Here is a 41,939-nt window from a genome sequence, read left to right on the forward strand (position 1 = left end):
GAGGATTATCGGTCAGGGTGGGGGAAGTTTCAATGAGCGGTGTGGCGTATTTTTAGGTTACCGTATACAGGCAATCTGACTGGTTGCATAAAAAGTTGCATTAATGCTTCCCTGAGACAAGCCAAAATCTCTACTTTTTCCCTTAGAGAAAGTTGTTTTTCGTCTGTCTTCCATTGCAGGAACACAGATAGACCTGTCTCTTTTTCAAAGTCGTGTATGAAATCTTGCACGTTTTGTGTCCACGGTAAGGAATTGGGAGATGGGGGATAGCGCAGATTCGAGATCGCTTGCCGTACATCATCATGTACGCGGTGAATTGTTTCCCGTATTCCTTGAAGATTTTCATTGAGACTTGAGGGGTTGTCCTCTTCGAGTTTCATGATTTTAACAGTTAACAGAAATAGAGACTGTGCAATACCATCGTGCAGTTCGCGAGCAATCCGTTCCCTTTCCTCAAATAGCGCTTTCTTAGCTCGTTCGCTATTCAATTCTTGGGATAGTACCAGCGTAGCTGGTAACCACCCGCAAACACATGGAATTATATGTAAATATGCAATGTGTTCCCTCTATCAATACACTGACCCGGAAGAATTGTACCCTAAGTAGTCCAGTACAAATAAAATAACCGGTTCCTGTACGTTACGTTAGGAACCGATATTGGTTTTTGAATATCAAAAAGTCGAAATTCCTAACCTACAAAAAGCTTCTCTTCTGGATATTTGAGAAGCTGCGGGCCTTGTCCGCGCTTGATCAAAGCAAGAACGAGTGTCACCGGCCCCAAACGTCCCGCAAACATCATGAACATGATGATGATTTTACCTGCTGGAGTCAATTCGGGCGTCAAGTTTGTTGACAATCCGACAGTACCAAACGCGGATGTAGCTTCAAACAGTAACCGGATGAAACTTTGTTTTTCTGTCAGCGTCAAGCAAAAAGTAACGCCAACCACCAACATGGCGGAAATCACCGTGACGGTAAACGCTTTGTAAATGGTTTTCGGATCGATTCGCCTTCGAAAGGTAATCGTACTGTCCTTGCCCGTAACTACACTCAACACATACAGTAAAACAACAATGGTGGTAACGGTTTTAATTCCCCCGCCTGTACCTCCCGGCGAAGCTCCTACAAACATCAGTAAGATCGTCCAAAGTTTTGTCGTGTCGGTGATGGAGCCGTAATCGATGGTGGCGAATCCCGCTGTTCTCGCCGTTGTCGAAGCAAACATAGAAGCAAGTATCTTTCCGTCCCAATCCAACGCTCCCAAAGTCTTCGGATTATTCATCTCCAAGAGGAAGTACCCGATCGCCCCAACAACCAACAAACCCGTAGTCATCGACAGTACTAGTTTGGTATGCAGCGCCAGCCGCTCCGGCTTCGGCGCTTTCCAGAGATCCACAAGGACGGTGAAACCAAGTCCACCTAGTATGATTAACATCATCACCGCGATGTTCACCGTCGGATCATCCACGAAATCGGTCAGGCTTTTGAAATTGCCGAACAAGTCGAATCCCGCGTCGTTAAACGAAGAAATGGAATGAAAAATTCCATAGTATACCGCTTTGCCCATCGGCATTATGTAAGAAAATCGAATTGCCAAAATCGCAGCGAAGAACATTTCGATCCCCAATGTGATCAAAACGATGTTCCGCGTTAGCCGTATGACGCCTTGCAGGGAGTTTACGTTCAGCGCTTCCTGCATCACCAGCCTTTCTTTCAGACCGATTTTTTTACCGGCGATGATCATGATAAACGTGGTGACGGTCATAATTCCGAGTCCACCGATTTGGATCAACAATAGGAGGACGAGTTGCCCGAACAGATTAAACTGTGTCAAAGTGTCGACCACTACGAGACCTGTCACGCATACAGCTGAAGTGGCGGTAAAAAGAGCATCTAAAAAATTGAGTCTTGATCCGTTGTTAGAAGTGATCGGCAGGCTCAGTAAAATTCCCCCAAGGAAAATCAAGGCAGAGAATCCAACCGCAAGTATACGAGCGGGGGTTAGAACTTTTTCGAAAAGTGAGCGTTTCATCAGAATATCCCTCTCTTTGTGTTCCGAGAATCTCCTGTTTTTTGGGGAACAACAGAAACAGCGTGACTCCCCATTTGAGTCCAACGTTTTTCAAAAAGATCGCGAGGATAACTCACAGTTGCTCCAGTTTGTGGATCGTTTACCATCACTTCAGTTTGTGAATAACCAACTACAAGCATGGTATGTTGTGGACTCAACCACTTAATTTGCTTTCCGTTTGAGTCCTCCCAAGTGTCGGATACGGTTGGTTCTTTCAGATGTCGGGTGATCCATACCATTACTGGTGCCCCCGACTCAACCGTGGACAGAATCTTTTCGAATGATGTTCCCGTCAAATTCAACGCTCTTCCGGGTAGATATTGATTAAGAATTGTAATCACGGGTTTGTCAAAAACCCCGTATCCACTCTCGGAGAACGGATCACCCAAAAAACCGGCATCCGGGTTTCCTCCGATGTACTTCCCATTTCGATAATCTGGAATCGGTTCTTTCGGAATATCTTTTGCAATATCTTCTTTATTAACACGGATGCCTGCCCAATTTAATATCATGGTAATTGTAGTTGCTTCGCATCCGGCGGGCAATTCCGGATATTGTGGAATAGCTGGTACACCTTCGATTTTCTTTTGACCCTGTTTCGTGTGGGTTTCATACCGTTGAAAGCTCTTACTGGGATTGGTATCATCCTCGAATTTGTTGGATTCGTTGTTGGTAAAAAGAAAGACCAGAATCAAGCTTAACAAAGAGGTAATGAGTGTGATTGAAGCAGACAATATTTTTAAGTTCAAAGTTCTCACCCTTAAACGGTAGTACCAGCAGCCTGCGCACCACCCACAAACTCATGGTAGATGTTTCAAAATTGAGGGGTACGTTAGCAAAAAATGTCACAAAAAGGGGGCTCCGTTTTCATTCAGGTTACTTTTTATGCTGTTTGAGTATGGACGGCACTATTGGATTCGGGTAACCCCAAATCGTTCAAACCCCTATTGCTGCGATAACAAGGTTTGAATTTGGTTTTCAATATACCCCGCACTCATCGGACCAGTATATACATGTTGAATAACACCTTTTCGATCAATAAAGAATGACGTAGGGATTGGACCGATTTTATATTTGTTTAAGGTTACGTCCCGATCCGCGTCCAATACAGTCGGGAAGGTTATGCCCAACCGGTCCATGAATCCTTTTGCGGTTACCTTGCTTTCTCCGATATTGACTCCAAGCACCACAACACCCTTATCCTTGTAAGCCTGATAAACCTGTTCAAGATCGGGCATTTCCTTTTTACACGGATCACACCAAGATCCCCAGAAATTCAACAAAATCACTTTTCCCCTCAGATCGGTTAGTGAGAGCTGATTTCCCACTAGGTCGGGTAAACTGAAATCGGGAGCAGCTTGTCCCACTTGCGGCCCCATTTTATCCGACTTGTTGAAGTTGATGAGTGCAAATATAATCCATGACTGCCAGTAGCAAAATAAAAACAGTAACTGCCCGACTGGCTTTGCTTGATACCATTTTCCTCCCCCAATTCTTTGTATCATGCTAACGGCAACGTTTCACCAGATAACGATTCCATAAACAAAAAATCTGTTGGAAGTGTGAATACCTTAAAATCCGGTAAAGCCGCCATACAGCTTTATGAGATAAACCGTAATTACTGTCATGGTATTTGTTAAAAGCAAAAAGCCCATGATAATTAGCAAAATTCCACCGATCCGGCTGATAAGAGTCGAATACTTAAGTATCCATCGGACAGAACCGATGCTATAAGCCAAGATTAAAAAAGGAATGGCAAAACCAAGAGAATAGGCCCCCATTAATCGGACTCCATTTAAAGGATCCGTTGCGGCAATTGTCAGCACTGAGGCCAAGATCGGACCGATACAGGGTGTCCAACCAGCTGAGAAACTGATTCCAACCAACAGAGATCCCAGGTATCCCGCTGGTTTATTACGCAAGTTCCATTTTTTCTCTTTCATTAACGCTTCCCATCGGATGATTCCCGCCAGGAAGCATCCCATGACAATAATAAGGATACCTCCTATTTGGCGAATCAGATCCTTGTATTGTGTAAAGATCCTTCCAATGGCTCCTGCCCCAAACCCCAGTGCGACAAAGATGATTGAAAATCCAAGTACAAAGAATAGAGAATGGGACAGAACGGTTTTACGCATTTGGAACTTATCTCGTGTCCCCTGTAACTTTTCATAAGAAATACCTGTTAAGTAGGATAAATAAGATGGGTATAGCGGCAAACAGCAAGGGGAAAGAAAGGACAAAACTCCTGCCACAAACGCTATTCCCATATTCGGATTGCTTGCATCAAACAATAGGCTTCACCTCTCTCCGAATAAACCACTTGAATTTCATAACATAAGCCTGTTGGTATCTGTGCCAACAGGCTTACTTTTGAAAAGCCTTCATTGTTTAAAGGCACTCTGACATAAACTATTACTTCGGATGTGGCTCCGCATTTCTCTCAAGTCTGAATGAATCTAGTAGAAGGAGTGCCACAGCTGTAACGATCGCTACATCCGCCGTGTTAAAAATAGGGTAGTTAATGATTCGCACATCCAGAAAATCTAAAACCTGACCGTATAGCAGGCGATCAATCAAATTACCAAGAGCTCCCCCCATTAGAATGGGCAAGGCGATTTTAGACAACTTGCTTTCAATGCGTCGGGAATAATATATAATCCCGACAATCACTGCGATCGCCATCACTATAAGGAACCATCTCTGACCTTGCAGGATCCCCCATGCGGCCCCTGCATTTCGATGGGATGTCAGTCGAAGGAAGTCACCAAATATCGGAATTGATTCTCCGATTTCCATGCGTGTTTTAACCAAATATTTCATCAGTTGGTCGAAAGCCGCCACTAGGGCGGCCCCGAAGTAAAGCATACGTTCACCTCATTGGACGAAGGATAGAATCCTAATTATTTTGACCTTAACAACCGGAGGCCGTTCAAGGTTACCAGGATAGTGGCCCCCATGTCCGCCAGAATTGCCAACCATAGCGTTAGCCAGCCTGGGAATACGAGAAGGACGGCTATTAACTTTGTGATTAAAGCGAAGGAAATGTTTTGCTTGATAATGCGAACAGCCCCACGCCCAAGTCTAATGGTAAACGGAAGCTTGGATAGATCGTCTGCCATTAATGCGATATCAGCAGTTTCTAATGCAGTATCGGTACCCGCCCCGCCCATGGCAATCCCAACAGTAGCAGTTGCAAGTGCCGGAGCGTCGTTTACCCCATCCCCGATCATCGCGACTTTTTTGTATGTTTCACGCAGTTGTTTGATCTTATCGAGCTTGTCTTGTGGCAGCAATTCACCATGGTATTCATCAACACCTACTTGCTTGGCAATTGCTGCAGCTGTTTTATTATTGTCCCCTGTAAGCATGATTGTTTTTTCAATGCCGGATTTCTTCAGTTCATGAACCGCTTGTATACTTTGTTCTCGGACCTGGTCCGCAACAGCAATCAATCCAAGAAATTCTCGGTTCGTTCCCAGTATCATGACGGTTTTGCCTTGTTCTTGCAGAGACGAGATCTTGTCTTTAATTGTGGAAATGTCGCCGTGAATCTCTTCGAAAAGACGAGGGTTTCCAATGTAATAGGTTTCCCCCTCGATTTTTCCGGAAGCACCTTTCCCGGTAATGGCCGAGAATTCTTCTGCCACCTGCAGGGACAGTTTCTCCTCCTCTGCTTTTTTCACAATAGCCTGCGCGAGCGGATGCTCCGACAACTTCTCAAGTCGTGCAGCAATCTCCAATATATGCGTATAGCTCATTTCTCCAAGCGGTTCGATATCCGTAACAGCCGGTTCACCTTTGGTTAGCGTTCCGGTTTTGTCGAACGCGATCACTTTTAGGTTACCTGCTTCCTCGAGGAAGACACCGCCTTTGATCAACACGCCCTTCTTGGCTGCCGAACCAATTGCCGAAACGATCGCCACCGGAGTGGACACGACAAGCGCGCAAGGACATGCGACAACCAGAAGTGCGAGCGCTTCATAAATCCAACGGTTCCAATCCCCGCCAAACAATACCGGAGGAACGATTGCAACCACAACCGCTAATGCCATCACGACCGGCGTATAGTATTTCGCAAACTTATCGACGAACGCTTGGGAAGGGGCCCGTTCGTTTTGCGCTTCTTCTACCAAGTGAATGATCTTCGCGATCGTGGTATCTTCGACCAGTTTGGTTACGCGAACCCGCATTGCTCCTTGCTGGTTGAGTGTTCCAGCGTACACGGTATCCCCAATCGTTTTTTCAACCGGCATTGACTCCCCTGTGATGGCCGCTTCATTAATGGACGACGTACCGTCGATAATCTCGCCGTCGATCGCGATTTTTTCTCCCGGTTTTACGAGGATAACGTCACCGACCACAAGCTCATCCACGGGGGTTTTGAATTCCTGTCCGTTTCGAATCACAATCGCTTCTTTTGGCGCGATATCCATCAAGGAACGAATGGATTGACGGGCTTTTTCCATCGAATAGGATTCAAGCATTTCACTAATGGCGAAAAGAAACGCCACGACCGCCGCTTCTTTCCATTCTCCGATGAACAAAGCACCCGTAATCGCAACGGTCATAAGTACGTTCATTTCAAAGTTCAATCGGAAAAGGTTTCGGATCCCTTTAATTGCGACCGAATACCCACCCGCAACCATCGAAATCAACAGGAAAGATTTGCCCGAAAGGGTTTCCGCCCCCATGATATAACCGATTATCAAGGCAATGAGAGACAATCCCGTTGTAATCGCCTTACGGTTTGATTCCCAGAAAGACTTTTTAACCGTGGATTCGGGAGCGCCAACCGGATGGATAGTCACGTCTTCAATCTTTTTGATTTCCTTTTGCAATTCGTCGTCAGGTATGGCCCCTACAATTGTCAGTTTCGCTGCTGCGAAGTTTAATTTTGCTTCTTTTATACCAGGCAACGCCTGGATATGCCGCTCTACCTTAGCGGCACAATCCGCTCAGGTAAGACCGGTTAATCGATACTGTTTCTGCACTGCTGCCGCGTCAGCCACGGTCGTTCACCCCTTTTGAAATGGTCAATGCTTCTTGAATCAGATGACGGACATGCGGACTTTGGAGGCTGTAAAAAGTCATTTTCCCTTCCCTGCGATATTTCGCCAATCCCATGTTTCGTAACAAACGTAGATGATGGGAAGCAGTGGCATTGGAAGAACCTATGATGGTTGCTACATCACAAACACAAAGTTCATCCTCTTGGCTCAAGGCATAGATCACCTTCAGCCTTGTTTCGTCGGAAAGCACTTTAAACAAGGGTGCTAAACCCACTACTCGATCCACGACTTGTTGTTGTCGTTGTACCTTTTCTGGATCGTAAACAAATACCCCACAAGTATCCTCTCCGCTTGACTGGGATAGATTTATTTGTACCTCATTTTTAGTATTCGTCATGGAGTCACCTCCTTATTCAAATGTTCAAATACTCATTTGCACGTTGTCATTATATGGCTATATAATAAAACTGTCAAATGATTGTTTGAATAACTTTTTCTCTAATATTGCCTAACCGGCAGTTGAATATACCGGCATGTAGGGTAGAGTGAAATTTTTGAAGCCGCATGAAAGGGTCATTTGAAATCGAATCGTCAAATGATATGAAAGCTTGGGGAGATAGTTGTAGAGGAATCCAGTAGTGAAAGGAGTATTATCGTGAACTGTAAATTTCATACACAAGTAGAAGCCGTTGAAGAATGTTGTCTCTGTGATACAAATGTTTGCACCGAATGCATCACCCATGTAAAAGAAAATGTTCTTTGTCCTGAGTGTATAGCAGCCATTTCGTTAGCGAAAGAATTTTCGAATCGAAATCAGATACCTCAGGAAAGAAAGAGTAAGTTATTGACCTTCCTTTTATCGTTCTTACCTGGGCTAGGGCACTTCTACCTGGGGCTAAATCGACAGGGAATTGAGCTAATGTCCTTGTTTTTCGGTTTCACATGGTTGATTTCGGTGATACATGGTTTCCCGTTTATTTTCTTGATCCCGATTCTCTTTTTTTATGGGATATTTGACGCTCTCCAGAAATGCGATCGGATTACACACGGAGAAATCATTGATCGTAACGAAACCATTTTTCTTAGAAACAAAGGAAATTCGTTTCCGGAAAGAAAGTGGATCAGATGGGGGCTCGTAGGCTTGGGTGTACTCATAATCTTGCAACAAACAGTAAGAATCCGGTATCACGATTCATGGGAAAATGAGTTTGTCAGTTTGCTTTTGATTGGTGTTGGCATATGGATACTTCAAAAAGCGAGAAAAAGGTAAACACCTTTCAGAAATAAAAGTTCCGAAAAATTTTTTGTAAATTGAACTTCACCATTTTTTGGTTCTATATGACTTGAAATAGTAGCCTAAGATAAACTGATTTCAATAGAAATGTTCCGATTCTCACCATTTTAGGAACACGGAATGAGAGCTCTGCTTCATAAAGTAAATAAGGGATAAGCCATCGTTAGCCTGTATCCCCTTATTTATACTCATATTCACTACCACTTCATATCAGATTCGCTTGTCTCATGGGAAAATTCTTCCTTTAAACGTACATGGCTACAAGCTACACTGGTACTACCCCTATTCCGAAGAATCACATAGATGTTACAAAACTGGGTACCGCCAACATGATACTGACATTTAACACAGGACTGAAGAAGGAACCCAAAAGTATCGGATATCATGCTTCCTGCTACACGCCCAATAGTGCTCCACAGCATCTCCTGATTAATCCCCATTCCGTGCCCAATCGCGATAATCGGATAACTCTCCTCAAAGTCCTGTTTTCAAGGTGGAAAGATAAGACTTTTGCCTTCTCATTAGAATGGATGATGTGATTTTAGATTAGTACCTTATCCTCATTTTATTTAACCCTGAATACTTCTGATAGGCGCGTAAACTCCGACCATTCCCCTAAACGTTCAGATTATTTTAAAAAAGTCACATCAAAATCCACACTATTATATGTTAGTTGTCATATGACGGGTTTGTATTGTAAGTGGTCGGGATGGATTCTCAACCGTGTAACGGGACACATTGAGCAAAACTCCCATTGAAATTAATTTGATCAATAATGAGCTTCCTCCATAAGAGATAAACGGTAACGGGATCCCAATTACAGGCATGATCCCGGTGACCATACCGATATTCACAATTACTGAGAAACCGATCATCGTAGTAATTCCGCAGGCTAACAGTGATCCAAACCGGTCTGGAATTCTTGCTGCGATAATGGTGCCCCGCCAAACGAGGATTGCAAATAAAGCAATTACCGTCACCGCGCCGATAATTCCCCACTCTTCTGTTAGAATCGCGAAGATAAAATCAGTATGTGGTTCTGGTAGATAGAGAAATTTCTCTATGCTTTGTCCCAACCCTCTACCGGTCCACCCGCCTGATGAGATTGCATAGAGCGAATTGATAAGCTGATAAGATTGATCATCCTGATATTTCCATGGATTCAGAAACGCCAGCATTCGTTCCATTCGGTAACTTTCCAAGACTATGAAGACAATTGATAAAATCACAGCACCAATTAGAAGTTTGGTCAAATGTCGGAAGGGAATCCCGGACGAGAACATCACGCCATATGCACTTACCACAAGTAGAACGGCAGTTCCCATATCAGGTTCAATCAGAACAAGACTACCACAAATACTTGCAATGACTACCGAAGGCAGAACCCCTTTTTTAAAGTCATCTAGAATGTCCTGCTTCTTGGTCAAGAGATACGATAGGTAGACAATGACCGCAAAAATAGCCAGTTCTGAAGGTTGTATCGACAAAGGACCTAAATCGATCCACCGACGCGCACCATTAACCGGGGTAAAAAAGAACACCAAGGGTAACATTGCAAATGATCCTAAGAGAAGCGGTTTTGCAAGTCGTTTCCAAAACCAAAACGGAATGTTCATAGATGCAAACATGACGACGAGACCGAGGCCACTCCAGATGCACTGTCTTTTGAAGAAAAACGAGGGAGAGTTTCCTAAGTTTTGGTACGACCAGATGATGCTTGCACTATACACATTGATCAATCCTATACTTACGAGTATAAGAGTCACAATGAGAATTATAAAGTCAGGACGATGCCGGTCAAGTCTCATAAGAGTCCTCCTTGCAAACGGTACGACAGCGTTAATAAAATTCGACAATGGGTCTAAACGAATGATTTTGTAAAGATTGAGTTTTGAGCGGATACTTTCAATACGAGGATTTCTCTTCGAGTTTAACCAGGAACAAACCAATTTTCTACCCTTTATTTGTCCTGATTTCCCTGTTTCATTAATGTATCAATATGAGCCTTATCAAGCGTTTCTTTCTCAAGCAAAGTTTGCGCTAGTAGTTCCAGTTTGTCGCGGTGCTCAATTAGAACTTTTTCCGTGCGTTTATAACAAAAATCGATCATTTCACGCATCTCTTTGTCAATTTCATATGCGATCGCATCACTGTAATTCTGTTCAGAAGCAATATCCCGTCCCAGGAATACTTGACCCTGTCGATGACCGAACTGCAACGGACCTAGTTTCTCACTCATTCCAAATTCGGTGATCATACGGCGAATTATGCCAGTTGCACGTTCCAAGTCGTTATGAGCACCGGTTGAAATCTCGCCTAATACCAATTGTTCTGCTACCCGTCCGCCAAGAAGACCACAAACTTTATCCAACATTTCGTCTTTGGTTGCAAACCACCGGTCTTCTTTCGGCAACATCACCGTATATCCCCCGGCCATTCCACGCGGGATGATGGTAACCTTGTGCACCTCATCAGCTCCCTTGAGGAAGTACCCAACCACAGCATGACCCGCTTCATGGTACGCAACCAATCGACGTTCCTTCTCCGATACCACCCGGGATTTCTTCTCAGGTCCAGCAATGACTCGGTCGATTGCTTCATCTATTTCGGACATTTCAATCTGTTTCTTATTTCGCCTTGCAGCCAACAGAGCTGCTTCATTCAAAAGATTTTCAAGATCTGCGCCGGTAAAACCAGGCGTCATTTTCGCAATCCCATCCAGTTTAACGCCTTCAGCCAACGGCTTGTTTCTGGAATGTACTTTCAAAATCTCTTGTCGCCCTTTCACATCAGGACGGTCAACCGTGATTTGACGGTCAAATCGTCCTGGACGTAACAGAGCCGGGTCAAGAATATCCGGACGGTTTGTAGCAGCGATAATAATAATTCCTTCGTTCGCGCCAAATCCATCCATCTCAACGAGTAACTGGTTCAACGTTTGTTCTCGCTCATCGTGACCTCCGCCAAGACCAGCCCCTCGATGACGGCCCACAGCGTCTATTTCATCAATAAAGATAATACAGGGAGCGTTTTTCTTTGCTCGCTCAAACAAGTCGCGTACACGGGATGCACCCACCCCGACGAACATCTCCACAAAATCGGAACCTGATATTGAGAAAAATGGTGCACCCGCTTCCCCGGCAACCGCTCTTGCAAGCAATGTCTTGCCTGTACCCGGAGGCCCCGCAAGCAAAACCCCTTTTGGAATCCGCGCTCCCAAAGCCCCGAATTTCTGAGGATCCTTTAAGAATTCGACCACTTCCACAAGCTCATTCTTCTCTTCATCCGCCCCCGCAACATCATTGAACGTAATCTTTTTCTTTTCCGTAGTATATAACTTTGCTCGGCTCTTCCCAAAGTTCATTACTTTGAAGCCGCCGCCTTGACCCCGATTCAATAAGAAAAAGAACAGGAAGAACATTATGAAAAACGGTAAAATCCCAGCAAGTAACCTTACCCACACTGATTCACGAGGAGGTTCGGAAATCTTAACTTCTGCCTTTGTCTTCAGCAGCTCCAGTGAAACCACTTCGCTGAGAATTGCACGTGAAGTAACCTTACGGTTGTCGTTCATCGTGGCATTTAATCTCAGCATGAGACCATCAGGTGTGACTTCCAGGGACTTAACATTTCCCGTCTTCAATTCTTGCATAAACTGGTTGAACGGAAGTTCGCTGGCTTCCTGGTTTCGACCGGTTATAGAGCTTACAATTCCTACAACAATAAGGAAAATCATTATATAAAACCCGAAAGTCCGAAAAAATCTATTCATTCCTTACTTTCCTCCGTTAAATATGCGCCATAACATTTAATAGCCTTTGTTGTTGTACTATTTCTCTGCGAGATCCCAACATAATATAAGCAGGGTTCCAGTTTTTGCACACTTCTCCCATTCACTCAACTTCCAACTGGAAGAACATTAAAGAGCATTCACCGTGATGAGGTTTCCATCATAGTGACCTTTTATTACGGACTATCGCCACGTGTACACCCTTCCCATTCCGGATGAAGGTTCTCAGTCTCAATTTGAATTGTCGTGTGACCAAGTCCAAATTTTTCTTTTAAAAGGGACTCCAATTCACGAAGAATTATATTGCTGTTTCTTTCTTCACTAATGACGACATGCCCGCTCATACTGATAAATCCAGAAGAGACAGTCCATACATGCAAATCATGCACCTGTTTCACACCAATAACCCCTAGCATTGCCTTTTTAAGTTTTCTGATGTCCATATTACGTGGAGTTCCTTCCAAAAGTACATGCACTGTCTCATTGAGAAGACGCCAAGAGCTTAACAACACCAAAATTCCAATGACAACACTTATGATCGGGTCAGCATAGTACCATCCTGTATACATCATAATTAAACCTGCGACGATCGCCCCGATAGAACCAAGAGCATCCCCCAGCACATGAAGGAATGCTCCGCGAACATTCAGGTTATGTTGATGTTCACCACCTCGCGATAAGACCCAGGCGCTAAATAAATTTGCAACCAACCCGATAGTTGCGACGATAATCATAAATCCACTTTCGACTTCCGGCGGATTTTTAAATCGTTCATAAGCCTCCACAAATATATAAAGAGACACAAGTACCAATGTAGCTCCATTAATGAGGGCCGCAAGGACTTCTGCTCGATAAAATCCAAATGTTCGCCTTAAAGTTGCAGGTTTCGCAGCGAACCATATTGCTAACAAACTCAAACCCAATGCGGCTGCATCACTGAACATATGAGCCGCATCCGAAAGAAGTGCCAAGCTGTTTGTCAGGAGTCCTCCAATTACTTCAGCGATCAGAAACCCACCTGTAACCACTAAAGCAATGGAAAGTGATTTTTTATTGCCACCCGCGTGGTGGTGATGGTGATGACCGAATCCAGAATGATGATCATGATCATCATGATCATGTTGATGTTCATCTGGATTGTCGCCATCTGTAAGACAACGTTTTTCTGTCAACGAAAATCCCCCTCCAGTAGCTATTTGCATGTCCATGATTAAGTACCATCATATTTTTCCGGAAGCAAATGTCGGATCAGAGCATCATGAAATTTTAACTATTCTGGGAGTCCTGTTCCAAGTCGTTTCAAGAATAAGATCATACATTCCAAAGCTAAATATGTACTATTGCCTAATTTTCTACTTCCCCTCCAAAAATATGGGTCGAATTTGATACATTAATCGCCTCGGGATTTCCAGAGGCGATTAATGTATTGGTTTTACCGTTTCTCTTTTTCATAATTCACGATTGTTGCTCCTTTGTAAAAGTAGGTCAAAATGTCAAACGCTTTCTTTCCTTCCTTCGCCATACCTTCTGCTCCGTACTGACTCATTCCGACTCCATGGCCAAAGCCCCGTGTGGTAAAGGTAATGGAATTTCCTTCGATCGACCAAGAAAAGTCTGTTGAGTTCAGGCCGAGAACTTTGCGAAACTCCGCACCGCTCATAACTTTGTCGCCTACCCTGATCTTTTTTACCCGATTGGTTGATGATGTCTCCAGCACTTGGATTATCTGTCCTTGGTCCGCATATGAGACTGCAGTAGTAAGGTTAAACAGTTTAAATAAATCCTTTAGGGAAATTGTTTTTGTGTTGATCGAACGGGGTGCTTGTTTATCCCATGGACTCGGAACGGATGACAGATAAGGAACCTCTTTTCCCCAATAATCCAGTGAGTTTTCTGTTAATCCGTTCGAAGTCGAAAAGAAAAGCGCTTCGATCGCCTTTCCTTGGTAAACGAGGATTTGCCCCTTTGTCTCCTTCACCGCCTGAACAATCTTCTTCATATTTTGTTCATATGAAGCTCCCCAGATTTGTTTCAACTTTTCATTCGAACTGTACGCCTGAAATTCCCGGAAATCATCGGTAACATGTCCACCTTCAGGAGTTAACAGATTGTTTTCGACTCGCCGTATCACATTAGTACGTGCAACAATGGCTTGTGCTTTCAACGCTTCCATTTCAAAGGTGACCGGCATCTCGGAAGCAGCCACTCCTTTTACATACTCCTCAAGCGGAATCTCAATGGTTTTTTTGCTTTCTTTTAAATAGACCTTCACTTTCATAACATCTGCTGAATCGTCTAGTATTTGTACGGAAAGATCTTTCTTAGGAAAAAGTCCGACGATTCCTGCCGGAAGTAAAACGATCAGGACGAATGTGATTCCCAGTAAGGTTGCGATAGGTTTATACACAGGCGTCCCCCGTTTCAACCAGTTTGGTACACCATCTTTGGAACAACTACAAGGGCTAATGAACCAGCAACTCAGTCGTCTTTACCGGTTTGGTTATCAGGATCGTCTTTCTTTTTGTCAAATTTCCGTTCAATGAATTTCCCAATGGCTTTATATGCCGCGCTCGGTAAGCATCCTGCACCCACAACAAGGAATGTTAAACTTAGCATAAACCATTCGGCTGCGGTCATTTTGAGTGACAAAATCAATCCCCCCCTTTCATCAGATCTGCGGTTCTATTTCCTGTTCGCAATAAACGAGGAAAACCAATAAATAAAGAACATGATACCCAAAAATCCGAGCAGACCTACAACAAACATAGTTGTGTTCATCTAATATGCCTCCTGTAAGTAGATGGGCTGATCTTCTACTTATTTGTCAATTGCTTGTCCATTGGTTTTAACTGGTGCAGAAAATCCTTTCGTATTGAATAACCATAAAACCAATTTAACGGAAAGGAAGCCTATCAGGATTCCCCCAAGCACATCCGTTGGGTAGTGATGTCCGACATAAATTCGTGAAACGCCAATAATTGAAGCCAAAATCAAAAGAAGACTACTCAACTTTTGATTAAACTTCCAGACGGCGAACGCAATGGCAAACGTTGCAGTGGTATGGTCACTTGGGAACGAAGAGTCTTGCGTATGTTGCAATAAAAGATTCACATGATGTTCGACAAATGGTCTCCCTCGATAGAACAACACCCCAATGAGAAAATCCATGCCAAGTCCCGTAAGCATTGCGGCAAAACCGAGAATTCCTGTTAGAAACTCTTTCATCTTCCAACGAAGAAGCAAGACTGCAAGAACAGCTACAGAAATGAAAGGACCATACAAGGTGAGCCCTTTCATCAACTCATCCAAAAGTGAAAATTTGCCCGCCAGTCCGTTTATTGTTTGAAATAACTCGTAATCCATTATTTCTGCTGCTGCTACAATTTCGAAATAAATAGGCATGTTTACATTACTGCCCAGGGATAGAAAATGGCTGATCTGCAAGAATGTCCTTATATTTGTCTTCCTTTATCTGCACATTTACTTCTTTGCGTAACTCGGACAACAACTGATCCTCAGGTTTCGCCTTTTGTTGTTTCAAGATCGATTCGATTTTAGAGCGAGCTTCCTCAAATGTAGGTGTCTTAGCTTCTTTCCGCTCCTGCACTTGAATAATGTGGTAGCCATATGGGGTTTTGACAGGCTCTGATATTTCTCCTACTTTTAGTGTAAATGCCACTTTCTCAAACTCAGGGACCATTTGTCCCTGCTCAAAAAACCCAAGATCTCCACCCTTTTCCCCGGAGCTCTTATCCTTTGATTTTTCCTTGGCCAACTTGGCAAAGTCCTCGCCCTTCTTGATCTGTTCAAGAATTGCTTTTGCTTCGTCTTCCTTTTCAACCAGAATATGACGTGCTTTTACTTGTTCTTTTTCGCTGAGATTGGACTTATTCTGGTCATAATATTTTTTGATTTCTTCCTCACTGAGCTTTACGTCTTTTGTGGCGAGTTTATCTAGAAGCAGTTTTGTTCTTATCCGATCTTTGAGATCCGCTTCCGAAACACCGTTTTTAGCAAGGGTATCCTTAAATTGTTGTTCTGACGGAAATTGCTTTTTGTACTGACTTAATTCCTCGTCAATTTCCTTGTCAGAAACCGACAATTGATATTTTATAGCAGCCTCATGAATAACCTTTTCGTCAACCAAACTCTTAAGAATTTGCTTACCGCCGGCACTCTCTAATTGTTTTACCAACTCTGCCCGAGTGATGCTTTCTTTCCCTACACTGGCCAATGCTTGGGCAGAATTGAAGTACCAGATTCCCCCTACCAATGCCGCTCCTACTACAACTCCCGTAACTCCATACCAGATTTGTTTCATGGCGAATCCCTCCACTTTGTTTATTGCGGTAATTCCTGTAAGGTAACCTTTACAGTCTTCTCTTCTGATTGCCGATAAAAAGTGACTTGTACCGTATCACCGGGTTTCTTACTGAACAAATACTGTCGTAGGTCCACAAACGTTTTGATTTCCTTATTATCGATTTGTACAATCACATCTCCCTTCCGAATCCCTGCTTTCTCTGCCGGACCCGATGCATTATTGACCACCACTCCGTGTTCTACCGGAATCCCACCTCGATAATTTTCCGGAATGTCTTCCACTTCGCCGCTAATCGTTACTCCCAACGCAGGACGAATGACTTTTCCGTAACTGATCAACTGATCAATAATGGGTTTCGCTTCATCAATTGGAATCGCAAAACCTAAGCCTTCGACCCCTGAGGAAGCAATTTTGGCCGAATTGATGCCGATAAGCTCCCCTGCAATATTGATTAAGGCACCCCCGGAGTTTCCGGGATTAATTGCCGCATCGGTTTGCAAAACCGTTTGCTCGTAGACAACATTTCCGGCTTTATCACGGATCGGGAGAGAGCGCTTCTTAGCAGAGATGACGCCAACGGTTACAGTCTGGTCGAATTCTCCCAACGGATTGCCAATTGCTATGGCGGGTTCGCCAATTTGCAACGCCTCAGATTTTCCCAGGGCCACGGGTTGAATATCTTTGGTTTTAGAAGCTGGGACTTGAAGTACGGCTAAGTCTGTATAGGGATCGGTTCCTAAAACTTTCGCCTTAACACTTTCGTTATTAAGCACCACCTCGACTTCTGTTGCTCCATCCACTACATGGTTGTTAGTAACAATACGTCCTTGACTATCGATCAAAACGCCCGACCCTTTACCGGCCTCACGCTCACCTTTTGGAGAAAACAGCCCACTGCCTGTTCGTATATTTACAACGGTTACGACTGCTGGCTTCACTTTATTTACTGCTTGTACAATATCACTGTTGACGTTAATTGTTACGCTTTGGCGGGAACTTTCAACATTTCCACCTGCGTTCGCTTCTACAGCCGATAAATTAAGAAGATTTGTTTTCAAAAGAGTCGGCACCATTAGCAGGGTGGTTCCTGATCCAACCAAAGCCGCAATGAGAACCGTTGCAATCCAATTTCTAGAAGAGCTTCGATTCGGATTCGTATTGAACTCATTAGAGACATCCCAAGAGAATCTCATTCTCAGTCCCCCCTTACGAAATTTAAAATCTTAAGAGTAACACTCATTCCCCGTCGATCTCCCCCATTCTAAAATAAAGAAAAAATGTGTAGTTTTAATGAAGAAGCAAGGTTTGCCCTGTATTTAACAGCCGTTACTTCTTTCTCCCCGAAAAATAATCCACTAAATACTGTCCCTCTTCCGGCACGTGTTGAAGCAAGTCGTCTTCTTCGAACATGAAACGAGACATAAACGTTTTAATCAGCGGATCCAAGAACCGAATTTTTCCACCAATTTTAATGAGAGCTGTCATCCATGTATCCCCATATTGTTTAAAATGGAATTCACAAATTACTCCCAGAAGTGAGTAAGGAAACCCGCACCGATATCTTAGTGATCGATTTTCCACTATCTTTTCGAGACGATAGGAACAACCAAATAGAAAGGAACCAAGATATTCTTCGGTATACCAAGTGGATCCTACTTGACCCGTCTTACCTCTAACACAACGAAACTTTATGTGACTTGGATGCCATGCTAAATATTGTTTCTCATCCATTTCGAGAAACCATTCAATGATTCGGTCTGGAGTGGCTGGGATCAGAACTGAATCCTCAAATACGATCATGTCTTTCTCCCCTCTCCATGTCTAATTCCAACCTATCAGCTGATCATACATGTCTCTTGTCTCCGGAGAAAGAAAGAATTTCAGACAACTCGAGATACATCCTTCTATCTCCCTTCGTTTCCCTTTGTAACGATTTGTTCGGTTAAGTATTGTGCATCCAAACCGACACCTCCCAGCAGAGCCGAACCTCTTCGGTATTGCCACGGCAATCCAATGAAAAAGACTCCTGGAATTGGGCTCACTCCTCTTGTATGGATCGGCATTCCTTTTTCATCAAGCAATCCTAGAATGTCGATCCAAGTATAGTCAGGACGAAATCCGGTTGCCCAAACGACGTTATTAACTCGAGAGCTCGTTCCGTCAATAAATTTGATTTCGTGTCCGTTTGCCGAATACGCCCTAGGCTTCAATTGAACCTTTCCTTGTTTTAAAAGAGACTTCAATTCAAGTCCAAAAATGGGATCGCTCTGTTTGCTTAGCCATGAGCCTGTTTTTGATTGAACAGTGGTTTTCAAAATTCCTAACTTATCGAACCACCCAAATATGCTTCTTTTTCCTATTTCAAGTGGCAAGAACTTCATGGGATGACCAATGGACAAAATAACGTTTCGATCTTTTGACAGCTCAACTGCAATTTGTGCACCGGAATTCCCCGCACCCACAATCAACACCGAACCTTCCGAAAGTTGCGAAGGGTTGCGATAGGATGAAGAACCTGAAACACATCGTTTGAAAGATCACTTGCCCAAGATGGAACAAACGGTTTTTGAAATGGTCCTGTTGCAATCACCACTTTTTTGGAAAAATATGTTCCCTGGTTCGTTCGTGCCCGAAATCCCTCCGGAATTTTTTCCAACTTTTTGACACAGGTACGAAGATGTATAGGTAACGAGAACTCATCTGCATAGTTCTCTAAATAATGGGCAACTTCATCTTTAGTAGGATACCCTTCCGGGTCTCCTGGAACAGGCATCCCCGGTAAAGCACTGTATGCTCTTGGAGTAAATAAAACCAATGAATCATATCGATGCCGCCATACATGTCCGATTCTCTCGTGTGCATCCACCAGTACAAAAGGCAAATCATGTTGCTTCAGATAATACCCCATCGCGAGTCCCGCTTGTCCCGCACCAATTACAAGAACATCGATTATGTGCATTCGTATACACTCCATTAAATAAATCAGAGGCCAATTTTTTACTTAGATTGGCCCCTTAGTTGCGCTAGAAATGTTATCTCGTGTTCATTAACCGCATACCGTTGGTAATCACGATAAGCGCGGCACCCGTGTCTGCAAATACGGCCATCCACAGGTTTGAAAGCCCCATAACAGTTAAAACCAGAAATACTGCTTTAACCAACAAAGAGAACCAAATATTTTGTTTGATTATGGCCAAAGCTCTACGGCTGAGGCGGACGGTGAAAGAAAGTTTGCTCAAATCGTCAGACATCAGAACGATATCCGCTGTTTCAAGGGCTGTGTCCGTCCCCGCTCCTCCCATTGCGATTCCAATATCTGCGGAAGCCAGAGCGGGAGCGTCGTTGATTCCATCCCCGACCATTGCCACTCGTTGAAAACGTCGCTTTAATTCCTGAATTCGTTGTAATTTATGTTCAGGCAGCAATTCACCTTGGTACTCATCCACACCGACTTGTTTTTGGATGGCCTTAGCTGTTCTTTCGTTATCGCCGGTCAGCATCACAGTATGGACAATGCCAGCTTCCTTCAGCCTGCGAATTGTTTCGGCGCTTGTTTCACGAAGAACGTCCGAGATTGCAATTAAACCTAAAACTTTTGATTCATTCCCCAAAAGAATTACAGTATTCCCTTGCTCTTGTTGGTCGGTTACCGATTGCAACTGATCACGCCATTGATATCCCAGTTCATCAAACCAAGCCGGTTTGCCGATCCGGTAGAGAACACCGTTAACGGTTCCTTCGGCCCCTTTGCCCGTTAGCGCTACAAATCCTTCGACACTAGGGAGAACCAGTTTAAGGTATTCATCCATTATAGCCTTGGCCAATGGGTGTTCCGATCGGGACTCGATGGCGGCTGCAATTTCGAGTAAAGAGACATTGGAAATGTTCTCAAACACATCGACATTCACAACTTTAGGCTTGCCTTCTGTCAATGTGCCGGTTTTATCAAATGCAATCGCTTGGATAGCCCCCATCTGTTCCAAAAACGCTCCGCCTTTTATGAGGACACCTTGCTTGGCCGCGTTCCCGATAGCCGCAACGATCGAAACCGGAGTGGAAATCACCAAGGCGCATGGACAAGCAATCACCAAAAGTGCCAGTGCTCTGTATACCCAATCCCTAAACGGATCCCCAGTGAAAAATGGGGGAACTACCGCAATTAAAGCAGCCAACAGAACGACAGCGGGTGTGTAGTATTGGGCAAATTTATCAACGAATTGTTGGGAAGGAGCCTTTTGCGCTTGCGCCTCTTCGACCAGATGAATAATTCGGCTTAAGGTTGTGTCTTCCACCCGTTTTGTAACCCTGAATTCCAGAGCCCCCGTTTCATTAATGGTGCCGGCAAAGACTTCTTCTCCTTCCTGCTTTAACACAGGGATTGATTCACCTGTAATAGGAGCCTGGTTGACAGTTGAACTGCCTCTAAGAACGATTCCGTCCATTGGGAGACGTTCACCGGGGCGAACTATCACGATGTCGCCAATGTTTACTTCCGACAAAGGGAGTTTGATCTCTCGGCCGTCACGCTTTACTAAAGCTTCTTTGGGAGCCAAATCCATGAGAGACCGGATCGACCGACGGGTTCGCTCCATCGTCATCGCTTGCAACCAGTTCCCCACAGAGAACAAGAAGACAACAGTCGCCCCTTCTGACCACTGACCGATCGCAGCCGCACCTATTGCGGCGACGGTCATCAGGAAGTTCATGTCGAGCGTACGGGATTTTAACGCATACCAACCGGAACGTGCTGCATAATAACCTCCCAGAATCATGGAAAACATATAACAGGAAACGGCAATACTCTCCGCAAACCCGCCATATTCAAATAAGAACCCCATGCCTAATGCGATTCCGGAAATTGCAGTCAAGATGGTTCGTTTGTGCTTTTCCCAGTAACTCACGTTCTCCTGAGCCTTTGCCTGCCCCTGCAATTCCGCACGATATCCGGCTTCATCAACAGCTTTTATGATTCGTTCAACAGAACAGGTATGAATGACCCTAAGCTTAGATGCACCAAAATTTACTGTCGCCGTAACAACACCTTCAACTTTTGAGAGTCGTTTCTCAACGTTGGCTGCACAATCGGCGCAATCCATACCATATAACGCAAACTCGGATGTCTTTACAGGCTGATTCAAGCCGTTACCCCCGAGCGTAGTTTCCGCCAGACTCGCTCGGTACCCTATTTGCTCAATTGTTTTAATGATAATCGGAACATCAACGGTATGAACCGCACTCATTTTTGTTGTATTGAAATTGACTTGTATTTTACGGATCCCTTCTAATTTACCGACAACTCTTTCAACCGTTCGTGCACACTCACCGCAATCCATTCCCTCGATAATGAAAACTGAGTGCGCTTCATTCGGTGATAACGGTTCCGTAATCCCCTGTTTTTCATCTGAGAGAACAGGAAGTTGCACAAGGACTCCCTCTTTGTGAGGCTCACAACAGCCGTCTCGGCAATGGGATTCCAATGTTACATTGTGTTTGTGAGCACCATGTGAACAACACTCGCCTGATACCGGAGAATGTTGTTCTTCCTCATGCAAACAGCAGTCATGACCGTGAGAATGCGCATGAGAATGTTTCATGTTTCTTCCCTCCCCATCTAGCGATGAGACACATGTTCAAGCCCGGTTTCAAAAAGGGTTAAGATATGTTCATCGTCAATGCTGTAATACACAGTTCTTCCGACTTTGCGCCTTTTGACGATACGCAAGTTCTTTAAGTATCTAAGTTGATGAGAAACTGCTGACTGGGTCATTTCTAAGACAGCCGCTAAATCACATACACATATTTCGGCTTTTATTAGTGCGTGGATGATGCGTACCCTGGTTGGGTCCCCCAACGCTTGAAAGATTGACGCCAGTTCCGTCACTTGATCTTCGTTCATCTGTACTTGACGTATTTTTTCTACTGTTTCGTCATGAATGATTGTGACATCACAACAGTCCGTCTCCTGATCGCGGATCACTCGTTGATCATCTGAGTTACAACTCATGATTACTCCTCCCTCCAGAAAAACATATGAGCAACTGTTCATATATTTGATTTTAATGTATCGTGTTTCTTCCTGCGTGTCAATATATGATCAATTGTTCATATATAACCTGAGTTCACACAAAAGAAAATTTCCCTTACATGTTTCAGTGTCAGGGAAATTTGTCGGTCATTGTAGAGCCGTCATCAGGGAAAGATAACCTGCGGCAACAAATAACACACTCATTCCAACCGCGAAATAGGTTGGAATTTTTTTAAGGTAAGCAAGCAGGATGAGAATTAAGAACAGCAGGGCGACAAACCCCAGAATAAAACTCGTTTCATTAAATGACAATCCCAATTCCTTCGCGGGGTTAAACATCCCTTGATACAAGGTTAAGAACCACGGCGATGCTTGCTCAACCGGCAAAGATGGAGTCAATGTATGAGGCGGTTCTTGTTGTCCCATATAGGCGGTTATACCGAAGATCGCCAAAGCAACGATACTTTCCGCTCTTACCCACTTGGACGGATCAAATGCCGGTTCTTTTTGAAGTCTTCTCTTGATTAGAAATCCATTAATGAGAGCAAAAGTTACCAGCGGAACAATTAACAAGTGTTTAATCAGCAAGGCCTGACCGTACGAAATCATCCATGACTGAAAATAGGAGGGAACTATAAATTCCATCATAAATAGTCCGGCAACAATCGTAACGAACAGGCAAACAACGGCCAGTGGCGTATACCATTTGAGAAATTCCAACCAATTTTCTTGGTTCTTTCGAAACCACCCAATGACAAACATGACTCCAATCCAAACGCTAATCGCCAAAAAATGAGCCGTATGCGCTGCAAATCCACCCCATTTGTTTAATGAGGCTGCATGTCCACCCCATGCAAGAGCAAGAATCATGGAGAGCACAAGCGCCAAAGACAAATATAACAATGCTTTGGGACTTTCATTCAAATTATTGGTGAGTAAAATGGCAAACAGGCTGGCTGACAAACCTAGCGTCCACAACCATGCTTTTCCCGTTTCAAAAGAGAATAATACTGCATTAACTGTTGTCCAAATTCCAAGGTCATCGGCAAAGTATACTATAATCTTGAGAACCGGAAAAAATGACAAAACCGCAACGGCCAAAACGCAAAGCAGCATCAAAGCTTTAGGGATGTGAATCTTCGGCATTTTTCCTTTCGGTACTAAACTGCTGATTAATCCTCCGATCAATATAGAAAAACTCAAATACAATAGCGCTTCACTGACATTACCATTTACTTACCTTTCTTTCGCATGATCCACCAGAATCCGGTCAGAGCGAAAATCGCCAAAACCGCTGCGAGCCATATAACTCTCATAGAAGATTTCTGTGGGCTTTCCTTTTGTTCATCATTTGAAGTTGTTTCTTGTTGTTTGATGGTGTCAGGCTGACGGTTTGCCGATTGCATGCCGGATTCTTGTTTTTCTTCCGATCGTTTAACCACAAAGGAGTAATTCCCTTCGATCGGGTGGCCGTCGCTGCCGACAATTTTCCACTTCACTGTGTACGTCCCGTTCGGTAAAGCCTCGGAAAAAGATCCCTTCAATGTTTTTTCATCCAACCGGGTTGCATGAACAGAGACCGTTTCTCCTTTGTCATTTCTAACAGTTAAAGTGCTGGAAGGCTCAATCTTTGTATTAAACTGTAATAGGACCTCATCGACCTTTTCCATCACATCGCCGTTTTTCGGCGTCGAGCTTTCAAGGGCACTATGAGCCAATGCGGTTGAAGAAACAAGTGAAAAAATAACTGCAAAGAAAAGGAACATTTTCTTTATCATATAAATTCACTCCTGCCTTTAATACTTTCACTAACAACCATTTTTTAATTTATCAAAAGAGCTGATTGAAGAAATGACTCTTTCGGGCTATTGTTATGAACAATCTCGTGACAACAAAAAGCTATCAGACGTAAGATCCGATAGCTATTTCTTATACTCTATTGAGGAGCTGGCGTAGGAGTCGGTTCTCCACTCGCGCCGTATTTTCCTATAACGTAATTGTGAATTTCCTTTAATGACTTGCCTTCCGCTTTTTGTTGTACCGCATCACGTGCGATATTTACACAAATGTTTCAGCCAACCCCCATGGGGTCCCACTCCAGCACTTCTTTGTTGGGGCCTATGTTTTTCACGAAGCAATTCAAATTGCTCTGGTGCCCATCCGTCTTTCCACAACCGCAGTAACATGGAACGGCTGCAAGGACATCGGGGTTCTGGGCAGCCATCACATAAGTTTCTTGGACCAGGGCAGACGATTTATTCACGTAATCGGGAAGGGCCGCATTTTTCGAATTAATTGAAGTTGTAGGTGAAGAGTTCGAACTGCAGCCTGCAACGATAAGTATTGCAAACAAAGAAACTGCCAATCCCTTTCTCAAATCGCTTACCTCCTCCCCCTATCGGACTCAACATTCCTATTGTAGCAGGAAAATAAGCTGGAAAGGTTACATAAAACAACGGAAATTGTTACTAAACAGCGAAAGTTTAACAAAGGAAGCCGAATTCTTATCCCTTCACAACCAGATAAACTCCGTTAGATAACCTGACCACATCGGCTTTTAAAGCAACAGCGACTTCTCGCATGATGGTCTTTTGTTCCTCTTCGTCCTTACAAACAAACATGCTCGCTTTCCCGTTTTTAACAATCGATTCATCGGTGGTTATTATTGCTAGGATTTGATAATTTTGGTTCACAACGCTTCTTTGCATCAGGAAGTACCTTTCTTTATCAGATTGGTTTTTAAGACAGAATGGCTTTTCTTTGTATTCTCCAATAAAGGAGTGTTCTTAACCACTTCCACAAAAGCATCTATCTCACGTATGATCGGAACCAACGCAACAACAATATTTCCTTCTACATATTCCTTTCGAGTGAATGCATAGCGCTTGACTCCCAAAGCTCTGGTTACTTCAAACAAAATTGCTTGCCGCTGACCATAATTATCGAGCGTAATACGGTAGTGATTCTCATTTGGTTGAATCAAAACGGCTAATCCTTCTTTTTCAATCATTTTCTGTGCGTTGTCTGTACCCACCAAATTACTGACGAATATGTCATTCACAAAGAGCTGATTGTTTTTAATTTGTACTGTTGCTGGAGTTACTGTGGCTATATCGCCAACAGTTTTGCCTTTTGAAAATCGCTTCACCAGAAAAAAAACGAGAAGTCCAACACATACACCTGTAGGGATCTGAATTTCTAACCTGTCTGTAAAAATGCCGATTACCTGAAAACCGATTCCTGTGGCCAGTGCCACGAGCAAGGCAAAGTAGTTCCTTGCTTCAAATGTCTTTGCTATCCCATCGATATAAGCGTCGCCACGCTGTGTATATTCGGTATTCTCCAAGTCTTTCAAGCTTCCGCGTTCCATTTTTCGGACATCGCGAAACTGTTGGATTTCAAGAGACAGAAAAGTTACTGCCACAAAATTTTTGGTCATGATCGCAGGGACGGCCACTGCTCCCAAAGAGGCAGCCACGAATCCGGTCACCAAGTGAATCAAATAGCCGTTTGGATATGTAGGATATTGGCGATAATCCTCCTTCAAGCTAAAAAACCTGGCTGCAGTTCCCATAATGATGCCCATTATGATTAAGACCAGATGTTCGGTTGAGATCATTCCATTCCGCATAACGTAGACATCCTCCTGATGTTGCCCCTATGCATACCTTCTACCAAATCCTTCATTATTATGCCCTTGTTCACCAATGGTCAAATATTATTTCACCCACCCATAGAAGTTAAACCGAAACAATGAGGGTTGCCGAAGGTAAGGGTTATCCCCTATCCTGACCTCTAAAAAATAAACAAAGAATAAACTGCATAAAAAAGGGCTGTTCCTCCAGCAGAATTTCCACTTTTGGGACATCCCTTTACCGAAATAAACTACGTTTCTGTTCATGTTAATTGAGTGATTGTAAAAAAAATCGGGGAATGATCCCCGAATTCAATTTTCTGTATTTCTTTCTTAACCTGATAGAGGTTGTTTTTGGATCTGTGTTATCGTTCCTACTTGAGATCCTTCTTATCCCTTTCAAATTCCAAATCAGCGGTTAATTCCTTGGTCGAGTTTTTGAACTCTTTTAACGTCGAGCCAAAGGCACGCCCCAATTCCGGCAGCTTACTTGGTCCAAATATGATCAGTGCCAGCACCAAAATCAAAATCAATCCGGGAATTCCAATACTACTGAGCACCGTACTCACTCCTTCTGGAGATTAATTTAAATAAACACTTTGGTGATATACATAATGGCTATACCGAGACCTACTCCGGAAAGATTCGACCAAGACAGCCAATTGACTGTAGAAGTAACCTCTTTCCGCATAAATTGACTAACCGCTACAATTACTTGCAAAATGGCACCAGCACCGATTGCTAAGCAAATGGCAATAAAGAGTGGTGATACAGCTGCTCCCCCAATCCAGGTACCCAGAATAGCCGGACCTCCCGCCAATAATGCTAACAATACAAAATAGCGAAACGGTGGTCGCTGATTAGCAAGGGGAGCAATAATCCCCAGTCCTTCAGTGATGTTGTGCAAGGTGAAACCGATAATCAAAAATGTACCCAACGCAGCTTCCCCGGCTGCAAACGATGAACCAATCGCCAACCCCTCACCGAGGTTGTGCAACCCGATGCTCAATGCGATCAGGAACGAAAGTCGAAGACCTGAAGCTTTGTTGTCTCCCGACTCTCCCAATCGCTGCAGCAGAAGAAATGTCCCAAAGGCGATCAGTACAACTAACGGTTGAGCAAAGAGTCCAACGGGAGCTTCTGCCGCTTCTTCCCAAGCTTCTAATGTTGTATCAACGAGCAACCATATCAATAAACCGATTGTAATGGCCAGGAGAAAGTGCATTCCCTGCTTACCGAGCCGACGTACAAACGGGAACCAGAGCAGACCAAGTGCGACAGGAACGACACCTACATATAGCCCAACCAAACCATAGCTCCAGAGGGTTTCACCATTCATTTCAGGAGTGGCTGTCGCAACAGGAATTTCGTGTGTAAAAATCAGTCCGTTGCTGGTGATCAGCTTGATCTCATACGGATCTCCTTCCACCCAAGGATAAGGAATCTGCAACTGGGCTGTGCCCAATCTTGGAATCGTCTGACTGGGAGTGACAGTACCGTTCCAAACTGCGTCATCCACCATCACTTGCGCAACGGTCACTTCTCCGGGTCCGCTGTTCCGAAGTGTAATGTCAAACGAACCGGGAGTCAGCACAACCTTTTGAAACTCAACGACTTCAACAGGAGCAGCAGGCTCCGCTTCAATGCCGGTTCCTTTAACAACGAATACTCCAATGAGTCCGGCCAATAAAATTAACGGCAGCAATCCGAGGGCAATCCAAAGACCTCTGTTCTGCATCGATTCCACCCCCTATTTTACCTGGAAGAACCCAGCCCAGCCGAGTTCGGTAAATTCACTTACATGTGCATGGAACATGTACTTTCCATCAAATTTGTACTTGAACTCAAGAATCCCCCGTTGGCCTTGGGCCAACATGATCGTATCAGTTAACTCAGACGGTGTCAGACTGGTGCCAGTCGGATAATAGTGGAACAGGTTCCCGTGCAGGTGGAACGAGTTAAGTAAATCAAACTCGGTCATGTTAACCAAATAAATGCGTACAAGTTCGTCTTTTTTGATTTCAATCGGATTGGCATGGTAATAGAATGCAACTCCGTTCACCGTATAGAACTCGTTTTCTGCGTCTCCGTCCAGATCATAACTGTTCATGACCATGACCATCTCATGTGCTTCAGGACGCGGCGTCTTCGGATCCACGATAAACGTTCCATAGAGTCCACGGTTGATGTGCTTTTTAAATGGTAGTACATGACAGTGATAAAGATGCACACCAAATGGTTCTGCAGTGAATTCGTACACAAACGTACCGCCGGGAGGAATTGGATCAAGTCCATCCATTTCAGCCGGATGAATTCCATGAAAATGCATGTTATGCGGATGCGATCCCTTGTTGGTAAAATGGACTCTTACAAGATCTCCCTCTGTGCAGCGCAAAGTCGGGCCAGGAATTTGGCCGTTGAACACCCATCCCGGAAACTTCACACCGGGTGCAATCTCAACTTCCTTATCTTCTGCAACAATCTGGTATTCCCTGACCGTTCTGCCATCAGCGGTCTTTGATACTGTCCCGTAATCGAAGGAAGTAAGGAAACGGCCGGGATCAAGTCCTCCCACCTTCGGATCATAAGGTCCTGATAAGGACGGGGTACCATGAGCTCCAGCTCCATTATGAGCATTGTGATCTTGATTAGAACCCGTATGGGTTCCGTTTGCACTAACTTCCCCTTGCCATCTCCCTGGAAGCAGGCTTGCAGCAGCAACCCCCAGAGCTCCAAGCCCTCCTATTTTTAAAAAGGAGCGACGCGTGAGAGATTTCTCCTCTTTCATGTGTTCATACCCTCCTGATAAACGCTCTTCGAAGTATGTGTGTTACTTACAATTTGACTCGAAAATTTTGTCCCATGAAAGTTTTTTTCCCTTACACAACTTTAATTGTATAAGGCTACATTATTTTTGTAAAGTAAAAACTTTTTCGCAAAGGAAACTTCTTGTCTATTTCAAAAAGTCTAGCTATTCGTTTAACTTTCGCAAGCTTTTCCCAAAGACACTTGATTTTGAGTTTAAACTATATGTAGCACCATAGGCTCTTGTCAGAACAATTTTTGTGTAAGACAAGTAGCCAACATTTGATCGATTCCATATAATTTAGATAAGGGAAAAATATATTGCTCAGGTGAAAAAGTTGTCCTTAGTGAAAATATTATCGTTTACACCATTGGAGGGATAGTTCATGCTGTTAAAACAAAATTATGCGCGTCTTATATTTGTGTTCTTTTTTGCTGTGCTTGCAGTTTTAGCTTTGTATTTGTTCAAAGGTTCATTTTCATCCGCCCAAAAAAAAGACAAAGATGGAATTCATGTCGAAATACGATTGAAGGAATGGGAAATATCTCCTAGGGACATAACCGTGGATAAAGGGGAAACAGTCCATCTTTCTATTGTCAATCAAGGTGGATATCCTCATGATTTTGTGATTCGTGGACTGAATTTGAAAACGAGTACACTTGCTCCCGGTCAAAAGGAAACACTTACATTTGTTGCTGAACAATCAATGATCCTGGAAACTTCGTGTACTTTGGCGGGACATAAAGAGGCTGGCATGGTAGCCAAATTGTCGATCAAATAACTTTTTACAAGGTGATCAACGGAGGAAGACATGAAATCCCTCCCTTTTTCTACTGGCTAATGGTAATGGACCAGGATTCGTACTATAATAAAAATTCACTTCGCTACGAAAGGCGGAAATCATCTTGCCAACTCCAACCATGGAAGATTATTTAGAGAAGATCTATCTCTTGATCGAAGAGAAAGGGTACGCTCGCGTTATAGATATCTCAGCCTCACTTAATGTAAACTCTCCGGCTGTAACAAAAATGGTACAGAAACTCGATGAAAAAGGATTCTGCATGTATGAAAGATACCGTGGTATCACTTTGACAGCTAAAGGAAAGAGAGTGGCAAAGTCACTGGCTGAAAAGCATCAGTTATTGGAGACTTTTTTACGGACAATCGGTGTTTATGAGGAAAACATTTATCAAGAAGTCGAAGGAATCGAGCATCACATCGGTAAGCATACAGCCTTCTGCATTTCGACTCTCGTTCGCTTTTTTGAGGAAAACCCGTCCGTGAAAGAATCTTATCTAAAATATCTCAAGCAAATGAACGAGAATGATGAAAGAGGGTCGTTTAAAGAACCTCATCAGGAAAAAGCGATAGGAGATTCTTTAACTTGAATTGACTAAGAACGCATTGTATCGTCTCTTGTCACTAAGAAACATATTTCCGAACCGACAGCCAATTCCATATACATTCAGGGGTACCCTCAACATTTTAACAAACGAAAATATACGCTAAAACAGATACTACAAGTAAAATTCAAGCTTTTGTACTCTATAGGGCACCAGATTATTTTGGCTAAAGTTGGCGAGCTTTTTACAGCTTTCGGTGTGGAGTATTAATGACGAGGAGCCCACAGCATCACGGATACACCAATTACACAAATAAGCGCTCCAATCCAATCATATAAGTCAGGAGTTTTTCTATCGACCCACCAACCCCAAAACACAGCGAGGATTACAAACACACCGCCGTAAGCAGCGTATACTCTACCGAAGTTGGGGAAACTTTGAAGCGTTGGGATGATGCCGTATAAAACAAGGATAAGCCCACCTAATATCCCATACCAAATTGGCTTGTCTTCTCTTAACCATAACCACACCAAATAACCCCCACCGATTTCGGCCAATCCAGCAATAAAAAATAGCCATATAGCAAACAACATCAACTTATCTCCTTCTTGAAAAAGTTCCCGCTAAGGAACAACAACAGATTAAATTTAGTTTGTATCTTAGCTGGTTATCTGTATCCAGCGGTCTGTTCGAAATCTCAAGTATAACAGTACGGATCGTAGATAATTGTCGAGGCCGATGGCGATCCAAACGCCAGCAAGTCCCCAGCCAAAGTATACGCCCAAAATATAAACCCCAAGCGTGCGAAACAGCCAGATTCCGATTGTGGTTGTATACATTGGAAACTTGGTGTCTCCACCAGCTTGCAATACTCCTGTCAAAACGAGCACTATGGCAAGTCCAAGTTGATTAAAAGCGTCTATTCCTAAAGCTACTCGTACTTGATTGATAACAGTGGTTTCAACAGTAAAGTAGTGAATGTACCATGACGACAATCCGTAGACTAATACGCCAATAGCAGTTAAGAGAACTATGCCAATTAAGGTGGAGGCTTTCGCATATTCCCGTGCCTCGTGATGCTTTCCGGCACCTAAACTCTGCCCGACTAGTGTTGTTGCAGCAGTGGCCAATCCATAGCCTGCCATATAACCAAATATCGTAAAATTGCCGGCAAGTTGATGAGCAGCATACGTATAAGTGCCCATTCTAAGGATCATCCCAAAATAAATCACTTGTCCAATTCTCATACTCAGTCGTTCACCCGCTGCTGGACCGCCAAGATGAAGAAACTTTTTGGTTAACTCCTTGTCTATGCTCCAGTCCACGAGTGTAAATGCTCCTATCTCATGTTTGCGAAGAGCCCTCCACAGCAGCAACACTCCGAGTACCCTCACAATCACTGAGGCCAAACCGGCTCCGAATAATCCAAGGGCACCGAATCCTGTTATACCAAAAATCAGAATGTAATCTAAAACGATGTGCAATAAATTAATCCAGAGGCTTACCTTCATCGGGGATTTTGTATCTCCTGTCCCCCGCAAGAGACTACCTAAGATAAACATAAGCGAGATGAAAATTGAGGGTGTCGCTACCGTGCGGTAGTAAATGACAGCCGGGGCAAGCACATTTTCTGCAGCACCCATCATTTTCAGAATAGGACTAGCAAAAACAAACGTTATTACGCCAAAAATCAATCCTATCCAGCTTGCAAACAAGATCGATTGCTTAGCTATATGACGGGCCCGCGGGACATTTCCCTCCCCGACCTGATTTGCAATCATTACGGTACTTGCCACCCCTAAAGCGAGAAAGATGGCAAAATAAACTTGTAGAATGGCATTGGTTACGCCCACGGCTGCGACTTCAACAAGTCCAAGCTTGGAAACGAAGTAAGTATCGACGAATCCGACCATCGATTGAAAAAAAGTCTCACCCATAATGGGGAGAGCTAAAGCGAGAATCACTTTCCATTTGTTCTTTTTCTCGCGATTAGTATCTTGAACAAATTCTCCTGCGTCCACCGAAATTCTCCTGTCTATCGAATGAACTTATCCAATGCTTCCGCTAACTGCTTAAGTACCTCTTGCTCATCTCCCGATTTTGCCGCCTCAATCACACAGCCTTCCAAATGATCCTTCAAAATCAGCTTTCCGCAGCTATCCAGAGCAGAGCGAACCGCAGCTAATTGCAAAAGGAGATCCGGACAGTCCCGACCCTCTTTAGCCATTTCTTTAATTGCTCGTATATGGCCTTCAATACGAGCTAACCGGTTAACGACTTGTTTTCGATGATTATGTGGGTGATCGTGACGTTCCATGTTTTCTCAACTCCTTCACCCCATAATATCCCCCTAGGGGGGATATAGTCAACCAAGAAAAAAAGCCAGCACATTTAGTACACTGACTTTAGAATTCAAGGCTATATCTCCATAATTGGGGCTTCAGTCTGTAGTATCTCAACCTATACATGTCTCCGAAGACCTATTGCTTATATGTAAACTACTTTTCCTTTGTGGTCGACTGGTAAAAATGTATTAGGAAGCATATTTTTTTAAATGTTGGCGGGACCCCAGATATGCCCTTCTTCCGCTAGTTTATATAATTTTCTGTCGCAAAACTGTCATGTGTATATTATTGTGTCGCAAAATTTTGCGACACAATAATGTTAATATCTGAGCTAACTCTGTTGATTTATAAGGTTTTTTTGCGAAAAATTATATTTACATCTTTGTGTCGTCGGACAATTGGATTGGATCTCTTATCTGCCTTCTGGGAGTCACTGTGATGTTGTGGGCTCCTCGTCATTAGAAGTAATCAATCGGATACAATAGAAAAAAAGCCGCTGATTCCCTTAGGAAAAACCGGCTTCTTTCTGGTGGAAAATGTCTTAGTGTATATTTTCGCGTAATGTTGGCGGGACCCCATGAAGAAAAAAGAGAATCACCAATATAGAATTTCCCTGTTGAGGAGCGATCAGGGATTCGTCGAAAAAATTATCCGACACTCCGCTTTTTTAACCGCCTTTGTATTCTCCACCCGACTAGGGTCAGAACCACCACAACAATAACTATCCCCCACGTAAATTTTCGGACAATTTCTGCAACAGTGCGCCAATCTTCTTGCAAGTGAATCCCGAGGGGGATGAAAGTGAAGACCCAAATCAGTGCGCCCGGCAACGCATAAAGCAAAAACGTTCCGTAGGACCACTTGCTGATCCCGGCGAACAACGCAGTTACATGGCGAATACCGGGAAAAAAGTACCCAAAGGTCACTGTCCATTTACCAAATCGACGAAACCAACGTTCCGCTTTTTCAAGTTTTTCGGGTGTTAAATGAATTTTTCGGCCGTGTTTCTGAAGAACAGGCATCCCATATCGATACCCGATCCAAAAACTGAGGGACATCCCGATCATGCTTCCGGAGAGCGAAACCAGCACAGTGGTAGCATAGCGGAGCTCTCCTTTCGAAACCAAAAACCCGGAGAACATCATTAACAGTTCATCCGGCAAAGGAAGTCCTATAATTCCAAAGACTAGAGCAAAAAATAATCCGATGTATCCATAAACAGCAATGAATCGCAAAAGCAGGTCCTGTATCAAAAGTGTAATCCCTCCAACGCCCTACATAAAGGGAATCCTGTAACTGTGCTTTTCAACAGTCCCCCGTTCAATGCTTCCAATCCCGATCAATCGCAAACATGTCGTCATGGGGGTGCTCATCATCTTCTACCTGGATGGTAACATGTCCAATCCGGAATTGTTCCGCTACTATCTTCTCTAATTTCCGTATAATCTCCTGCGTTTTCCTGACAGTCATGCCCCCATCCACGACGATATGTCCACTCATGGCGTTACGGTTGGAGGTTAAACTCCAAATATGCAGATCATGGACCTCCTTGACTCCAGGAATGGATCGAATGGTTTCCACCACTTTGTCAAAGTCGATCCCTGCTGGTGTGCCTTCCATCAGCACAATGTAGGTTTCTTTCAATACACGCCATGCGCTGACTGCTACCAAAAGTGCAATAAAGAAGCTCAAGATCGGATCGACAATGTACCACCCGGTAAAGTACATAATGATCCCTGCGACAATTACACCGGCGGAGGCTACTGCGTCCCCAAGCACATGAAGCATGGCGCTTCTGATATTGACATTGTCCGATTGATCCCGCAGACCAAGACCTATGTAGAGATTCACCGCAACCCCAATGGCCGCCGCAATAAATAAAATAGGCCCTTCAACCGGTTGTGGATTCAACAGTCGTTTATACCCTTCTGCCCCGACATAAAAAACAATACCGATCAAGGTTAAAGCGTTGAATAGCGCAGCTAAGATTGTGATCCGATGACGGCCGTATGTCATGATCTTGGAGGGAGGTGCTGTTGCGGCACGCATTGCAAAATAAGCCACAATCAGAGACATCACATCGGTGAGCATGTGGGCGGCATCAGTCAATAGCGCCAAACTGTTCGCCCAGATGCCGCCGATGACCTCCACGGCCAATATCAGAAAGCCCAAGAAGATGCCTCTTTTTAGTTTATCGTGTGCAACATGCACATGGCCCCCAGCGTGCGAATGGTCGTGGTCGTGGTTATGACCATGATCATGTTTGTGGTCAGGATGGTCATGCGGTTTTTCGTTGTTCATCAATAAATCCTCCTTCTCGAATTCGACCGAGGTTACTGTATGTACATATGCTTCCCTAAAACCCCGATAACGAATGCCCAGTGAGGTTGTAAGATGAGAGAGGTGCAGAAATTCCCGCACCCCTCTTAGATCGCTATCTATGCCGCAGCCGAGTTATGCTTACTCCCGAATTCCGAGACGGGGTAATACCAGTGACACAGGTATTACCCCGGGACGCTGACTCCTGTTTTCTCTGACACTCCCACCTTCATCAAACGCATGCTGTTTGCACGATCATGGCAGCGCCCGTATCAGCAAAGACGGCCATCCAGATATTGGAAAGCCCGATCACAGTGAGTACTAGAAATACGGCCTTTACCAACAGCGAGAACCATAAATTTTGCTTGATAATCGCCAGCGCCTCGCAACTCAGCCGGACGGTGAACGGGAGTTTGCTCAGATCATCGGACATCAGCACAATGTCGGCCGTTTCGAGCGCCGTGTCTGTGCCCGCTCCGCCCATCGCAATTCCGATATCGGCTCTTGCCAAACAGGAGCGTCGTTGATGCCATCCCCGACTATGGCGACACGTTGCTACCGATCCTTCAATTGTTCGATACGCACCAATTTTTGATCGGGCAGCATTTCCCCGTAATGTTCATCCACTCCAACCTGGGCCCGAACCGCTTTCGCTGTGCGTTCGTTGTCTCCCGACAACATGATGGAATGGTTGATTCCAGACTGTTTCAGAAGACGGATGGCTGTTGTACTTTCTTCCCGAACCACATCGGCCACTGCGTTCAAACCAATCACGTTTGATTCATCGGAAACAAGCATCGCAGTGCGACCCAGCTCCTGTTGCTCGGAAGTGGAGAAATTAACAGTTGCATCCATGACCCCTCCCAGCTTCACCAGACGCTTTTCCACATTTACCGCACAATCGGCGCAATCCATACCGAAGATCATAAAATCGGAAAGGGGACCCGGCAGATCGACTCCCGGCTTTTTCAAGGTCGTCTCGACCAGACTCGCACGGTAGCCCATTTGATCGACCGTCTTGCTCAAAGCAGGCACATCGACTGTGTGGATCACCGTCATTTTTGTGGTGCTAAAGACAACCTGCGCTTCACGCACACCCTCCATATTTTCAATAACCCGTTCTACGTTGCGGGCGCAATCACCGGCGTTTTCCTACCGATACCATGACGGGCGTTGTTATGATTGCATTGGGGATTGCCGAACTGACAGGAATGATTTAAGGGTCGAGGCGTCGTTTCAAATTCGACAGAAGTTTAAAGGATAGCCCTTGCTCCGTTTGCCATTCTAAATGTAACCAACTTTGACACAGCAAAAAGCGGGTGTAAACATAATGGAAGTCAATTGGATATCGGTCATCCCTTTTCTCATCGTCATTCCGGTTACGATATGAACCAGGCAAGTCTTCTTGGCTTAACACTGGGATTATTGACAGGGTCATACTTGATCGAACTATCCGTGCTTGGTGTGTGCAAAAAATGCTGGACTATATCGTAACAAGTTTGACCGGGGAAAACAGCATTAAGATTATTATTTTTCTCTACGTCTTTTCCGGTCTGATCAATCTGATCAAAATATCAGGAGGAATTAAAGGATTTGTTGAAGTGGCCTGCACCCTCTTCCCCTTGTTATTGGTGCAGTGTTTGCCAGGGGACATTTTCACATCACCGTTCAGCGATACCACTGTCACAGTGGCCAAAATCCTTGATTTGCCTGTCTTAAAGTGATTCCGAGTGCAAGCTGAAATCGGCGTTGATGGCCGCTGGGATTGACGCCGTTTTGTACGCCGTTGTTACAATCGTTTTATAGTGATTGGCGAAATCGACCCGATTTAACAGGCTTGTCTCGATTTATTCTGCATTTTTCTGCCCACCATGAATCCTAGAGCGATCAATACGGTCACGACACTTGCAACCTGGGCGGTGCGCAGATCGAAAAATGTGCGCAAGCTGTCTCCCCGAAGAAACTCTAGCAAAAAACGGGCGACAGAATAGAAGATTAGCATCAGCAGGAACAGGACCCCATCATACGGCTTCCGTTTTCGCAACGTCAACAATACTCCCATGATCAGCAAATCGGCAATCGATTCAAACAGAACAGTCGGCACTAATGGGACAGGTCCGTTTACTTGATATGCGATTGTACCGGGCGGATAAACCACTCCGAATGTTTCGGAAACGATCCCGAAGTCATCTCCCGTCAGAAAGTCCCCGAATCGGCCAATTGCCATCCCCAGAATCAGCCCTGGAGCTACAATGTCTGCAAATTTCCATACCGACACTTGATGCTTTTTGGCAAACCAAATTCCGACAAGGATGCCGCCAAGGACACCGCCTTGTATGGACAGCCCACCCTCCCAGATCGCCAACACTCTAATAGGATTCACCGCATAATTTTCCCAGGTAAACGCCACTTCCCATAGACGAGCTCCTAGGACACCGGCTACCACCGCATACAAAGTAAAGTCAGAAACCAACTCTGGATTGATCTTTTCCAGTTTGGCCTGACGCCTTGCCAGTCCTAATCCAAGTAAGAAGGCCAAAGCCACTCCAAGTCCAAACGTGCGAATCGGAAATCCCGCAATTGTGAATAAGGTCGGGCCAATCATCGATACCAAAACCTCCAGCTGTTAATTGATTCCTACGCATTCAATACTGTTGCATAATGACATTGAAAGCGGATCAGACCGGCCACAAATTAACAAGGTTTACCGCAAACTTACCTTTTTCATTCTTTCGTACCTCAAATTCAATCCGTTGGCCTTGATCCAGAAGACGCATTCCGCTTTTCTTCACTTCCCGCAGATGAACAAACACATCCTCACCATCATACGAACGTATAAATCCAAATCCCTTGTCTTGACTAAACCATTTTACAATTCCCTTCATATTCGGGATCACTCCTTTCCATTGCATCAAGACCATATATACATGACTGAGTCAGTGTCTAAAACATCTTTTATTATAGATTTAGTATGTGTAGAAACTATGAAGTGTTAGTATGAATTCACAAAATATTCACAGGAAGCTGTGGATATTTACAACCTCCCTATGGCTCAATCTCACAAAAAGATTTCCTCATCGCTCCCTGTTTGCTGTTTCATTCCGGTGGACCACTACACGAAAATCGATTTTTCCGCCCCTGTCGTAATGTACCCATTTTACCAATTAAAGTTAACCGAGCGATCAAACGAGCAGTTTTTCATGGGGAACTAATTATCAATCTCTTGCTAAAATTTACCTTTTCGCCATAACTGGGGTAAAAATATACAAACCCCGTATTCTCCAAATCACAAGACCGAGTGAAAAAGATACTCGGACCGAATGGAGCGCACTCTCGAAACCGAGCGTAACTACATCCCTTCCCTAGATTGGGCTTGGAGTTTTGCAATAACAATGCTCTCAGATGATCTTCTTGGAACTCCTTAAAGAACTTGCCACTCGTTCTTGATTGACTAAAATGCAGTCCCGTTATGATCTCAGGATCAACTTCCCCTTTTGCAAAAAGTGAAGACCAGGACATAGCCCTGATCTTTACACCAACTACCCCCGAGATTTTTTCAAAACCATTGACGATATGCACTCCACATGTCCAGAAAACGTTCTTCGTCACAAGAATCTTCGGCACTAAGGAAACCGTATACGGGTAATGAAGGCCGTATCCCTATTTCAAGCATTTTGCTCAAGCGAATCGATCTTATGGATCTTCTTATTTACATGGATTGTAATCGTACCTTTGAACCCTGGAATAGTGGAATCAAGAATGGTTTTTAATGTGTAGGTAATCTCCTGTATAAATCGTCGTTTTTTTCCGATAAGTAGACCTCTTTCGCCTGAGGGCTGGAAACCTCGTAGTCTGAAAGGCTCTTTTTCAATCCCGTTTGGCTGTAGCAAAGTTCTGATTAATTGTAAGGACGGTCTCCACTGCATCGAGATCACGTTGTAACCCTGCAACATACTACCTTTTCAATGATTCCAAACACCGTTCTCGCAACAAACACTGCAAACTCACGTATTTCTCTTTCTGACTCTTCCGTATACTCCTTTTCAAGCAAATGAACAATTTCAAATTTCTCAGGCGGGACTATTTCTCGTAATCGGCTTAGGATATCCGTACATTCAGACCTTACTGTTTTAAACTCGGGCTGCTGTCTGTAGAAATCGTCAACCAATTTGTCCGCCAACAATTGAATCGCTACGTTCCGCATCAAATCCTCCCCCCTTGTGAGTGAGAGGATACCTCTCTTCCCCCCTATGCTGCAAGCATAAGTTCAGACCTGTTGACTTGCATGATCCAATCTACAAACGATAACAAAAAAGGAACCGATCTTTATATCGATCCCTGGTTACAACAGAGGGGGAGGGTTTGACATCTTATTAAAATGCTGGATATCTGGATATGTAACTTATACAAACGCAAAAGATATACCTTTTGCCGTACCTAGCCATTCCGTGTTCCTCACGCAGAATCACGTTAAGGTTTCGCTTACTACGACATAAGTATACCCCTATAGTTTCTGGAGCGGGCGATGGGAATCGAACCCACGCGACCAGCTTGGAAGGCTGGAGTTCTACCATTGAACTACGCCCGCGCACATTTATCTGGTCTACACAATTTCCCATCACTAGTAGGAATAAGTGCATACTGGCGGAGAGAAAGGGATTCGAACCCTTGAGACGCTGTTAACGCCTACACGATTTCCAATCGTGCTCCTTCGACCAACTCGGACATCTCTCCAAAATAAAATGGTCGGAATGCAGGGATTCGAACCCTGGACCTCACGCTCCCGAAGCGTGCGCGCTACCAAGCTGCGCTACATTCCGACATCCCCTACATTTTTGGATTTATTGGTGAAGACAAATTCTTAACGGAGACTATAAACATTGGTTGTGTGGTGCCGGAGGTGGGACTCGAACCCACAAAATCGCGATTTTGAGTCGCGCACGTATGCCAATTCCATCACTCCGGCAATATCAAAATATTCACTTGACTCCTCGTCCCTGTCGAGGTAATCTCGACTCACCAACCACGTCAAACTCTACCGCGTACCTACCAAACAAAAACGCAGCAGGTGAATTGAGGTTGGTTATTAGGAGGATGTGCGTAATCTTACCGCCAAAAGCGCGGTAACCTTTTCGGAGAATCTGCACGGGGATAGGCTTCATTGGCACTCGGTACGTACAATTTCGATTGCACACAATTTTGAGTCGTGCACGTATGCCAATTCCATCACTCCGGCATTAATTAAATTGGTGCGGTCGAGAGGACTTGAACCTCCACGAGCTTGCGCCCACAAGAACCTGAATCTTGCGCGTCTGCCAATTCCGCCACGACCGCAATTCAACCCCACAAAGTGAAGCAAAGCTTCACAGTTAATTCCGAGTACTTTGCGGGGACCCCGGAAAACTTGGCTGGGGTACTAGGATTCGAACCTAGGTATGACGGAGTCAAAGTCCGTTGCCTTACCGCTTGGCGATACCCCACCGGTAAATGGTGGCTCGAGGCAGAGTCGAACTGCCGACCTACGGGTTATGAATCCGTCGCTCTCACCAACTGAGCTATCGAGCCAGCTTGCGCACGAATGCGCTGATGTCGATGTTGCGACACGGATGTCGCGTCTTTATCGACGACATGAATTGTGGTGGAGGGAGAAGGATTCGAACCTTCGAAGGCGAAGCCAACGGATTTACAGTCCGCCCCATTTGGCCACTTTGGTATCCCTCCGCATGGAGCCACCTGCCGGAATCGAACCGGCGACCTCATCATTACGAGTGATGCGCACTACCGACTGTGCTAAGGTGGCATCACTACCAGTGGTGGCTCGGGACGGAATCGAACCGCCGACACGAGGATTTTCAGTCCTCTGCTCTACCGACTGAGCTACCGAGCCAAACAAACAATAATAGTGGCGGAGCTGACGGGATTCGAACCCGCGGTCTCCCGCGTGACAGGCGGGCATGTTAGGCCACTACACCACAGCTCCATTGTTGGTTGCGGGGACAGGACTTGAACCTGCGACCTTCGGGTTATGAGCCCGACGAGCTACCAACTGCTCCACCCCGCGATAGTACCTCATTTGCTCAATGAGGTGAATGGTGGAGGCTGACGGGATCGAACCGCCGACCCTCTGCTTGTAAGGCAGATGCTCTCCCAGCTGAGCTAAGCCTCCGGATACGGGCCCATCAAAGTGAAGCGAAGCGTTGCAGCAACACCGAGTACTTTGATGGGGACCCGGAAAATCACCAGAAAGATTCCGAGCTTTATATGGTGACGCGTACGGGATTCGAACCCGTGAATGCCGCCTTGAAAGGGCGGTGAGTTAAGCCGCTTCTCCAACGCGCCGAAGGAGTATGTCCACCATCATCACGATGGAGGGATTTCTCTGGAGCTTCCAACCAGAATCGAACTGGTGACCTCATCCTTACCATGGATGCGCTCTGCCGACTGAGCTATGGAAGCATGGATGGCTCCTCGAGTAGGGTTCGAACCTACGACCCTCCGGTTAACAGCCGGATGCTCTACCGCTGAGCTATCGAGGAACGATCAACTGGTGGAGATAAGCGGATTCGAACCGCTGACCCCCTGCTTGCAAGGCAGGTGCTCTACCAACTGAGCTATATCCCCAGAATTACCCCGTTAGTGAATCTCGGCGACTTGTCGCCTCGTTTCACTTATACCCGGATGGGTGAACAAGTCAAAGCGTTACAGTCAACACCGAGTACTTTATGGGGACCCCGGAACATCGGGGTGAATCATTATGGCGTGCCCTGAGAGATTCGAACTCCCGACCTTTTGATTCGTAGTCAAACGCTCTATCCGGCTGAGCTAAGGGCACACAGCACCCCACAAAGTGACGATTGGCTCCGAAGTACATTCCGAGTACTTTGCGGGGACCCCGGAAAACAACCGTCGAAAGCAGGGTGTATTTTCTTGGTGCGACCGAGTGGACTTGAACCACCACGGGATATCCCACACGCCC

The 41,939-nt window shown here is 44.6% G+C and carries 40 protein-coding genes, 18 tRNA genes and 2 pseudogenes; 3 read left to right on the plus strand and 57 right to left on the minus strand.

The genetic code is table 11. The annotated features are described in order from the left end of the window. Window positions 1–29: 29 nt before the first annotated feature. From ACFO8Q_RS21285 to ACFO8Q_RS21420, 28 genes and pseudogenes are all read right to left on the minus strand, one after another. Complete coding sequence (locus tag ACFO8Q_RS21285) at window positions 30–488, minus strand: sensor histidine kinase (RefSeq protein ID WP_380028894.1); 459 nt, start codon at window positions 486–488, stop codon at window positions 30–32. A 200-nt stretch (window positions 489–688) separates the two neighbouring features. Next, the gene (locus tag ACFO8Q_RS21290; protein ID WP_380028896.1) at window positions 689–2,032 is read right to left on the minus strand and encodes a TrkH family potassium uptake protein; all 1,344 of its coding nucleotides are present in this window, start codon (window positions 2,030–2,032) and stop codon (window positions 689–691) included. Then, on the minus strand, window positions 2,032–2,820 hold the full coding sequence (locus tag ACFO8Q_RS21295) for a C39 family peptidase (RefSeq protein WP_380028899.1): 789 nt from the start codon (window positions 2,818–2,820) through the stop codon (window positions 2,032–2,034). Before ACFO8Q_RS21295 ends, ACFO8Q_RS21290 begins: the two co-directional genes overlap by 1 nt. A gap of 195 nt (window positions 2,821–3,015) precedes the next feature. After that, window positions 3,016–3,576, minus strand: a complete 561-nt coding sequence (locus tag ACFO8Q_RS21300) for a redoxin domain-containing protein (RefSeq protein ID WP_380028901.1) — start codon at window positions 3,574–3,576, stop codon at window positions 3,016–3,018. A gap of 66 nt (window positions 3,577–3,642) precedes the next feature. Beyond that, complete coding sequence (locus ACFO8Q_RS21305) at window positions 3,643–4,365, minus strand: cytochrome c biogenesis CcdA family protein (protein WP_380028903.1); 723 nt, start codon at window positions 4,363–4,365, stop codon at window positions 3,643–3,645. 121 nt (window positions 4,366–4,486) lie between these two features. Further along, window positions 4,487–4,939 (minus strand): signal peptidase II, encoded by a 453-nt coding sequence (lspA, locus tag ACFO8Q_RS21310; RefSeq protein ID WP_380028905.1) that lies wholly within the window; start codon window positions 4,937–4,939, stop codon window positions 4,487–4,489. 35 nt (window positions 4,940–4,974) lie between these two features. Next, window positions 4,975–7,083, minus strand: coding sequence for a heavy metal translocating P-type ATPase (locus ACFO8Q_RS21315; protein WP_380028908.1), 2,109 nt, complete (start codon window positions 7,081–7,083; stop codon window positions 4,975–4,977). Beyond that, window positions 7,076–7,480 carry an ArsR/SmtB family transcription factor gene (locus ACFO8Q_RS21320; protein ID WP_380028910.1) on the minus strand — a complete coding sequence of 135 codons (405 nt, stop codon included), beginning with the start codon at window positions 7,478–7,480 and terminating at the stop codon, window positions 7,076–7,078. The genes ACFO8Q_RS21315 and ACFO8Q_RS21320 overlap by 8 nt, the downstream gene beginning before the upstream one ends. Window positions 7,481–9,039: 1,559 nt before the next feature. Next, window positions 9,040–10,185, minus strand: a complete 1,146-nt coding sequence (gene ftsW, locus ACFO8Q_RS21325) for a putative lipid II flippase FtsW (RefSeq protein ID WP_380028912.1) — start codon at window positions 10,183–10,185, stop codon at window positions 9,040–9,042. Between the two features lie 152 nt (window positions 10,186–10,337). Then, window positions 10,338–12,149 carry an ATP-dependent zinc metalloprotease FtsH gene (gene ftsH / locus ACFO8Q_RS21330; RefSeq protein ID WP_380028915.1) on the minus strand — a complete coding sequence of 604 codons (1,812 nt, stop codon included), beginning with the start codon at window positions 12,147–12,149 and terminating at the stop codon, window positions 10,338–10,340. Window positions 12,150–12,343: 194 nt separating this feature from the next. Beyond that, window positions 12,344–13,339 (minus strand): cation diffusion facilitator family transporter, encoded by a 996-nt coding sequence (locus ACFO8Q_RS21335; protein ID WP_380028917.1) that lies wholly within the window; start codon window positions 13,337–13,339, stop codon window positions 12,344–12,346. A 260-nt stretch (window positions 13,340–13,599) separates the two neighbouring features. Beyond that, window positions 13,600–14,574, minus strand: coding sequence for a stage II sporulation protein D (spoIID, locus tag ACFO8Q_RS21340; protein WP_380028920.1), 975 nt, complete (start codon window positions 14,572–14,574; stop codon window positions 13,600–13,602). Window positions 14,575–14,645: 71 nt separating this feature from the next. Then, window positions 14,646–14,816: a hypothetical protein gene (locus tag ACFO8Q_RS21345; protein ID WP_380028922.1), complete on the minus strand. Its 171-nt coding sequence runs from the start codon at window positions 14,814–14,816 to the stop codon at window positions 14,646–14,648. Window positions 14,817–14,984: 168 nt separating this feature from the next. Beyond that, window positions 14,985–15,611, minus strand: a complete 627-nt coding sequence (locus tag ACFO8Q_RS21350) for a phosphatase PAP2 family protein (protein ID WP_380028924.1) — start codon at window positions 15,609–15,611, stop codon at window positions 14,985–14,987. Next, the gene (locus ACFO8Q_RS21355; RefSeq protein WP_380028927.1) at window positions 15,577–16,488 is read right to left on the minus strand and encodes a peptidylprolyl isomerase; all 912 of its coding nucleotides are present in this window, start codon (window positions 16,486–16,488) and stop codon (window positions 15,577–15,579) included. Before ACFO8Q_RS21355 ends, ACFO8Q_RS21350 begins: the two co-directional genes overlap by 35 nt. 20 nt (window positions 16,489–16,508) lie before the next feature. After that, window positions 16,509–17,684, minus strand: a complete 1,176-nt coding sequence (locus ACFO8Q_RS21360) for a S1C family serine protease (RefSeq protein ID WP_380028929.1) — start codon at window positions 17,682–17,684, stop codon at window positions 16,509–16,511. 133 nt (window positions 17,685–17,817) lie between these two features. After that, window positions 17,818–17,976, minus strand: a complete 159-nt coding sequence (locus ACFO8Q_RS21365) for a hypothetical protein (protein WP_380028931.1) — start codon at window positions 17,974–17,976, stop codon at window positions 17,818–17,820. 419 nt (window positions 17,977–18,395) lie between these two features. Then, window positions 18,396–19,450: pseudogene (locus ACFO8Q_RS21370) on the minus strand (flavin-containing monooxygenase). A gap of 73 nt (window positions 19,451–19,523) precedes the next feature. Beyond that, a complete protein-coding gene (locus tag ACFO8Q_RS21375; RefSeq protein WP_380028933.1) occupies window positions 19,524–22,085 on the minus strand; it encodes a heavy metal translocating P-type ATPase in 2,562 nt (853 codons plus the stop codon). Between the two features lie 17 nt (window positions 22,086–22,102). Next, window positions 22,103–22,495 carry an ArsR/SmtB family transcription factor gene (locus ACFO8Q_RS21380; RefSeq protein WP_380028936.1) on the minus strand — a complete coding sequence of 131 codons (393 nt, stop codon included), beginning with the start codon at window positions 22,493–22,495 and terminating at the stop codon, window positions 22,103–22,105. 168 nt (window positions 22,496–22,663) lie between these two features. Further along, entirely contained in the window at window positions 22,664–23,704 is a 1,041-nt protein-coding gene (locus ACFO8Q_RS21385) for a copper resistance D family protein (protein ID WP_380028938.1), read from the minus strand. A gap of 44 nt (window positions 23,705–23,748) precedes the next feature. After that, complete coding sequence (locus ACFO8Q_RS21390) at window positions 23,749–24,294, minus strand: copper resistance CopC family protein (protein WP_380028940.1); 546 nt, start codon at window positions 24,292–24,294, stop codon at window positions 23,749–23,751. Between the two features lie 158 nt (window positions 24,295–24,452). Beyond that, window positions 24,453–24,893 (minus strand): PCYCGC motif-containing (lipo)protein, encoded by a 441-nt coding sequence (locus ACFO8Q_RS21395; RefSeq protein WP_380028942.1) that lies wholly within the window; start codon window positions 24,891–24,893, stop codon window positions 24,453–24,455. A gap of 127 nt (window positions 24,894–25,020) precedes the next feature. After that, window positions 25,021–25,224, minus strand: a complete 204-nt coding sequence (locus ACFO8Q_RS21400; protein ID WP_380028945.1) for a capping complex subunit for YIEGIA — start codon at window positions 25,222–25,224, stop codon at window positions 25,021–25,023. Continuing rightward, window positions 25,224–26,147 carry a YIEGIA family protein gene (locus ACFO8Q_RS21405; RefSeq protein ID WP_380028949.1) on the minus strand — a complete coding sequence of 308 codons (924 nt, stop codon included), beginning with the start codon at window positions 26,145–26,147 and terminating at the stop codon, window positions 25,224–25,226. Before ACFO8Q_RS21405 ends, ACFO8Q_RS21400 begins: the two co-directional genes overlap by 1 nt. A 377-nt stretch (window positions 26,148–26,524) precedes the next feature. Further along, window positions 26,525–26,710 carry a twin-arginine translocase TatA/TatE family subunit gene (tatA, locus tag ACFO8Q_RS21410; RefSeq protein ID WP_380028951.1) on the minus strand — a complete coding sequence of 62 codons (186 nt, stop codon included), beginning with the start codon at window positions 26,708–26,710 and terminating at the stop codon, window positions 26,525–26,527. Between the two features lie 26 nt (window positions 26,711–26,736). After that, window positions 26,737–27,888, minus strand: coding sequence for a ZIP family metal transporter (locus tag ACFO8Q_RS21415; protein ID WP_380028953.1), 1,152 nt, complete (start codon window positions 27,886–27,888; stop codon window positions 26,737–26,739). A 12-nt stretch (window positions 27,889–27,900) separates the two neighbouring features. Continuing rightward, window positions 27,901–28,938, minus strand: a complete 1,038-nt coding sequence (locus ACFO8Q_RS21420; protein ID WP_380028955.1) for a multicopper oxidase domain-containing protein — start codon at window positions 28,936–28,938, stop codon at window positions 27,901–27,903. A gap of 403 nt (window positions 28,939–29,341) precedes the next feature. Here ACFO8Q_RS21420 and ACFO8Q_RS21425 point away from each other — a divergent pair, with 403 nt between their 5' ends. Further along, window positions 29,342–29,737, plus strand: a complete 396-nt coding sequence (locus ACFO8Q_RS21425) for a cupredoxin domain-containing protein (RefSeq protein ID WP_380028957.1) — start codon at window positions 29,342–29,344, stop codon at window positions 29,735–29,737. 124 nt (window positions 29,738–29,861) lie between these two features. Next, on the plus strand, window positions 29,862–30,344 hold the full coding sequence (mntR, locus tag ACFO8Q_RS21430; RefSeq protein WP_380028959.1) for a transcriptional regulator MntR: 483 nt from the start codon (window positions 29,862–29,864) through the stop codon (window positions 30,342–30,344). Window positions 30,345–30,565: 221 nt separating this feature from the next. Here mntR and ACFO8Q_RS21435 read toward each other — a convergent pair whose 3' ends face one another. The 8 genes and pseudogenes from ACFO8Q_RS21435 to ACFO8Q_RS21470 all read right to left on the minus strand — a co-directional run. Beyond that, window positions 30,566–30,892 (minus strand): YnfA family protein, encoded by a 327-nt coding sequence (locus tag ACFO8Q_RS21435; RefSeq protein ID WP_380028961.1) that lies wholly within the window; start codon window positions 30,890–30,892, stop codon window positions 30,566–30,568. Between the two features lie 66 nt (window positions 30,893–30,958). Next, window positions 30,959–32,320 carry an MATE family efflux transporter gene (locus ACFO8Q_RS21440; protein ID WP_380028963.1) on the minus strand — a complete coding sequence of 454 codons (1,362 nt, stop codon included), beginning with the start codon at window positions 32,318–32,320 and terminating at the stop codon, window positions 30,959–30,961. A 14-nt stretch (window positions 32,321–32,334) separates the two neighbouring features. Further along, on the minus strand, window positions 32,335–32,616 hold the full coding sequence (locus ACFO8Q_RS21445; protein WP_380028965.1) for a metal-sensing transcriptional repressor: 282 nt from the start codon (window positions 32,614–32,616) through the stop codon (window positions 32,335–32,337). A gap of 675 nt (window positions 32,617–33,291) precedes the next feature. After that, a complete protein-coding gene (locus ACFO8Q_RS21450) occupies window positions 33,292–33,897 on the minus strand; it encodes a DedA family protein (protein ID WP_380028967.1) in 606 nt (201 codons plus the stop codon). A gap of 67 nt (window positions 33,898–33,964) precedes the next feature. Next, window positions 33,965–34,945, minus strand: coding sequence for a cation diffusion facilitator family transporter (locus tag ACFO8Q_RS21455; protein WP_380028969.1), 981 nt, complete (start codon window positions 34,943–34,945; stop codon window positions 33,965–33,967). Window positions 34,946–35,195: 250 nt separating this feature from the next. After that, a complete protein-coding gene (locus ACFO8Q_RS21460; RefSeq protein WP_380028971.1) occupies window positions 35,196–35,474 on the minus strand; it encodes a hypothetical protein in 279 nt (92 codons plus the stop codon). Between the two features lie 44 nt (window positions 35,475–35,518). After that, a complete protein-coding gene (locus tag ACFO8Q_RS21465) occupies window positions 35,519–35,968 on the minus strand; it encodes an HAD family hydrolase (RefSeq protein ID WP_380028983.1) in 450 nt (149 codons plus the stop codon). A gap of 3 nt (window positions 35,969–35,971) precedes the next feature. Continuing rightward, window positions 35,972–36,094: pseudogene (locus tag ACFO8Q_RS21470) on the minus strand (hypothetical protein); the annotation flags it as partial. Window positions 36,095–36,438: 344 nt separating this feature from the next. On the opposite strand from ACFO8Q_RS21470, the gene ACFO8Q_RS21475 reads away from it, so the two are divergent. After that, window positions 36,439–36,687: a hypothetical protein gene (locus ACFO8Q_RS21475; protein ID WP_380028973.1), complete on the plus strand. Its 249-nt coding sequence runs from the start codon at window positions 36,439–36,441 to the stop codon at window positions 36,685–36,687. A gap of 104 nt (window positions 36,688–36,791) precedes the next feature. Here the strand turns inward: ACFO8Q_RS21475 and lgt are convergent, their stop codons facing one another. The 21 genes from lgt to ACFO8Q_RS21580 all read right to left on the minus strand — a co-directional run bounded on the left by lgt (window position 36,792) and on the right by ACFO8Q_RS21580 (window position 41,795). Then, window positions 36,792–37,568: a prolipoprotein diacylglyceryl transferase gene (gene lgt / locus ACFO8Q_RS21480; RefSeq protein WP_380028975.1), complete on the minus strand. Its 777-nt coding sequence runs from the start codon at window positions 37,566–37,568 to the stop codon at window positions 36,792–36,794. Window positions 37,569–37,641: 73 nt separating this feature from the next. After that, window positions 37,642–37,848, minus strand: coding sequence for a cold shock domain-containing protein (locus tag ACFO8Q_RS21485; RefSeq protein WP_380028978.1), 207 nt, complete (start codon window positions 37,846–37,848; stop codon window positions 37,642–37,644). Window positions 37,849–38,894: 1,046 nt separating this feature from the next. After that, window positions 38,895–39,167 carry a hypothetical protein gene (locus ACFO8Q_RS21490; RefSeq protein WP_380028981.1) on the minus strand — a complete coding sequence of 91 codons (273 nt, stop codon included), beginning with the start codon at window positions 39,165–39,167 and terminating at the stop codon, window positions 38,895–38,897. A 310-nt stretch (window positions 39,168–39,477) separates the two neighbouring features. Beyond that, a tRNA-Gly gene (locus ACFO8Q_RS21495) sits at window positions 39,478–39,551 on the minus strand. 54 nt (window positions 39,552–39,605) lie between these two features. Then, window positions 39,606–39,697: transfer RNA gene (locus tag ACFO8Q_RS21500), tRNA-Ser, on the minus strand. A gap of 9 nt (window positions 39,698–39,706) precedes the next feature. Continuing rightward, window positions 39,707–39,783: transfer RNA gene (locus ACFO8Q_RS21505), tRNA-Pro, on the minus strand. A gap of 69 nt (window positions 39,784–39,852) precedes the next feature. Further along, window positions 39,853–39,929: transfer RNA gene (locus ACFO8Q_RS21510), tRNA-Leu, on the minus strand. Window positions 39,930–40,210: 281 nt separating this feature from the next. Further along, window positions 40,211–40,297, minus strand: a tRNA-Leu gene (locus ACFO8Q_RS21515). A 71-nt stretch (window positions 40,298–40,368) separates the two neighbouring features. Next, window positions 40,369–40,443, minus strand: a tRNA-Gln gene (locus ACFO8Q_RS21520). An 8-nt stretch (window positions 40,444–40,451) separates the two neighbouring features. Further along, window positions 40,452–40,528: transfer RNA gene (locus ACFO8Q_RS21525), tRNA-Met, on the minus strand. A gap of 71 nt (window positions 40,529–40,599) precedes the next feature. After that, window positions 40,600–40,684, minus strand: a tRNA-Tyr gene (locus ACFO8Q_RS21530). 3 nt (window positions 40,685–40,687) lie between these two features. Continuing rightward, window positions 40,688–40,763 (minus strand) — tRNA-Thr (locus tag ACFO8Q_RS21535). 11 nt (window positions 40,764–40,774) lie between these two features. After that, window positions 40,775–40,850, minus strand: a tRNA-Phe gene (locus ACFO8Q_RS21540). Between the two features lie 16 nt (window positions 40,851–40,866). Next, window positions 40,867–40,943 (minus strand) — tRNA-Asp (locus ACFO8Q_RS21545). 5 nt (window positions 40,944–40,948) lie between these two features. Then, window positions 40,949–41,024: transfer RNA gene (locus tag ACFO8Q_RS21550), tRNA-Met, on the minus strand. A gap of 29 nt (window positions 41,025–41,053) precedes the next feature. Continuing rightward, window positions 41,054–41,129 (minus strand) — tRNA-Val (locus ACFO8Q_RS21555). A gap of 96 nt (window positions 41,130–41,225) precedes the next feature. Next, window positions 41,226–41,302, minus strand: a tRNA-Glu gene (locus ACFO8Q_RS21560). Between the two features lie 41 nt (window positions 41,303–41,343). After that, window positions 41,344–41,419 (minus strand) — tRNA-Thr (locus ACFO8Q_RS21565). 5 nt (window positions 41,420–41,424) lie between these two features. Next, window positions 41,425–41,499: transfer RNA gene (locus tag ACFO8Q_RS21570), tRNA-Asn, on the minus strand. Between the two features lie 9 nt (window positions 41,500–41,508). Continuing rightward, window positions 41,509–41,584: transfer RNA gene (locus ACFO8Q_RS21575), tRNA-Ala, on the minus strand. 134 nt (window positions 41,585–41,718) lie between these two features. Then, window positions 41,719–41,795: transfer RNA gene (locus ACFO8Q_RS21580), tRNA-Arg, on the minus strand. Window positions 41,796–41,939 lie beyond the last annotated feature (144 nt).

It is taken from the genome of Effusibacillus consociatus (genome assembly GCF_042652925.1).
Taxonomy (GTDB): Bacteria; Bacillota; Bacilli; order Tumebacillales; family Effusibacillaceae; genus Effusibacillus; species Effusibacillus consociatus.

Excerpts from the sequence above, each read along its gene's own strand:
- ACFO8Q_RS21290 (WP_380028896.1), bottom strand. The coding sequence starts at position 2,032 with ATGAAACGCTCACTTTTCGAAAAAGTTCTAACCCCCGCTCGTATACTT.
- ACFO8Q_RS21300 (WP_380028901.1), bottom strand. The coding sequence starts at position 3,576 with ATGATACAAAGAATTGGGGGAGGAAAATGGTATCAAGCAAAGCCAGTC.
- lspA (WP_380028905.1), bottom strand. The coding sequence starts at position 4,939 with ATGCTTTACTTCGGGGCCGCCCTAGTGGCGGCTTTCGACCAACTGATG.
- ACFO8Q_RS21320 (WP_380028910.1), bottom strand. The coding sequence starts at position 7,480 with ATGACGAATACTAAAAATGAGGTACAAATAAATCTATCCCAGTCAAGC.
- ftsW (WP_380028912.1), bottom strand. The coding sequence starts at position 10,185 with ATGAGACTTGACCGGCATCGTCCTGACTTTATAATTCTCATTGTGACT.
- ftsH (WP_380028915.1), bottom strand. The coding sequence starts at position 12,149 with ATGAATAGATTTTTTCGGACTTTCGGGTTTTATATAATGATTTTCCTT.
- ACFO8Q_RS21355 (WP_380028927.1), bottom strand. The coding sequence starts at position 16,488 with ATGAAACAAATCTGGTATGGAGTTACGGGAGTTGTAGTAGGAGCGGCA.
- ACFO8Q_RS21360 (WP_380028929.1), bottom strand. The coding sequence starts at position 17,684 with ATGAGATTCTCTTGGGATGTCTCTAATGAGTTCAATACGAATCCGAAT.
- ACFO8Q_RS21365 (WP_380028931.1), bottom strand. The coding sequence starts at position 17,976 with ATGACAGCTCTCATTAAAATTGGTGGAAAAATTCGGTTCTTGGATCCG.
- ACFO8Q_RS21375 (WP_380028933.1), bottom strand. The coding sequence starts at position 22,085 with ATGAAACATTCTCATGCGCATTCTCACGGTCATGACTGCTGTTTGCAT.
- ACFO8Q_RS21380 (WP_380028936.1), bottom strand. The coding sequence starts at position 22,495 with ATGAGTTGTAACTCAGATGATCAACGAGTGATCCGCGATCAGGAGACG.
- ACFO8Q_RS21390 (WP_380028940.1), bottom strand. The coding sequence starts at position 24,294 with ATGATAAAGAAAATGTTCCTTTTCTTTGCAGTTATTTTTTCACTTGTT.
- ACFO8Q_RS21400 (WP_380028945.1), bottom strand. The coding sequence starts at position 25,224 with ATGCAAAGAAGCGTTGTGAACCAAAATTATCAAATCCTAGCAATAATA.
- ACFO8Q_RS21405 (WP_380028949.1), bottom strand. The coding sequence starts at position 26,147 with ATGCGGAATGGAATGATCTCAACCGAACATCTGGTCTTAATCATAATG.
- ACFO8Q_RS21415 (WP_380028953.1), bottom strand. The coding sequence starts at position 27,888 with ATGCAGAACAGAGGTCTTTGGATTGCCCTCGGATTGCTGCCGTTAATT.
- ACFO8Q_RS21420 (WP_380028955.1), bottom strand. The coding sequence starts at position 28,938 with ATGAAAGAGGAGAAATCTCTCACGCGTCGCTCCTTTTTAAAAATAGGA.
- ACFO8Q_RS21425 (WP_380028957.1), top strand. The coding sequence starts at position 29,342 with ATGCTGTTAAAACAAAATTATGCGCGTCTTATATTTGTGTTCTTTTTT.
- ACFO8Q_RS21435 (WP_380028961.1), bottom strand. The coding sequence starts at position 30,892 with ATGTTGTTTGCTATATGGCTATTTTTTATTGCTGGATTGGCCGAAATC.
- ACFO8Q_RS21445 (WP_380028965.1), bottom strand. The coding sequence starts at position 32,616 with ATGGAACGTCACGATCACCCACATAATCATCGAAAACAAGTCGTTAAC.
- ACFO8Q_RS21455 (WP_380028969.1), bottom strand. The coding sequence starts at position 34,945 with ATGAACAACGAAAAACCGCATGACCATCCTGACCACAAACATGATCAT.
- ACFO8Q_RS21465 (WP_380028983.1), bottom strand. The coding sequence starts at position 35,968 with ATGGGCTACCGTGCGAGTCTGGTCGAGACGACCTTGAAAAAGCCGGGA.
- ACFO8Q_RS21475 (WP_380028973.1), top strand. The coding sequence starts at position 36,439 with ATGCTGGACTATATCGTAACAAGTTTGACCGGGGAAAACAGCATTAAG.
- lgt (WP_380028975.1), bottom strand. The coding sequence starts at position 37,568 with ATGATTGGCCCGACCTTATTCACAATTGCGGGATTTCCGATTCGCACG.
- ACFO8Q_RS21485 (WP_380028978.1), bottom strand. The coding sequence starts at position 37,848 with ATGAAGGGAATTGTAAAATGGTTTAGTCAAGACAAGGGATTTGGATTT.
- ACFO8Q_RS21490 (WP_380028981.1), bottom strand. The coding sequence starts at position 39,167 with ATGCGGAACGTAGCGATTCAATTGTTGGCGGACAAATTGGTTGACGAT.